The organism is Huijunlia imazamoxiresistens (assembly GCF_037132455.1).
Lineage (GTDB): Bacteria > Bacteroidota > Bacteroidia > Chitinophagales > Chitinophagaceae > Flavisolibacter > Flavisolibacter imazamoxiresistens.
On sequence record NZ_JBBBEI010000024.1, the window covers coordinates 1 to 57,671 of the forward strand.

At 53.7% G+C, this 57,671-nt stretch carries 51 protein-coding genes (1 of these 51 running past the window's edge); 20 read left to right on the forward strand and 31 right to left on the reverse strand.

Annotation, left to right across the window (positions count from 1 at the left end):
* Positions 1-74: 74 nt before the first annotated feature.
* From V9K67_RS21710 to mobC, 14 genes are all read right to left on the reverse strand, one after another.
* The gene (locus V9K67_RS21710) at positions 75-524 is read right to left on the reverse strand and encodes a hypothetical protein (RefSeq protein WP_336726174.1); all 450 of its coding nucleotides are present in this window, start codon (positions 522-524) and stop codon (positions 75-77) included.
* A gap of 41 nt (positions 525-565) precedes the next feature.
* On the reverse strand, positions 566-1,330 hold the full coding sequence (locus V9K67_RS21715) for a hypothetical protein (protein WP_336726177.1): 765 nt from the start codon (positions 1,328-1,330) through the stop codon (positions 566-568).
* 4 nt (positions 1,331-1,334) lie between these two features.
* Positions 1,335-2,006 (reverse strand): hypothetical protein, encoded by a 672-nt coding sequence (locus V9K67_RS21720; RefSeq protein ID WP_336726178.1) that lies wholly within the window; start codon positions 2,004-2,006, stop codon positions 1,335-1,337.
* Positions 2,007-2,010: 4 nt separating this feature from the next.
* Positions 2,011-2,685 carry a hypothetical protein gene (locus V9K67_RS21725; RefSeq protein WP_336726180.1) on the reverse strand — a complete coding sequence of 225 codons (675 nt, stop codon included), beginning with the start codon at positions 2,683-2,685 and terminating at the stop codon, positions 2,011-2,013.
* Positions 2,686-2,687: 2 nt separating this feature from the next.
* Positions 2,688-3,347 (reverse strand): hypothetical protein, encoded by a 660-nt coding sequence (locus tag V9K67_RS21730; RefSeq protein WP_336726182.1) that lies wholly within the window; start codon positions 3,345-3,347, stop codon positions 2,688-2,690.
* On the reverse strand, positions 3,344-5,797 hold the full coding sequence (locus tag V9K67_RS21735) for a TraG family conjugative transposon ATPase (RefSeq protein ID WP_336726184.1): 2,454 nt from the start codon (positions 5,795-5,797) through the stop codon (positions 3,344-3,346). The genes V9K67_RS21730 and V9K67_RS21735 overlap by 4 nt, the downstream gene beginning before the upstream one ends.
* Positions 5,775-6,086 (reverse strand): hypothetical protein, encoded by a 312-nt coding sequence (locus V9K67_RS21740; RefSeq protein WP_336726187.1) that lies wholly within the window; start codon positions 6,084-6,086, stop codon positions 5,775-5,777. Before V9K67_RS21740 ends, V9K67_RS21735 begins: the two co-directional genes overlap by 23 nt.
* A gap of 10 nt (positions 6,087-6,096) precedes the next feature.
* Entirely contained in the window at positions 6,097-6,414 is a 318-nt protein-coding gene (locus V9K67_RS21745; protein WP_336726189.1) for a DUF4134 domain-containing protein, read from the reverse strand.
* A 48-nt stretch (positions 6,415-6,462) separates the two neighbouring features.
* Positions 6,463-6,996, reverse strand: coding sequence for a hypothetical protein (locus V9K67_RS21750; RefSeq protein WP_336726191.1), 534 nt, complete (start codon positions 6,994-6,996; stop codon positions 6,463-6,465).
* Positions 6,997-7,045: 49 nt separating this feature from the next.
* On the reverse strand, positions 7,046-7,399 hold the full coding sequence (locus V9K67_RS21755) for a hypothetical protein (protein ID WP_336726192.1): 354 nt from the start codon (positions 7,397-7,399) through the stop codon (positions 7,046-7,048).
* Between the two features lie 24 nt (positions 7,400-7,423).
* Positions 7,424-7,858 (reverse strand): hypothetical protein, encoded by a 435-nt coding sequence (locus V9K67_RS21760; RefSeq protein WP_336726193.1) that lies wholly within the window; start codon positions 7,856-7,858, stop codon positions 7,424-7,426.
* Positions 7,859-7,895: 37 nt separating this feature from the next.
* The gene (locus tag V9K67_RS21765) at positions 7,896-8,519 is read right to left on the reverse strand and encodes a ParA family protein (protein WP_336726195.1); all 624 of its coding nucleotides are present in this window, start codon (positions 8,517-8,519) and stop codon (positions 7,896-7,898) included.
* A 35-nt stretch (positions 8,520-8,554) separates the two neighbouring features.
* The gene (locus V9K67_RS21770; protein ID WP_336726197.1) at positions 8,555-10,201 is read right to left on the reverse strand and encodes a relaxase/mobilization nuclease domain-containing protein; all 1,647 of its coding nucleotides are present in this window, start codon (positions 10,199-10,201) and stop codon (positions 8,555-8,557) included.
* 79 nt (positions 10,202-10,280) lie between these two features.
* Positions 10,281-10,703, reverse strand: coding sequence for a plasmid mobilization relaxosome protein MobC (gene mobC / locus V9K67_RS21775; protein WP_336726200.1), 423 nt, complete (start codon positions 10,701-10,703; stop codon positions 10,281-10,283).
* Between the two features lie 325 nt (positions 10,704-11,028).
* Between mobC and V9K67_RS21780 the strand changes: the two genes are divergently transcribed.
* The gene (locus V9K67_RS21780) at positions 11,029-11,190 is read left to right on the forward strand and encodes a hypothetical protein (RefSeq protein ID WP_336726203.1); all 162 of its coding nucleotides are present in this window, start codon (positions 11,029-11,031) and stop codon (positions 11,188-11,190) included.
* Between the two features lie 383 nt (positions 11,191-11,573).
* The gene (locus V9K67_RS21785; RefSeq protein WP_336726206.1) at positions 11,574-13,307 is read left to right on the forward strand and encodes a hypothetical protein; all 1,734 of its coding nucleotides are present in this window, start codon (positions 11,574-11,576) and stop codon (positions 13,305-13,307) included.
* Between the two features lie 68 nt (positions 13,308-13,375).
* On the opposite strand, the gene V9K67_RS21790 is transcribed toward V9K67_RS21785, so the two are convergent.
* From V9K67_RS21790 to V9K67_RS27195, 5 genes are all read right to left on the reverse strand, one after another.
* Complete coding sequence (locus V9K67_RS21790) at positions 13,376-14,926, reverse strand: HEAT repeat domain-containing protein (protein WP_336726209.1); 1,551 nt, start codon at positions 14,924-14,926, stop codon at positions 13,376-13,378.
* Positions 14,927-15,001: 75 nt separating this feature from the next.
* Positions 15,002-15,586: a hypothetical protein gene (locus tag V9K67_RS21795; protein WP_336726212.1), complete on the reverse strand. Its 585-nt coding sequence runs from the start codon at positions 15,584-15,586 to the stop codon at positions 15,002-15,004.
* Between the two features lie 26 nt (positions 15,587-15,612).
* Positions 15,613-16,254 (reverse strand): zinc-ribbon domain containing protein, encoded by a 642-nt coding sequence (locus tag V9K67_RS21800; protein WP_336726215.1) that lies wholly within the window; start codon positions 16,252-16,254, stop codon positions 15,613-15,615.
* A gap of 160 nt (positions 16,255-16,414) precedes the next feature.
* A complete protein-coding gene (locus V9K67_RS21805) occupies positions 16,415-16,918 on the reverse strand; it encodes a hypothetical protein (RefSeq protein ID WP_336726217.1) in 504 nt (167 codons plus the stop codon).
* On the reverse strand, positions 16,849-17,094 hold the full coding sequence (locus tag V9K67_RS27195; RefSeq protein WP_414696794.1) for a DUF1016 N-terminal domain-containing protein: 246 nt from the start codon (positions 17,092-17,094) through the stop codon (positions 16,849-16,851). The genes V9K67_RS21805 and V9K67_RS27195 overlap by 70 nt, the downstream gene beginning before the upstream one ends.
* A 270-nt stretch (positions 17,095-17,364) precedes the next feature.
* On the opposite strand from V9K67_RS27195, the gene V9K67_RS21810 reads away from it, so the two are divergent.
* Positions 17,365-19,467: a hypothetical protein gene (locus V9K67_RS21810; protein ID WP_336726219.1), complete on the forward strand. Its 2,103-nt coding sequence runs from the start codon at positions 17,365-17,367 to the stop codon at positions 19,465-19,467.
* 47 nt (positions 19,468-19,514) lie between these two features.
* On the forward strand, positions 19,515-19,838 hold the full coding sequence (locus V9K67_RS21815; RefSeq protein WP_336726221.1) for a hypothetical protein: 324 nt from the start codon (positions 19,515-19,517) through the stop codon (positions 19,836-19,838).
* 154 nt (positions 19,839-19,992) lie between these two features.
* Here the strand turns inward: V9K67_RS21815 and V9K67_RS21820 are convergent, their stop codons facing one another.
* Entirely contained in the window at positions 19,993-20,463 is a 471-nt protein-coding gene (locus tag V9K67_RS21820) for a JAB domain-containing protein (RefSeq protein ID WP_336726224.1), read from the reverse strand.
* 488 nt (positions 20,464-20,951) lie between these two features.
* On the opposite strand from V9K67_RS21820, the gene V9K67_RS21825 reads away from it, so the two are divergent.
* The 3 genes from V9K67_RS21825 to V9K67_RS21835 all read left to right on the forward strand — a co-directional run bounded on the left by V9K67_RS21825 (position 20,952) and on the right by V9K67_RS21835 (position 23,901).
* On the forward strand, positions 20,952-21,470 hold the full coding sequence (locus V9K67_RS21825) for a hypothetical protein (RefSeq protein WP_336726227.1): 519 nt from the start codon (positions 20,952-20,954) through the stop codon (positions 21,468-21,470).
* Between the two features lie 525 nt (positions 21,471-21,995).
* Positions 21,996-23,180, forward strand: a complete 1,185-nt coding sequence (locus V9K67_RS21830; protein WP_336726230.1) for an aminotransferase-like domain-containing protein — start codon at positions 21,996-21,998, stop codon at positions 23,178-23,180.
* Between the two features lie 391 nt (positions 23,181-23,571).
* Positions 23,572-23,901, forward strand: coding sequence for a hypothetical protein (locus tag V9K67_RS21835; RefSeq protein ID WP_336726233.1), 330 nt, complete (start codon positions 23,572-23,574; stop codon positions 23,899-23,901).
* A gap of 105 nt (positions 23,902-24,006) precedes the next feature.
* On the opposite strand, the gene V9K67_RS21840 is transcribed toward V9K67_RS21835, so the two are convergent.
* Positions 24,007-24,519 carry a hypothetical protein gene (locus V9K67_RS21840; RefSeq protein ID WP_336726236.1) on the reverse strand — a complete coding sequence of 171 codons (513 nt, stop codon included), beginning with the start codon at positions 24,517-24,519 and terminating at the stop codon, positions 24,007-24,009.
* 532 nt (positions 24,520-25,051) lie between these two features.
* On the opposite strand from V9K67_RS21840, the gene V9K67_RS21845 reads away from it, so the two are divergent.
* On the forward strand, positions 25,052-25,447 hold the full coding sequence (locus V9K67_RS21845; RefSeq protein ID WP_336726239.1) for a response regulator: 396 nt from the start codon (positions 25,052-25,054) through the stop codon (positions 25,445-25,447).
* A 51-nt stretch (positions 25,448-25,498) separates the two neighbouring features.
* On the opposite strand, the gene V9K67_RS21850 is transcribed toward V9K67_RS21845, so the two are convergent.
* A complete protein-coding gene (locus tag V9K67_RS21850) occupies positions 25,499-27,796 on the reverse strand; it encodes an ATP-binding protein (protein ID WP_336726242.1) in 2,298 nt (765 codons plus the stop codon).
* A 53-nt stretch (positions 27,797-27,849) separates the two neighbouring features.
* The gene (locus V9K67_RS21855) at positions 27,850-28,065 is read right to left on the reverse strand and encodes a hypothetical protein (RefSeq protein ID WP_336726244.1); all 216 of its coding nucleotides are present in this window, start codon (positions 28,063-28,065) and stop codon (positions 27,850-27,852) included.
* A 233-nt stretch (positions 28,066-28,298) separates the two neighbouring features.
* On the opposite strand from V9K67_RS21855, the gene V9K67_RS21860 reads away from it, so the two are divergent.
* Together V9K67_RS21860 and V9K67_RS21865 are read left to right on the forward strand one after the other, a co-directional pair.
* A complete protein-coding gene (locus V9K67_RS21860) occupies positions 28,299-29,231 on the forward strand; it encodes an NAD-dependent epimerase/dehydratase family protein (protein WP_336726247.1) in 933 nt (310 codons plus the stop codon).
* Between the two features lie 188 nt (positions 29,232-29,419).
* A complete protein-coding gene (locus V9K67_RS21865) occupies positions 29,420-29,926 on the forward strand; it encodes an ArsR/SmtB family transcription factor (protein WP_336726249.1) in 507 nt (168 codons plus the stop codon).
* 81 nt (positions 29,927-30,007) lie between these two features.
* Here the strand turns inward: V9K67_RS21865 and V9K67_RS21870 are convergent, their stop codons facing one another.
* The 7 genes from V9K67_RS21870 to V9K67_RS21900 all read right to left on the reverse strand — a co-directional run bounded on the left by V9K67_RS21870 (position 30,008) and on the right by V9K67_RS21900 (position 35,479).
* On the reverse strand, positions 30,008-30,256 hold the full coding sequence (locus tag V9K67_RS21870) for a hypothetical protein (protein ID WP_336726253.1): 249 nt from the start codon (positions 30,254-30,256) through the stop codon (positions 30,008-30,010).
* Between the two features lie 474 nt (positions 30,257-30,730).
* Positions 30,731-31,162 (reverse strand): hypothetical protein, encoded by a 432-nt coding sequence (locus V9K67_RS21875; protein WP_336726256.1) that lies wholly within the window; start codon positions 31,160-31,162, stop codon positions 30,731-30,733.
* 65 nt (positions 31,163-31,227) lie between these two features.
* Entirely contained in the window at positions 31,228-31,710 is a 483-nt protein-coding gene (locus V9K67_RS21880) for a hypothetical protein (protein ID WP_336726258.1), read from the reverse strand.
* Positions 31,711-31,753: 43 nt separating this feature from the next.
* Positions 31,754-31,966 (reverse strand): hypothetical protein, encoded by a 213-nt coding sequence (locus tag V9K67_RS21885; protein WP_336726260.1) that lies wholly within the window; start codon positions 31,964-31,966, stop codon positions 31,754-31,756.
* 89 nt (positions 31,967-32,055) lie between these two features.
* Positions 32,056-32,814 (reverse strand): ParB N-terminal domain-containing protein, encoded by a 759-nt coding sequence (locus V9K67_RS21890; RefSeq protein ID WP_336726262.1) that lies wholly within the window; start codon positions 32,812-32,814, stop codon positions 32,056-32,058.
* 70 nt (positions 32,815-32,884) lie between these two features.
* Positions 32,885-34,810 carry a ParB/RepB/Spo0J family partition protein gene (locus V9K67_RS21895; protein WP_336726264.1) on the reverse strand — a complete coding sequence of 642 codons (1,926 nt, stop codon included), beginning with the start codon at positions 34,808-34,810 and terminating at the stop codon, positions 32,885-32,887.
* Positions 34,811-35,038: 228 nt separating this feature from the next.
* Positions 35,039-35,479, reverse strand: a complete 441-nt coding sequence (locus tag V9K67_RS21900; protein WP_336726267.1) for a hypothetical protein — start codon at positions 35,477-35,479, stop codon at positions 35,039-35,041.
* An 857-nt stretch (positions 35,480-36,336) separates the two neighbouring features.
* Between V9K67_RS21900 and V9K67_RS21905 the strand changes: the two genes are divergently transcribed.
* The 3 genes from V9K67_RS21905 to V9K67_RS21915 all read left to right on the forward strand — a co-directional run bounded on the left by V9K67_RS21905 (position 36,337) and on the right by V9K67_RS21915 (position 40,714).
* On the forward strand, positions 36,337-37,692 hold the full coding sequence (locus tag V9K67_RS21905) for an immunoglobulin-like domain-containing protein (protein ID WP_336726269.1): 1,356 nt from the start codon (positions 36,337-36,339) through the stop codon (positions 37,690-37,692).
* A gap of 391 nt (positions 37,693-38,083) precedes the next feature.
* The gene (locus V9K67_RS21910) at positions 38,084-38,617 is read left to right on the forward strand and encodes a response regulator (protein ID WP_336726271.1); all 534 of its coding nucleotides are present in this window, start codon (positions 38,084-38,086) and stop codon (positions 38,615-38,617) included.
* Between the two features lie 105 nt (positions 38,618-38,722).
* Positions 38,723-40,714, forward strand: a complete 1,992-nt coding sequence (locus V9K67_RS21915; protein ID WP_336726272.1) for an alpha-L-arabinofuranosidase C-terminal domain-containing protein — start codon at positions 38,723-38,725, stop codon at positions 40,712-40,714.
* A 130-nt stretch (positions 40,715-40,844) separates the two neighbouring features.
* Here V9K67_RS21915 and V9K67_RS21920 read toward each other — a convergent pair whose 3' ends face one another.
* On the reverse strand, positions 40,845-42,023 hold the full coding sequence (locus V9K67_RS21920) for a response regulator transcription factor (RefSeq protein WP_336726274.1): 1,179 nt from the start codon (positions 42,021-42,023) through the stop codon (positions 40,845-40,847).
* A 327-nt stretch (positions 42,024-42,350) separates the two neighbouring features.
* Here V9K67_RS21920 and V9K67_RS21925 point away from each other — a divergent pair, with 327 nt between their 5' ends.
* The 7 genes from V9K67_RS21925 to V9K67_RS21955 form a co-directional block, all read left to right on the forward strand.
* A complete protein-coding gene (locus V9K67_RS21925) occupies positions 42,351-45,827 on the forward strand; it encodes a ligand-binding sensor domain-containing protein (RefSeq protein WP_336726276.1) in 3,477 nt (1,158 codons plus the stop codon).
* 133 nt (positions 45,828-45,960) lie between these two features.
* Positions 45,961-48,582, forward strand: coding sequence for an alpha-L-arabinofuranosidase C-terminal domain-containing protein (locus tag V9K67_RS21930; RefSeq protein WP_336726278.1), 2,622 nt, complete (start codon positions 45,961-45,963; stop codon positions 48,580-48,582).
* Positions 48,583-48,643: 61 nt separating this feature from the next.
* Complete coding sequence (locus V9K67_RS21935; protein WP_336726314.1) at positions 48,644-50,563, forward strand: glycoside hydrolase family 43 protein; 1,920 nt, start codon at positions 48,644-48,646, stop codon at positions 50,561-50,563.
* A 71-nt stretch (positions 50,564-50,634) separates the two neighbouring features.
* Positions 50,635-51,699: a glycoside hydrolase family 43 protein gene (locus V9K67_RS21940; protein ID WP_336726281.1), complete on the forward strand. Its 1,065-nt coding sequence runs from the start codon at positions 50,635-50,637 to the stop codon at positions 51,697-51,699.
* A 15-nt stretch (positions 51,700-51,714) separates the two neighbouring features.
* On the forward strand, positions 51,715-52,095 hold the full coding sequence (locus tag V9K67_RS21945) for a helix-turn-helix transcriptional regulator (RefSeq protein WP_336726284.1): 381 nt from the start codon (positions 51,715-51,717) through the stop codon (positions 52,093-52,095).
* Positions 52,096-52,633: 538 nt separating this feature from the next.
* Positions 52,634-54,850, forward strand: coding sequence for a fasciclin domain-containing protein (locus tag V9K67_RS21950; RefSeq protein ID WP_336726287.1), 2,217 nt, complete (start codon positions 52,634-52,636; stop codon positions 54,848-54,850).
* 25 nt (positions 54,851-54,875) lie between these two features.
* Positions 54,876-57,671: the 5' portion of a SusC/RagA family TonB-linked outer membrane protein gene (locus V9K67_RS21955; RefSeq protein ID WP_336726289.1), read on the forward strand. It continues 465 nt past the right edge of the window; only the first 2,796 of its 3,261 coding nucleotides appear in the window; it begins with the start codon at positions 54,876-54,878; its stop codon lies off the right edge, out of view.

A 57,671-nucleotide genomic window follows, 5' to 3' on the forward strand; every position in this document is an offset into this window, starting at 1 on the left:
CAATCATTCATTTTAAAGCGCCGAAAATCATCTCTTAGCAACATCAAGAAATTGTCCGAAGACTTGGGAGTATTTCACTTTCCCATGTTCGCGATTTTTTCATCCGCCGTCTGGTTGGAAATGTCTTCCGCTTCTTTTGCTTCCTTAGCCCCGAAAAGAAGTCTTTGGTAGACATCCACCATGTACTTTTGACGCTGGGCTTCAGCGGAATTGATTTCGACAATGTTGGCTTCGTATTTTTCTTTTGCGTTTTCCATGACCACTTTACCGGGCAGGCTTACCATTTCAATAAAGGGCGTCCAGTACAGGATGACCATGAGCAGGGCAAAAGGCCGGAAAAGGGAAAGGACTTCCAGCCGCCGGTCGCCCACCATCATTTCATAGGCCTTTAAGGAAAAGCAAATGAGGGCGAAAATGGCGCAAAGGCCGGTTGCAATGGCGATGTAATCCTCATACATGGTGGCGAGCTTTTCCTTGTAGCCCGCCAGGAAGTCGAGGATGGTAGCATTCATTATCTCTTCCATTTGCATGATTTTTAGGGGTTATAGATACTTGTGTTTGTTCGTCAAAACTTCCAAACCCGCCATACGTATTGAGCTGCCGATTCGTTTTTTTGATGTTCCTTCTGGTAAAGCCGGGTAAGGAAGGGAAGGGCTTCCCGGGCGTTTTGAAAAGGAAGTTTGCCTACCAGGATAGCCCCGTGTACCATAAGGCGGAAAGACTGGTTCAGTGCCTCGAATTCCCCGGCCAGCCGTTGGTAAGCCAGGATGCGGCTGCCGCGGTCCAGGTAGGCTTTGTGAAGTGCCAGGATGCGGTCCACCAGGATTCCTTTGGAATGCTCATAGCCGGCAAGTTGATGGCTGCGGACCAGCCATTGGACCGCTTTTGCATGGCCGGTGGACAAAAGCAGGGTAAGCGTCCGATCGCTTTCTTTCTGAAAATCATCAAATACCTCCCTGTAATAAAAGTTCCAGGGAAGATCTGCCGTACCGCCTTGGTTATTCAGGTCCTCGGAAATATGCTTGTCCCTTATACTGGCTGTATAATTTTCATATGAATTTTCTTCAGGTACCTGGAGTGCTATCAATCCGATGGCCTTTGTATAGGGTCCATGTAGAGACAAGGGCCGCAGGTCCTCGCCGTTTCGGTACTCGCCATGGAGCAACTGCCAGTAAAAAAAGCCCCTGGCGCCCCCGGGCTTCCAGTAGTCCCAGCGCTTGTGCACCATTCTCCAGGTCTGCCCGATATTGGGATTGTCCCTGGCCTTAAGCACCTGGGCCGGGGCTTGCAAGGCCATTAAGGAAAAGGGGATCAACAGAAGTTTTCGCATAATACTAAAATTTATAGGTTGCCAGAATCTCCCTTGCCAGCCTGCGGTCGCTGTCCCAGTAGTTCTGCCAGGGATTCAGCTGGCGAAGAATGCCGTTTTGAGCTACCCACCGGACGGTAAGCCGGACGGTATAGGCCAGCCCGCGCATCACCCGCAGCTCCTCCAAAATGTGCCGGATCAGCAGGTCCCTCTTGCTTGCGTTCATCAGCAGGTCGTCTTTTTCTTTAAGGACAAATCCCTCCAGGTACAAGGCCAGGTCCATTCCTCTTTTCTTGAAATCCCGGGCTGCCTTTTCCGCAAAGAGGAGCAGGGTAGGATTCCCCCGGGATTCCTCCGCAGATTCCACTGAGTAAGAAACAATGTCCTTCAGGAGGACGCCAATTTCCAGGACGGCACGGCCCTGCCGGATAGCCTGGTCTACCCGGGTAAGGGAGCGGTGGATACGTTCCTGTACCATATCGACAATGGCCAGGTTCTGGAGCTGGGCCCTTTTGGCGTCGCGGATCTTGCCCCACCGGTCCATGAGGAGATTGTCGGCCAGGGAACTGTTCACCCCGTTCTCGATCCAGGCCCTGGTAAGGCCTTTGTCTGTTTTGGGTATGATTACTACCTGCCCCCGCGCTGAAAGGGCGAGCAGCAGGAATGCCAGGAAAGGGAAATAAGAAGTTTTGCTCATGGCGCTAAAATTTGAAGTGGTCCAGGATTTCTTTTGCCAGTTTTTTGTCCGCCTCGATGTAATCCTGCCAGGGATACGTTCTGCGGGTGCCGTCGCCCTGCACAGCCATGCGCATCTCGCACAAAAAGCCAAAGGCGATGCCCCGCAATACGCGCAGCTCTGTAATCAGGTGGTGGGCGATCAGGATTCGGTCCCCCTGCCGGAGCGCATTGATATCGGAAGCGGTCAGAATGAGCAGCTCCACGAAGCGCAGGAGTTTTCTGGACCGTTCAACAAGCTGGCGCTGGGAGGCGTAGGCTACCGGCAGGAAGGCCGCGGCTTTCCAGGCTTCCCTAAGCCCTTCCTCCTCGTAGCTTTTGATGTCCCGGATAATGGCCGGAGCTTCCAAAAGCACACTTCCTGCTGCCACCAGCCCCGCAATGCTTGTCAGCCGGGAATGGATTTTTGCCACGTTCTGCTGAAAAGTATTTCCCTGGCTGCGGGTAAAGATCAGGGTGGCTGTGCTGCGGGCATGGTTGTCCCGAATGTCGCGCTGCTTTTCGAACTCCTTTTTGTTGTGGGCAATAAGGATTTCGGTAAGCGGCATGTCCCAGACAGGCAGCTCCTGGCAAAGAATGGGAGTTCCGAAAAGGGCTGCACAAAGGGCCATCAGGATTTTATAGTAGAAATACTTTTTCATGGCTAAAATTTGTAAGAGGCCAGGATGGCCTTGGCAAGGGTTGCCTCGCCGCTGACCCAGGAAGCAAAGGGGATGATCTTTTTGAACAGGCCTTCTCGCTTCGCCCAGTACATCATGCGTTCGGCGCTGTAGGCCAGGCTGCGCAGCACCCGGAGGTCCCGGAGGATTCGCTGGATAATGGCGGCCCGTTCCCCCGCGTCCATCAGCAGGTGGGCGCCTCCGCCCAGGGCCACCGACTGGATGTAGGTGAGGAGGGCGGCCGCCTGCAACCGGAACTGCTGCTCGCTTTTATGGGCCACCAGCAGCAGCATGGGATTGCCCTTGGCGTGCTCGGCTACCTGCACCTGGTAGGCAACTATGTCCCGGGAAACCTGGTAGACCTCCGTCAGGTTTTGCAAGTCCCGCAGGGCCGTGGAAACCTGGCTGAGGCCTTTGTACAATTTGTCCTGCCAGTCGTTGATCATTTTCAGGTGGGCCACCGCCAGCGCCTGGTAGCGCTGGATGACCGTTTGCTTTTCCCTGATATCGTCCAGCCGCTTGTTTTGGGCCTCGCCGTTGGCCGAGGCCACCCCGGCCAGCACCGGGTCGGTCACGACCACCTGGGCAGAAGAGAGACGCGGCAGCGCCAGGGAAATGGCCAGGATTATAGGAAAGGTTTTCATGCGACGCTCATTTTAAGTTTGGAAGAAGGGTTGTTTACCGCCTGAACAAAGGCTTCGAGGGATTTGCCGGACTTTTGGAAATCCTGCACAAAGGCTTCGAGACCTTCCTGGAAGCCTCCTTTTTCAAAAATGTATTTCTGAACGGCTTCCTTTTCGCTGCGCTCGGTGGTGAAGGCCAGGTATTCGAACAGGGACACCTCCACCCCGTAGACTTCACCGGTGGCGCCCCGCCGGATGTAAACCTCCTTGAAGCGGCCCCGGCCTTCGTGGTTGTCCAGGCGGTTGATGGTGAAAATCTTGTTGCGCTCCACCTCGTTCAGCGACAGCAGGCGGGCAATCTCCTCGTAGTTGTCCCTAAAACGGGTCTGGTCCAGCAGGCAGATCGTATCAGAATTGGCAATAATCGAATCCTTGACGATCTCGTTGCCGATGATGTCGGAAAGTTCCTGGGTCACTACGATGGCCTCGCCCCAGAACTTCCGCACTGTTTTGTACATATACAGGATATATCCAGCCATGAGCGGGGAGGCGATGGCTTTCCATGCCTCCTCGATGATCAGGGCCTTGCGGTTGGATTTGTGCCGCATTTTTTGAAGGAACACGTCCATGATGATGATGGTGGTGATGGGAAAGAGGATCTTGTGTTCCTTAATGGCATCGATCTCGAAGACGATAAAGCGTTCGTTGAACAGTGCCCGGTCAAAATCATTGTTGAGGATGGTTTCGTACTCCCCGCCCCGGTAAAATTTTTTGCAGACAAAGCGGTATTCCTGAAGGTCGAAGGGAATATTCTCCTGCCGCTGGATATCTTCAATCTTCCTGAGCGAATATTCAAAAAAGCTGTTGAATGAAAGCGGTGTACGGCTGGCCTCTTCGGCTGCAAAGTACTCGGCGTAAAAAGAGCTGATCACGGAAGAAAGAACGGTATCCTCCACCTGGGACAATTGCCCGTCCACGCCCTTCCACAGCAGGGCCACCAGGCTTTTTAGAAAAGCGCGTTTTTCTTCGTTGAACTCCTCCCGCTCGATGCGGAAAGGGTTCATGGTGATGGGGTGCTCCTCCGAGTAGGTGATGTATCGGCCGCCCAGGTAGGTGCAGAGGCCGGAATAGCTGTGGCCTGCGTCCAGCAGGATGATGTCGAACAAATAGAGCAATAACTGGCGGATGAGGTGGTTCATGTAAAAACTCTTGCCGCTGCCCGAGGGGCCGAGGACAAATTTGTTCCGGTTGCAGATCCGCCCGGTAGCCATGGGCAGGTCCGAGAGGTCCAATGCCACGGGCACACCCTGGCGGTCGGTCAAAAAGATCCGGAAGGGGGAATCCTCATCCTTCAGCAGCCGCTCCTTGAAAAAAAAGCAAAGGGCGGCATCGGCGGTGGTGAGGAAGCGGTCGTACTTCTGCAAGGAGCCGGCATTGCCGGGCAGGGAGGCCTGCAGCAGCTCCAGCTGGTTGCGGCTGTTGCGGCCCGGGACGATGCCTTGGGCAAAGAGGGCGCTCTCCATGTAGTTGGTGAGCCGGCCCATATGGTCCGGGTCAGCCTTCAGGATGAGGGTGAAGTGGGCCTGCACCAGCAGCTGGTTGTCCCGGGCCACGTCGGTTTGCAGCCGGTCAATGTCCTCGATGGAGAGGTGGTTGGCCGGGTCGGGGATGCCCATGTGGCGCCGCCTTTTGAGCTCCAGTGCGCTGAGTGTAGCCCCCTGGTCCGGGATGATGATGACCTGGTGGTAAACGATGGTCTGGAAGCCCGGGGCGGTGTGCAAAAAGCTCATGGTATCTACCGGGAAGGCGGTGCCGATGTCGCCGCGCTCATGGTAGGGTGCTACCGAGCCGGGAAGGGCCAGTTCATCCATGTCGATCAGGGAAATGCACTTGACGAGATCGTCCCCGACCTTGATGTGGGTGTCAAAAACCTCCAGGTTGTCCAGCGCCAGGGTGGGGGAACTGAAAGAGAGGTTGACCAGCCGGCGGGAGAGGTTGCAGAACTGGGGATATTTAAGTGGGTGCGGGCAGAGGTGGCGGTGTTCGAGCAGGTCCAGGACTTTCTGGATGATAGCAAGGAATTGCCGGTACCTTTTTTCATCGGCGGCCTGCTGGGTGCTTTTGACCGTCCTTGTGACCACCAGGTAGGTTTCGATCTCGGTATACTGCCTCCCGTCAAAATGCTCGTTGAACTTCTGCGATAGGTAATCTTCCGTGGGGACCGGGCTGAATGTTTTGCGGGAAAGGATGTCCAGTTTTTGCAAAATGTGCTCCGGTCCCAGGATCTTCAAAACATTTTGAAACAGCTGGTGGAACTCCAGGTAATGTTCCGGGTCGGCACAGAACTGAAGGGCGGGGTTGTCCACCCGGATAATGACGGAATGGTCCCCGGTCCTGGTGAACAGCACGGTAAAGGCGGCCTCCTCCAGGGGCTGGATATAGGGCGAGTTAAAGACGTTGTGCCTTGCCATAGTTAGAAGTATTGTGGTGAGGTGGAATGATGAACACCCCTTTTTTGACATTCCGGTTGTATAGGCCCCTCTTCTGGCGAAGGGAGGTATAGTACAGGCCCCCTGCCAGCAGCAGGACCATCACGAAGCACCCGAGCAGCCGGGAGACGGCGGCGCTTAACAGCCCGCCGGCCACCACGGCCAGCACCACGGAGCCGATGCCCCAGAAGATATACTTGCCTTTAAAGCCGCGGAACACCAGGGGGCGTTGCAGGCCCTTGTAGACAGGAAAGGTCTTTTTTGCTGCCATAAAATGGGGATTAAAGGAAAAAGGCTTTGACGACCACGGCCACCAGGATGAGGAAGACCAGCGCTCCGCCCCAGCCCATGACGTCCCGGGCGATGTTGTGGTCGCCGCCATTCCATTTCACGTAGATGACGATGCCGCCGACCAGGCCGACCACCGCCCCGATGGCCAGCGTCAGGTTAGAGACCGGGTCGAAATAAGATTTGATTTCTGCCGCGCCGGCATTGATGCCCGCCGCCCCGTTGCCCGCGTACAGGCAGGGACAGGTAAGCATCAGGGCCAATAGCACAAGGGCTGCCTTCCGGGTAGAAGGGAAACTATTAAGTACCATAAGGGATGTTTTTATCCGTTGATTAATGGGTTTTGTGGAAAGGGGATATCACGGTTCCCCGGCTGGCGCTTTCAGGGCCACACGGTAGGTCTGGACACTGCCTGCGCAGGCCGGCAGCATCAGGGACAGCAGCGGCTGCTCCAGCAGCCAGAACGGGACAACAGCGCTGCCCGTGCCCAGCAAGTAGTCGACCAGGATGCAGCCGCACACCAACAGGGTGATGCCAAGGCACAGTGCCCCGATCAGCAGGGGCAGGGCGAAAAAGACCAGCCGGAGGGCTTTGGCCTGGTGGAACCCGGCGGGGGAAGGGTACTGCTCCGGGCGGGGCTTCCAGCTGCGGGCCAGCAGGGCAAAGGTCACGCAGAGGGCCAGGGTGGCCCACAGGTAGGTAGCCAGCCGTACCAGGGCCCAGTACAGGGTTGGAGGGTAGCGGGCAAGGAGGTAGTCCAGGGGACCATTTACCAGGTACGTCAGGGTGCCGGCCAGCAGGAGGAGCAGGATTACATAGGGAAGTGTGGTGCCATTCCCGGTCCCGGCGGCCATCTCGCGGTGGATAAATCGGGTAATCACATTTTTTTTCATAACCGAAGTTTTTTGGAGAAATAGGAAAGAGGCCTTGCCGCATAAGGGGTTAAGAGACTCCGAAATCGACATCAGCGGTGTGTTGAATTGAGCCTTCCTGGGCAGCCCGGACAAGCTCCTTCATGTCCATGCCATAGCTGACGACAGCCCCGCCAATGGAGGCGGCATCCATCGAAGGTTGTTTGGCTTCCCGGGGTTGGAATGCTTCGGCAGGGGACTGCACGGCCTCGGCGGTAACCTGAACGGGCTGCTCGCCCAGGAAGTCCTGTACATCGAACTCCTGGCCGCCGGCACCGTTTGCTTGCAGGAGGGCGGGGTTTTTCAGCTTGTCGTACACGATCAGGATGGAGTAATACAGCAGGTAAATGACACTGATCAACAACAGGAAATTATTCCAGGACATAGTGGTAGAATTTAATGGTGAAGGCTACAGGTTGCGGAAGTGTTTGGAGGGAGCGTTGGCCCTCATCTTGGCGTGCACGTACTTTTCCAGTTCCGGGTTCCCGGCCAGGTAATAAGCCAGGAGGTAGTTGATGAATTTCTTCGCCGGGATGTTGGTGATGGCCTTCAGGTTTCCAAAGAAGGAAATGATGAAGACGTCCACTTCCATTAATTTGGTTTCTGATGTCATCTTCCACTTTTTTACGTTGGTGATGAATAGTTCCGGGTTACCTAGAGCGGAAAAGTCCTTTGCCCCGTTTATTATTGGTTCTTCATCGTTGATTTCTATGTTATCGTCACCTATGTCCCGGTCGGGTACCGCCGACATAATGGCCGGCTTCGATCCTGAGGTTCCGTCAGGTACCTCTCCCTTCAGGGCGTTGGCGATGTCTTTGATACTGAGGCTTTTGTTGGGTGTCATAGATAGGCAGTTTTTGTATTGATTATATTTTAGGGCCTCAAGCGATGAATCGCAGGTCCTCGTATATGGTGGTGTACGGGCCTTTCAAAAAGTCCAGCAGTTCGGGCGGGAGGACAGTGGTGTTGATGCGCTGGAGCCCGATGCGATCCGGAACTTCCTCGATGACCTTCCCGAAGATGGACAGGCGCTCATTGGCCAGCATTTTTCCTTCGTAGCGGACATTGGGTTTGACCTGGTTGGGAAGGAACAGCAGGGGCGCTTTGGGGTTCAGCTGCCGGACCACCTGGGCAAAGACCATGGTGCTTTCAAAACTCAGCTTGTCATAGCGGAAGGGGCAAATAAACAGGTCAGCTTCCTGGAAGACGGGGATCAGGTTGTTGTCGTCCACGCGGCCGGGCAGGTCAATGAGGATGTAGCCTCCTGCCGCCTCTAGTTTGCTGCTGATGGCGGCGTAGTGCTCCAGTTCCACGCGGACCACTTCGTAGGGTCTTTTCTCCCCCGGTGGCCCGGACTGGGACCACAGCTTATAAACGGATTCCTGGAAGTCCAGGTCCAGGACCAGCACTTCCTCGTTTTTCTCCAGGGCCAAAAAATTGGCAAACATGATGCAGTGGGTCGATTTACCCGCTCCTCCTTTTTGGTTTCCGAAAATTGTTGTCATGGCTATTTATTGAGGGTGAATAAAATGTGGCTGGGTCAGCGCTTTCTTTTTCGCCTGCGGTTGGGCGGGTCCTGTTCTTCACCGTCCCCTCCCCATATTTGCTGTAAACCGTATAGGGTTTCAATAAAGGGAGAGGGGGCTTTACCTATAGATGTTTCGCCAACAGGGCTGTGGATAGTAGTCTGGTTCCGATCCCTGTCCAAGGGAATGCCTTCCTTCAATGCCTGCTGTTCCAGTTCAAATATTGTTATGGACGATAGGAAGCTGTCCCCCTCGGCCAGCACATGGTGCTTGCGGTCGTGGAGGAAAAGTTTTCCATCCGAGAGATACAGTTGTATGCCAGCAGCCTCCAGTGTTGTTTTCAGGGGCCCAGGTGAATAAAAGCCGGGGCCGACCAGGGCCGCTAAACGTGCCCGTGCGGGCTGCTCTCCTTTGCTGAGCGCGAGGTCCCGCGGTTCCAGTCCGAAAAGTTCTGCCAGTGCCTGTCGTTCCCTTTCGTTCAGCAAAAAATATTGTTGGGCAGTCTGTAATCGGTCCCGGTAGAAAAGGGTATTTAGTTCCGCCTGCTCCAGGGTAAAAAGGAGTTCCGAAAACCCTTTCTCGCGGATGGCACCCTGACGGGACAAAAGGAGGTTTCCCTTCTTCAGTTCTTCCCGCAACCCCTCAAAGCCCAACCCTGTATTAAGGGCCTCGCTGATCACCTGGGCAAGGGCGCTGCGCTTTTCTTTGGCATCCACGGGGGCAAGCAGTGCGTCCAGGGGGATGATCTGTTCGCCTCCATACACCTGTCCCCGGGCCGGATCGATAATGGTATAACCGTGAGGCATTTGCGTGCTTGCCGCAGCGTGAAATACCAGTTCCAGCCCGAAGGCGGACCGCATATATTGGGAAAAGGCGCTGGTGAACCGGCCTTCGCGGGTGCTCTTCCCTCTTCCCGGCAGGGGTTTGCCTTCCCACTTCAGCTCTGTTTCGTACAGGGCGGAATAGGTTTGGAAAAGTTTCCGGAGCGCTTTTACCTGCTCCTGCGGGGCGCGGTAGCCAGCCAGTTTGGCCTGTACTTCTTCGCGAGAAACGCTTCCCTGCAGGGTACCGTATTTATAAAAATATAGGCGGTCCCGTTCCTCCCTTACCTTGTACCCTTTGGCTTCCATTAGCAGGTGGAACTGGGCTTCCGAGGCAACATGGAACGCCTGGACAGCAACCAGGTCCTTTTCAAAATACCGGGCGGGCAGTTCCTGCAGTATGCGCAAAAGGGCATTTGTGGAGCGGAGCTTTTCATAGCTGTCGTTTACTTTTTTACCGTCCGGGCGCACGCGAGTTGTAACTATATGAACATGATTGTTGGCCGTGTCGTGGTGGTAATAGATCAGGTAGGGATTTTGGCTGTAACCCATTTCCTCCAGGTATTTTTCGGCGATCCGGACCAGTTGTTCCGGGGAATGTTGCCGCCTTTCTGTAGAGAGAACGGCATGGAACTGCCGGTTTTTCACCGCCGGGTTAGTGGCCGCCACCAGGCGCATGTAGGCGGTGTACTCGGGAGCGCCCGGTACCCGTTCGCCTGGGAACAGGGGAGCAAAATTGCGGGCGGCGAGCCGTATGCATTTGCCCTGTTCGATTTTCCGTTCGCTGTAGCCGATGCCGGAAAAATTGGGTCCCGCCTTGAGTATTTTGATGACCATCATACGGGCATGTCGTTCAGGAAGGATCAGGGCAGAATATGCCCTTCCCTTCCGGGTGGACAATAGGTTGCCTTCCCGCTTTTCAGAGGGAAGCTTTCTGGTAAAATGCTTTCAGTGTTGTGATCAGTTCATTCCTTGTTCCGAGGTATTCGAGCATCGCCTTGTTGAATGATTCCAGAACGAGTGGGTCGATTCGGTTTTGATCCATGCAGGTATTGGCGTAGCGGGCCAGTTGGTTGATGTTGTTTCCGATACGGTTCATTTCCTGGCTGAGGGTGCTTAGTTGCCCGATAAATTGCACCGGGCTGGCCACGTAAAGATTTTCGGTTTGCAGGAGCCGCACCCGCAGGTACGCCGAAAGTTTTTGAAAGCCCGAGGCGCGGCAGGCGCACCGGATTTTTTCAAACTCTTCGCGGCTGACGCGGCAGCGCAGCACCCGGGACAGGCTTACGCTTTCGTTAAGCGGCGGCCGTCCTCCTTTGCTATTTGAGTTCTTTTTTTTCATTTCATCCCACCAATATGAAGGCCTGCCGTTTTCAATGCCGGTATTTTAGATGAGCCATGAAGGCGCCCGTCAAACGGTTTTTGGGCTACAAAAACACATCTTGCAAAACACGCTGACACGTGCAGGACACATGGTAAAATTGATGGGTGCGTTTTCAAATGGGAGGATAGGGAAGAATTCCTGTTGTAGAATTTGAGATTAGATGAAGCTGTAAATCAATTTCCGGTGTAAAGGAAAAACAAAAAACAATAGTGACCAAAAATTTTTGTTGTGAAAATTGGTGATTATCAATTGTTAATACAAGTGTTGAATAAGTAAGGTAAGGATGGGAAAAGTGGAGGAAGGAAGAACTGGGGCAGCTGGTGAAACAAATGGTCCACAAATTAGTAAATCAGGTAATGAAACGACAGCGGAAGAAAAATATTTTGAAACAGGCAGAAATATTTCTGAAGGGATGGGTTTTTGGGAAAGCGTATTGGGCAGTTAGTTAAGAAGTAGAGCAGGGAGGAAATAAAGGAATAAAGAAATTGGGAAATTAGGATATGAGCGAGTGAAATTGTGCGGAAATGAGGTAATAAAGAAATTAAGAAGGCTTGATAGGGTGGCCTTACTTCCGCCATCCTTACCACCAGGGCAGCGCTGATATTTGGATTCCGCTTCCGGCAAACCAGTGTTTTTTTAAACCGTGGGTCATGGGTAAAAGTGGCTGGTATTTAGAGGAGCGGCTTCAAGACGGTAAAGTTGAGGAGCATCCAAACCCCTGCCTGCTGCGTTAAGGCTAAGCGTCATGGAAAAAAGGAGGGCAGAAGTGTCCTTTCTGCGGCTGTTTCCTACCTTTGCAGGGCAATAACGCTTTCGATACCAACGACCATGAAACTACTGCTCCTTACCCTCCACCTACTCCTGTTTTCGGTAATGCATGCCCAGCAGATAACTTTCCAGGAGGCCGAACAGTATGCTAATAAACTGGTAGCGAGGGAAATCCTCAGCAAGAAAGGGAGGGAAGTCCTGTTGAAAAACATTACGGACCGGAGAATTGAAACCGAGTTCCCCTCTACGGTGAAGGGATTGACTTATGTTTCCGATACATTGTCAAAAGAAACCCTGCTGGAATTTTGTGCGGGGGCCTTTTACACCGAGCAGGTAGACCGGCTGGTGAAACGACCGGCCCTCGAGGAAAAGATCCCTGCCGAAGATTCTTTGGCTTATAAAGGATGGATGTCGTTTTCCCCGCAGTTGGGAATGGGCAAAGCCTATGTGGACTGCATCAGTCCCAAACGCAGTATTTTGGGAAAAACCCGGACCCGGACCCTGAATGATTTCCGGGATATTGGCCTGATCAGCCCTGCGGTTTATGAAGACTGCAAAAAAGCACTGCTGGACAGCACCGTTAAAGATGAAGTGGAACTGCTGCACCTGATGGTAAAGCGAAGCCTTTATTACCGCTATTATGACTTTCATAAGAACGAGCAGGCAGAATACATCGAAATGTTGGCGAATGCCGGCCTGTTCACCCCGGCAGAAAAGGACGCTTTATTGCGTTCCTATGAACCTCTGAAGCTCAAGACGATCCCGGAAATGCTTTCCTTCAGGCACCGGTATGTCCTGGTGGACCTGGAAAAGGTAGAAGCGGACCCGCAAGTCATCTACCCCATTATTTTTCAAGCTGTTCAAAAGTTAATTCCCCAATTCTCGTATCGGGATCTGCAGGTGCGCTGTGAGGAAACAAGCGAGAGCGACCTTATCCGCGAAGACCTGGTGCTTCATTTCGATGTTGGCGATACTCGTTACGCACATCGCTTCTTTCATGATTATCGTAAAAAGGTGCCGGAACCGGCAGATAGCCTCCTGCCGCTCCAGAAAGTAGATCAGGACTTCCATAAGGGAATCAATAAGTGGCTGACGGAAAGGAATGAGTCGTACCGGTTGTATACCGTTAACCTGCCGGGAAAGGGCGAGGGTGCTTATGGCGAAAAAAGAGTAGGCTTGTTGTTGCTCAGGAATGGTGAAGCCGAAAAGATCAGCAAGGATCCGTATTTGCTCAGCCGGGAATCCTACGATAACCGACTGAGCCAGAGTAGTATCGATCGGTTGGTGGAGGAGTTTTCCCGGGAGGGATTTTTTTCTCATGTGACAAAACAGGAAATGGACAGCGCCCGGCAAGTGATTTCATTGACCGAGGTAGGGTCTATTGAAGATGTGCTGCTGTGTATTCCCAACACCATTGTGCTGTTTGACTGGGAAACTGGCAACCTGGAAAATCCCTATGAGGAGCTGACGATGCGCTTTGCAGCGGCGTCCCGGGGAGCTTTTACGCCGGCCCACGTGGTGGATGAATTTCGTAAGGGATGGAAAAAGGCAAAGCGGGTTATGTACAGCTTTGAGTTCCGGGACAGGAAGTACCAGGCCAACCTGCCCTTTAAAGGGGACTGGCTTGAACCTGAATTTATGGAATTGATCAAAAAGGCTTTAAGGGAAAATAGCGTAGATGGCGGCCTTTATTACTGTGTGGACAATGGCCAGGAAAGCGGTTTTATCTTCCTGACCTCCAAACAATACCGCTTTATCCAGGAGCATTATCCGGACTTATTGAAGGAAGAGTAGTTCGGAAAATGGATATCTGCCTGGCATTAATATTTGTCAGTAGGTTTGCATTTATTTAGAAATTCGGACTACTGAAAGAAAAAGTCGAGACCCGTTAAAGGGTTTGAGGGAAAATAATTCTGTTTTTCCTGTTGTTCCCAGGCAAAGGCAAAAAGGCGCTTGGCCCGGGCGGTCTCCTCGGGCTTGGGTAAGGTGAACAGCCGTACAGCCTTTGCTCTCCAGGCATTCAAATAGTTAACGCTCATCTTTCGCAGGGATTCATTTTCGTCGATCGTGCCCAGCATTAGGTCCCCGGCTACTGCCCAGCCCCCGATTTTATGGAACAGGTGGAGCATGGAAACTTTTTGGGGCAGAGTCCCTGAAGCAAAAATGTCCCTGGCTCTTTGCAGGACCGCGTCGGTAGGGGTGGTGGACAAGTAATCGATTACGGCATTCCGGAGACCTGGGTAGGGGCTTTGCATATTTTCCAGTCCAAACCGGTAAGCCTTTTCGTCATCCAGCTTCCGCAGGGCCAGGAAGGCCAGCTTTCGGATGCGCGCCCTGTCGTGGTGCAGGAAGGTTTCCACCGTAGGGGAATAGCGCTTTCCGCCTACTTCCGCCAGGCCGGCCAGGGAACCCGGTAGCTGTTGGCCTTCCGTCAAGTTGCGATGATAAATGGCGGCAAAGTCGTGGGTGGTGGATTGCAGCGTATACCGGGCCAACCTCCTTATAGCAGCCGAATTGTCGGCGACAAATCTGGCCATGATATTGTTGAAGTCGGCGCTTCCTTTCAGGTGGTAAAAGGTTTCCAGGCGCACCTTTGCGGAGGCATCTTCCAGCAGCAGGGCGACATCCGGCTCCTGCAGTTGATCGAAGTGGTCCAGCGCCAGGCTCCGGATAAAAAAATGCCGGTCCGAGAGCAATAACCGGAGTTCGTCCTGGCTAATCACGGGGGAGCGGGAGAGGTGTTGGGCAACGAGCTGGCGCAGGGGATCCTTATATCCCTGAAAACGCGCCACCACACTGGGGCGGTTGCCTTCCATAAGGAACGTAATGATTTGCTGGTATAGGGGTCCTAGGTCCGTTCGTTCCACTTTTTGCAGCCACTCCAACAGGGGAAGGCTTTCTATTAATGCGTCTAAATAGCGTGGGGTCAGGTAGTTTTGAAGGCCCTGCAGGGCGGCCTGGCGGATCGGCAGGACCCAATCTGCCAGCCGGTACAGGAGGAAGCGAATGGCATGAGGATGTTCAATTTCGGAAAGTCCCTTCACTGCCCTGGCCCGGACGTACCCGTTGCCATTCAGGGAGCAGATTCCCAGTAGGGATACAAGTTTTTCCCGGTCAAAGGCGGATGCGTAGTAGTCTATGTCATCCGGGGAAAAAGCACAGCCGCGGAGCGATTCATAGCTTTCCCTTCGGCTGTGCAGCTTTTGAAACAGGGTAACAATGGTGGCGCAGGCTGCTTCCCGGATGCTGGCTGCGGGATCATGGAGCAGAAAGGTCAGGTAGCACATGTCTCCCGGTTTTCCATCACGGGCAATAAGGGACAGGGCGTAGAGCTTTTGGTTAAAGTATTCCTGTTGGTCCTGGTCTTTGTTGCGGGCCTTTCTTAATACTTCCAGGCATTGACTTATTTCCATGTTCAGGTCTTGATTGGGGTTTTCTTATGTTTCTTCCTGGGCTGAAAAATGCATCAGGAGCAGATTTTTATCTTTTTAATGATCAAGTCGTTCAAGGAATAATTTTTCAGCAAACTGGACTATGTCCTCCCGGCGGAACAAGATCCAGATATCGTCGCCCATAGGCAGTTTTGGCTTAAAGTCGTCTGCCAGGTAAAAGTTGGCGATCCCGAGGGGCAGGTTGTTTTCAAACTCGAGAACGAGAAGGTGCGGCTCATTATAATAGAGGTCCGTTGTCTGCTTGTTAGTACCGCATTCTATTGTGGTGATTTCATTTTCCCTGTAGCCAAAGACCTGTAAGCCTTGTAACCTTTTTCCGATAAGCTGTTCCCATTGATCCTTCTGAGGGGTAAATATTTCCACCCCGTCACAAAAGGAATTTTCGGATATGGATAAACTAAACTGGTGCCATCCGTCAATGGTTGCCCACGAAATAAATATCGGGGCATTGCCTTCAAATTGAAGTTCCAGCTGATGGGAAATTACATCAATCCCCTGGTTGTTGGTCAATAGCTGGTCTTCCCCGCAGATGTCATGGTACCGGTAACTTTGGAGCTTTTGGCCCATATTCCTTGCAAAAGGATCAATGATATGCTTCTTTAGTTTGGATTCGGCTGTCACGTGATTCAGTTTAAGAAAATAGATTGTCAATTGGCTGCGTGAAGATTGGGACCGCCAGTTGCTTTTCCTTTATTTTTTAATGCCAGGTTCTGGTAGTGCTTCGCTTTGTCCGGCCGGCTGATGGCGGAATAAAGCGCTGAAAGCCTTTCCAGGTCTTTGATACTGAGGTTTTCTTTATGGGAGAGGATGTCGGACAACTCTTTGTTTAGGTTTTTCTGCTGCCTTTTCATTTTTCGGCAATCGGGGCAATATTTAGGCTTTGACTGGACCCAAAACCTGAGCTCCTCGTACCAGAACTTCTGTTCCTCTTTTGAAAATAGGAAATCCTCACCGCAGTCGGGGCATACCTGCCGGATATCAAAATAGGCTAAGCAAGGGTCAAAGTCGCAGTACCGCTGTTTATCCGGGTCGGCGATAATGGCCCTTCCGGATTGCAGACAGCCGTCGCATGCCCATTGGTACTCCCCGATAGCCAGGTCGCCAAACTCAATTTTTCGGATCATGCCCCAGGTCGAGACTTTTCTTCCCAGCGTCCGATCCAGATCCCTTTTATAAACGGGGGCAAGGCAGCAGGGGCAGGTTACTATTGTTTCATTTTTGCGTGGCATTTTACTCTGTGTTTTCTCTATCTTAAAGGGGAAGTCAAAGGTATAACGTTGTAAGGTCACTCAGGCCTCCCTGGAAGTTTATTCTCTCGCCATCCCATACCGGCTTAATGTTTCAGAGGTGCCTCATTCGTAAACCCACGAGCAACCCTGTCGACGGATTAGTTTGCTTATTCATCCTAGTGGGTTTACTCTTTATCCGGGAACTTCCAGGCAACAGTTTTTAATCTATTGAAAACATTAGCCATTTTGAAACATGTTTAGGGGAATGGGTCCACTCATCCCAGTAAAAGATGACGCGCAACTGGTATTGCCCTTTTGGAAAACCCCTTGGATTAAAGGTATGTCCAGATAGATAAATGGTATCCATTAAGTGCCTTTTTGGCTTTACTTCCTGGTATTCTTCATTTCCCAAAACAAGGTTGATGTCGGCTGTTGGCGGAAAAGGAATAAACCTTCCTCTTCCTTTTTCAGATTTTTCTACTTCCATGATAAAGTTTCCAATGGCCTTGATCTTGCCCCTAACATAACCAACTCTGGACGGCATCAATATCCTTTTGGTTTCACCAGAAAGATTTATGATATCCACGAAAATGGAAAGCTCTTTGGTAGTTGCCGAATCCAGTATACCAATATTTATTTCTAATTTCTCCGAAGTCACCTGGCTAAAGGAAGTCGGGTGGAAACAAAATACCAAGAGGATCGTAAGACAAAGGAGTTTTGCCATAGAATATCTAAGTTAATGCCAACGAACCAAGGATGAGCGATGTACGGAAGGCCCTGCTTTTTATAAAAGGAACGCTCCAAGGGATCATCGATCTCCACCAGTTCGCAGAGGTGCGTCCAGCTTAATTTGTGCGGAACCTCCGCGCAAATCGGGTACCGTTGGTAAACCCGCCGTATATACTTGAGTTTACTTCAGCTGAAGCCTTTATACTTTATATACAATGTTTGGGTGAATGGTTTCGCTTACTCATTTATTTTATCTCATGCTTAAATAATTTGCCTGATTTCTACTGCTTTTATGGTTTAATCTGCTCTGTAAAACAAATAATGTGTTTAAATTGGTGTTATGTATTTTTCAGGAAATCGAAAATTTGGGTAAGTTTTCTCTTTGGGGCTTGTTGTGAAGAAGTGCTTACCTATTTATTCTATAACCTAAAACGGTACAGCATGAAAAACGAAAGACACATTGCTGGTTCCGCCCCCGGTAATTTTGGAGACTTTCTCTTTAATCGTTTTCTCCAGGCAGAAGTAGCTGATGCCGGCCTGTACAGGCGCCTTGTTGAAATGGGCTATGGCGATGCAGTTTCCCGCCTGTTCTTCCAAAAGAACTTGGGACATACCCACATCGAAATTTCACTGCAACGTGAATTGGCAAACGAATTGGCCGGGACCCTGCAGCCCGTAACCCTTACCCTTCATTTTCACTACGACCGCCAGCTGGGGCAAAGCCGCCTGGAAAAAATTATTGCGGAAAGAGCCGCTGAAGACGGCACGCTGCTCCGGCGGTCTTTTCCGGAAAACTTCACTTCCCGGGAAGCAGTCTACTTGCTGGGTGGCCGCGCCCTGCTGAAGGAGGACCTGGCCACAGCAGGGGGAGGCCGGGAAGCTTGGCTCCAACTGGACTTCACCCGAAGGGAACAGGATGGTAACCATCCTTTCCTGCCCGTGAAGGAAGGTTTTGACCTGGATCAGGAGCTGAAGAAGGCTCCCTTCTCCACACTTTTGGCAGATGCTCCGGAAGTCTACCGGGAAATGCTCCGCCAGGGCGAACTGGTTTATTTCGATTTTGAAATGGAGAATGGCCCTATTCGGGAAGGGGAGAAAGTATGTTTCGTCCAGGGGGATTACCTGGAAAGTGAAACCATTACCGGCAGGTTGGTCTGCCGGGAAACGGGTTCCATGTTTGCTGATGGGGGCGCTATCGTCGAGGAGGTAAACGGGAAGGCCCATCTGGTGTCCCCGGACGACCTGTTCCGGCCGGCGGAATATTACATTGTGGGACCTGATTTGCGGGAAGGACGGATCGGTATTTATTCTGAAGAGGGAAAGTGGATGGCACCGGAACGTTTTATCCGGCCCGCTCCTGACCGAATTGACCTTGCCGAGCGCATTTGCATTGACGCGCTGCAATTCAAGGGAACGAGGCTGGCCTCGATGCGCCAGGCGCTTCAAAAGCTATATGTTACCGGCCTGGATGACCCGGTGTACCGGGAAAGAGTGACGGAGGCCCTTTTCAGGGGAGAAACCCAAAATGTCACGTTGGCGCACAACGGCATCTCCGGTGCTGCCACGCTCAGGCTGGATGGGTCCATCCTTTCTTTTGTGGACCCGGACAATCCTTCCAGGGTGTTGATGCGCCATCCCATGGAAGACCTGGTGGATGTCGTCCCCCAGTTGGAATGCGGGTCCCAAATGAAGGACCCGCCAGCCAGGACCGGTGAATGTCAACAAGAGAGGGAAGTGGCCCGGAAACTATTACAGCCAAAGGGGCAAACTGGTGAATCCCAGTGTGTTACCGGGCCTGCGAGGGCAACCGAGGCCCGTTCAAATGGCTTCAGCGCGCAAAACTTGGATTTCCTGAAAAACTCCCTGAAGTACATGGGCTTTTCCGAATCCCTGGGCAGTCAACTGCTGGCAGCGTTGCGGGAAGGTGCGCCGGAGTTCCGGTTGAGCGAGCAACGTTCCGTGGGCGGGGATAAAATCGACTTCACCCTTCACTTCAAGCGAGGCGCGGCCGGCGGGATCTATTTTTTCAATAAGTATGATGCGGCGCTGAAAAAAGGGGACGGCACCGCCCTTCAGCATACTTTCTATATTGAAAAAAGCAAGGGTGTTACCGCCAAAGAAGCGTTCAACCTGCTGTGCGGGCGAGCTATTTATAAAGAACTGACCAACCGGCAGAATGAGAAGTTCCGCGCATGGATAAAGCTGGATTTTGGTCATCTGACGGATAGCGGCCATTACAGGTTTGCTCTTTTTAATGACAAGTACGGCTTTGACCTGGAAAAGGCCTTGGCTAACCATCCCATAAGGGAACTGGGTAATGGGGAGCAGAAAGAAAAGCTCCTTGCCAGCCTCCGGCGCGGAAACCAGCAGGCGGTTGTTTTCGAAAAGGAGGGAAGGCCGGAGCGAATGTTCATCGAGGCGGACCCGCAATTTAGAAGGGTGGGGGTGTATGACCGGGAAGGCAGGAAACTGGATGTCAAAGAAGGCCGGAAGGAGGGTGCTGTCCCGGAAGTAGGGCTGAAGCCGGCAGGGGTGAAGAGGTAGTGCCGCATTTTAAGGATGCAGACTAATCGCAAAAAATATGATTTTTTATGGAAGAAGAACCCTTGAACAAGGATTGGCTATGGGACCTATGTATAGAGACCCTTCTTAAAATCTATCCGGAGTCGACTATAAGGCTAATCAGGGCGGCCGTAGAAAACGGCCAGACACCCGAGCAGGTGCAGCAGCAGTTCCAGTGGGCGGTAGATAAGCTCGGAAGGAAGGACAGTGCACTTCCTCTCCATGCAGGCCTGCTGGCGGAGCATTTTCAGGATGAATTGAAGGAAAAATCGGCACGGAACCGTTACGTTGGAGTGGACGGTAAAAGGAGCATTGAAATTCAGGCAAGAAGGATCAGGGGAAGAAAGTTTTAGGCGGGCCATAACGGTTCCAAAAGAGGAATGGGCATTCGCCGGGAAACGGAACTGGATCAATGGACCTTTGAAAACTGCCAATACTATGAAAACTGGTTCGATGGGTGAAGAGCACCACCCGGAGGCGTAAACCCCGGGCTGGTGCTCTTAATGTTTAGAGGAGGCCTTCATCGGCAAAGCTGAAATATCCATCGCAGCTGATGATCAGGTGGTCCAGCACCCGGATGTCCAGGGTCATTCCCGCCGCGCGGATTTTAGTGGTGAGCTCCCGGTCCGCCTGGCTGGGCTGAAGGGCGCCGCTTGGGTGGTTGTGCGAAAGCAGGAGGCTGACAGCATTCAAACGCAGCGCTGTGGCCAGGATCAACCTTGGGTCGGCCACGGTGCCGGTGATGCCGCCCGAAGAGGCGTGGAAGAGGCCCAGCACCCTGCTGGCCCGGTTAAGGTAAAGCACGCGGAATTGCTCCAGCAGTTCAATCTTTCCCGGGTCCCAGTTTTGGAGAAAGATCTGGTAGGCATCGTAGGAGGTGATGATTTGAGGCCTGTCGGAAGCCTTGACCTTGGACCGGTACACCAGTTCTACTTCTGCTACCTGGAAGGTATCGAAGGGCAATAGTTTCTTTTTCATACCGCATTTGATTAAGGGTGAAAAAATGAATGACGGTACCCCGGCACGCTTTGACCAGAATTTGCGCAAGGGACCGGCCGTATAAATGCGTGGGAGGCTGGTGATGAAATCCTTGGGCAGTTGGTGCAGGAACAGGGGAGGAGGATATGCTATATTGCTTTATGCCGGCCGGCCCTTGAATGCAATTTCCGGCAAAGCGTAAGTTTGTGAAGTCATTGAATTTTTTTCAGCTGGGCATGTTCCGTAGAGTTACAGGACGTACAAGGGTGCGACGCAAGGAAAGCCAAAAAGTATAAGTGTCGCTTGGTTCACAAAAACGCAGGTGAAAAAGGAAGCGCATAATGTCCAAATAGAAGGCATTATGCAATGAATTCTGACAAGAGCCCAATGGAAGGAGCACTGATATGTAACGGTGGTGCTAGAAGTCCAATTTCGAAGGAAAAAATTAAAATGTTTCTTAAGTTACTTGATACTATAAAATAGTGTATATGAAGTTTGCAATTATAGGATTGTCCTTCCTTATTTTATTCAGTTGTAGTCCTAAACCATATAAAGTAGTGCAAAGTGCAAAAAATGAATATAATGCTAGTTCCAACGGAACGCTAATATATCTTCAGAGGAAGATAAATCCACTAAAGTTAATTTTTAAGAGGCTTGATAGAAAGATTGACGAAGAAAATTTCGTTTTTATTTTTTCTTGGGTTAATCACCTGCCTATAGCAGGTACAAATGATTTTCGTGCGTTGTTTGTGGACAATGGCCGAAATAAAAAGCGTTTTTTCTATAATAAAATTGAAGCTCCGAAGACAGTTTATATGGTAACAGATAACTCGAATTTTCGTGATTTAGATTTCATTTTGGGTAAGGTTTTGGAAGGGAAGGTCGAAGATTTAGCATCTTTGCCACCGAAGTTTTCATCTGCTGAAGTTGGAGAGCAATTTTATGTTTTTGATATAAAAAATGGTAAGGCTAAGGTATATATAATAAAAAATTTCTTTCTTGACTAAGACATCGTTTTAAGAAAAAATAAGGTTTCTCATTGCTGTCTATGTTGATTGATAGGGATGGTTGTCCAGGTGCTTCCCGTTTTCCTGCATTCCATCGGGTAAGTTTATGGAGGGAATTCACCCAATTCATGGTTAATCCCTTTCGATACAACGCCCCCATTCCAGGACTGTATCGCTGATCGCAAAAAAAATATTTCCCCCTCCGGTTCCCTTTTTTCCCTATATTTGAATTCATGAGTCAACAATCCCATACTATTATTTCTGTCGTGGCAGCCGCAATGGATACGCATTGACGGGAATGTAGTACAGTATAAAATACTGAGAGCCCGTCCAATCTGGACGGGCTTTTTATTGCAATAAACCATGAATACAATTCACTTACCTATCCAACGCATAGCGGTCATTCTGGCGGCCGTCGCAGCACCCACACCTCTGTCGGGTTAGGATATGTATTGCCACAACTTTTGGAATTCATAGCCTCCCGACCCCGGGAGGCTTTTCTTTTTTTATCAAACCTGAAAACATATGCAACGAACAAAAACGCAGGAGATCTTTTCCTCCAGGGCCCGAAATGTTCCTCCTTCTTTCATCCGGGAAATTCTCAAAACGGCTGCGGACCCCGGGGTGGTGTCTTTTGCCGGCGGACTGCCCAACGCTTCCTTTTTTCCTGCAGAAGAACTGCAGCATTGCACCGAACGGGTCTTTGCCCGGTACGGCCGGCAGGCCCTTCAATATTCCGCCACCGAAGGGTACCTGCCCCTGCGCGCCTGCATTGCCCGCCGTTATAAAGAAACAGCCGGGTTGACCATCCGTCCCGAACAGGTCCTGATCACCAGCGGCTCCCAGCAGGCACTGGACCTGGCAGGAAAACTGCTGGTGGAACCCGGCGACGGCATTCTGCTGGAGCGGCCTACCTATTTGGGAGCCCTTCAAAGCTTTTCCCTGTTTGAGCCCCGCTGGCACGAAGCCACCCTGCTGCCGGACGGAATAGCCCTTGAAGAATTATCCGGCCAGCTGGACCGGCACCCCATCAAGTTGTTTTACTGCATTCCCAATTTTCAAAATCCTACCGGCATCCGCTACAGTATGTTTAAACGGGAACAGGTGGCTGAAGTGGTGGGCCGCCATCCCACCCTGATCGTGGAAGATGACCCTTACGGGGACATTTATTTTTCCGGCTCACCTTTGCCGCCCATCTATTCCTTCCTGCCGGAACAGACGATCCTCCTGGGATCGTTCTCCAAGACGGTAGCACCCGGCCTGCGACTGGGTTGGATGGTGGCGAGCGAGGAGATCATTAAAAAGCTAACCGTGCTCAAACAGGCGTCGGATCTGCATACCTGCAACCTTACCCAATACCTGCTTCATGAATTTTTGGAGCAATACAGCCTGGATGCACACCTGGAGAAAATCCGGGCCGTGTACCGAGGGCAAATGGAAGTGATGCTGCAGTCCATTCAGCAGCACTTTCCTTCAGAGGTAAGCTGTACGCGGCCCGAAGGAGGCATGTTTGCCTGGCTGCGCCTGCCGCAGGGCATAACGGCAAGAACCCTGTTGGAAAGGGCCATGGAGGAGCGCATCGTGTTTGTTCCCGGGGATTCGTTCTATGCCAGCCGCCCAGACGGTCAAACCTTAAGAATGAATTTTTCCAACCTGGCCGCCGGCCGCATGCAGGAAGCCCTGGCAACCCTGGGCAGACTTTGTTACTGAGGACCTGAAAGCCCTGAGGACGAAATCCGGCCCATTGGCCTGCCGTTACGCCACAACAGCCTTTCCTGTTCGGGAAAGGTTTTGTGGTTTGTGCCGCCTTGGGTATGCCCGTCGGCTCTTGCCGCCAGCAGCGCTCGCAACACGGAGAGGAGTTAAGCCTGTCGGCAAACCCTGGTTATTTTTCGGCACGAGGGACTTTAGGTTTATCCATAAACGAGTAGGTAATAAAGGCAGAGCTCCGCGAAACCGAAACCCATTACCGGAGTAGTAGCCTGCTAATGGGCAATTCCGGTTCCATAAGTCTAGGCTGCAGCTTTCTTCCTGGGCAGTTTTGGACGCAGGACATTTTAAATTTCAGGGATAGTTTTATATTTACTAATAAATTTAGCATTTGCCCTATTTTAGAATTGTAATATGGACCAGTCAGCGGCGGGAGCCTTTCATGGGGATCCGGCAGATCGAGAACTACAATGTTGATGCGGTGCACCAGATCATGCGGGTGAAGGCAGAAGAGACTTATGGGCGGGATTTTATTGATGTGGAGGTGCAAATGCTTTCTAAGGTGAGTGCTGCGGTAAAAAATTACCTGAAAGAAATTCGGAAGAAAAGGGAGGCGAAAAAGTGGGGGCCTTCTGCTCCATCCGCACCAGTTGGTAGACGCAGGGATAAGGACAAAGGCAATGAAAATATGTCACTTGCCAAGCGAATGGGTAAAGAATAAAAGGTTGAATCCATTGCCTGGCCGGTGGTTAACGGTATCAACCCGCTTCATTGGCGTAAGCAGACGAGCAGCGACATGCTGTTCCCCGTGTGTTTAAGAAGTTGGCTAATTTATATTGGGCTCCTGATCCAAAATGATGGAAAAGGTGATTGCCTGGCGGACCAGGTCCGGGTAGGCTTCGATAATGATTTCCACAATGCTTTTCCTGCCGAACTTTTTTCTCAGCTTTTCTACGTCCCTTTTGGTTTCCCGGATGGCCAGCACATCCAGTATCCGCACCTCCCTGTTAGGTAAATACCGTTCAATTTCCTCCCGGCTGACATCCTGGAGGTTAAAGGACTCCTGGTGCTCCCAAAGGAACGGGGAGAGGACGGTTTCGCCGGCTTCCCTGGAATGAGGGTTTTTACTCTTCAATTGGGTCCTTGCGGATTCCTCCATATCCACCGCCAGGGAAGATAGGAAATGGGAAAAGATGTTTTCATCTCCTTGCTCCTTGCTTAAAGCATTTGCCTGCCATTCGGCCGTACCGGCGATTGCAAATAAAAAGAACTTGGGAGTGATTTTCAGTTGTTTAGCCTCTTCCATCACAGTATCCCTGAAGGTTCTGTACGCATCCATATTTTAAATTTAAATAAATTCATTATATATCGTGCTTTTTCGTAAAAATCTACCGCCAGAACATTCGCAGGAAAAGGGGGGCAAATAAGTGTGGACCCTCTTCTGCCTCTGCACCAGTTGTAAAACGAAGGGATAGGTACAAAGGCCAGGAAAATATTCCTCTTATCAAAAAAATGGATAAAGAATAAAAGGTTGAAATCTTTTCCCTATAGGCGTACCTCTTATTAAGTAAATGCGCCCATAGCATTACTTAAACTGCACCAAGGGGAAATACTAATCGTTGGCCGGCCAAAATTTTCTCGTAAAATTCTGCCGTGTTCGTGTCCTGTTTTAGCGGAAGTACTGTTGCTTTTACCGAAACAGTAGCCGGGACCGCTGGCCCTTTCTGGTAACTTTGTATCCTCGGAGCAGGCAATTGATGGGAACAGCCTCCTTCTGTCGGGTTTCGCCCGGGCAATTGGTAGTGGATAAGACTTTTACCCTGCTTTTTGCTTTTATTACCGGCAAGGGAAGGGAAACTAACTTACTTAAAATGAAAAAGACCACTATTATACTGGCAGATCACCAGCAACTGATGCGGGAAACCTTTAGCTATATATTGAGAAGTGAACCCCAGATTGAAGTTTTGGCAGAGTGCACCGGAGCTCTGGAGGCTGCTGAACTGGCCCGTAAACTGAGGCCGGACATTATTTTGATGGACCTGCATATCCCGGGGATGGATGGCGTGGAAGCCGTTCGCCGGATTGTGCGGGAACAGCCGGAAGCAAAAGTCGTGGGCATGTCGCTGAATTACGACCGCTGGCAGGGAAACAGGATGATCGAGGCCGGTGCACGTAGTTATGTTACCAAAGACTCGCGGGCGGAAATGCTTGCGGCCATCGGGGAAGTGGCCGCAGGCCGTAAGTATGTTTCCCGCGGAGCACTATGATCAAACTGGGAGTGGGTAGGATACAATTTTGACGAAGCCTGTTCTCGCTTTTTAAGCAGGCAGCAGCACCTGGAACGTGGCCCCTTTTCCCGGTTCTCCCTGCGCCCGGATCAGCCCTTTGTGGTTGGCCACTACCTTTTGCACAATGGCGAGTCCTACACCCGTGCCCTCGTACTGGCTCCGCCCGTGGAGCCGCTGGAAAATCTGGAAGATCTTTTCGGCGTCCTGCTGCTCAAAGCCGATGCCATTGTCGGCCACCTCTACCAGGTAATAATGACCGCTACTACTGCCGTTACCCGGCAGTTCGTTAAGTAATGGGTTTCCTTTCTCTACCGCCCGGCAGCGGACTGAGATTTCCGGGGGAACATTTTCCTTTCTGTATTTCAGGGCATTCCCGATCAGGTTTTGGAACAATTGCCGTAGCTGGGTGGGGTCCCCCTGGATCTCGGGTAGCTCCTCCACCTGTACCCGGGCGTCGCTCTGCTGGAGAGCTGCCTCCAGGTCCTGCAGCACTTCGCCCACGATCTCCCGGAGCTGCACCTTCCCAAGCCGGTTGGGTGCGACACTTACTTTGGAGTAGGCCAGCAGGTCTTCGATGAGCCGCCGCATGCGGACCGCCGCATTGTCCAGCCGATGGAATAAACGGATGTCTTCCTCTCCGGCATTAGGGGCAAGGACTGCTTTCAGCCGCTCGGAAAAGTACAGGATCTTGCGCAGGGGCTCTTGGAGGTCATGGGAAGCGGCGTAAGCAAACTCCTCGAGGCTGCTATTGGACCGCTTCAGTTCTTCCACCGACTGCTCCAGCTGCAGCTGCAGCTGCTTGACCGGTGTGAAGTCAGAAAAAGTGACCAGGAGTTCCGCTCCCAGGCGCGTGCACATCAGGTCGATCCATGCGTCAATACCTTCCATGTTGTAATGGAAGTCGAAGCGGTTCACCTTGCCGGTCTGGTATGTATCCCGGAACTGTTCAAAAAGCCCGTTGGTTCTATAGCCCGGGAACCAGTTGCTGCCCGGTTCATCCATCAGTCGGTCCGCTTGCTGTCCCAGGTAGTCGGCAACCGCCTGGTTCACCAGGACAAAACGGAAATCAATAATGGCGCCCTGCTCATCTTTCAGGGGAGTAGCTGTAAAGATGCCGGTCTGCGCCCGGTTAATGATGGTTTGCAGCCTTTCGGCGGACTGCTCCACCGCTATTTTAGCTTCCTTCAGGGCGCTGATATCGGTAAGCACGAAGAGCAGCAGGCCCGAGCTCATTTTGGAAAGTGTCACCTCCAGCCATTTGCCGGTGGCTTCCCAGTACACCTCCGTGTGCCGGGCAATACCTGACTCCCAGGTTTCCAGACTCAACTTTAATAACGTGGACGACCAGTAATGCGGGGCCAGTTGGGCCGCCGTGCGGGACAGCACAAGCTCCCTGGGGATGCCGGTCATCCGGCTGGCCGCCTCGTTGGTCAGCAGGACCTTGAGGTCTGCCAGCTGGCTTTCTCCTGTGTGGAATACTTCTCCTACCGAGATACCGCTGGAAGAATGCATCAGGATGCTCTCCAGGAGGCTGCGCTGCTGCTCGATGTGTTGGGCTGCATGTTTTTGGTCGGTAATATCCGTAAAGGTGACCAGAATGCCTTCCTCCAGCTTAACGGTAGCCACCTGGTACCAGCTGTCCTGGTATTCCGTCCGGTAGTGAAACTCCTGCCTTTCCGCACTGCCGGTCTGGAAAACGCGGCGGTACATCTTAAAGGCGCCGGAGTGGCGGGAGGCAGGAAAAACGGAGAGAAAGGATTTTTGAAGCACCTGATCTTCGGAAAGGCCCAGCAACTTGCTAAAGGCCGGGTTAATGCGGGTGATGAGAAAGTCCTGGACATTTCCCACGGGGTCCGGGAGCGCCCTTGCCACAAAAATGCCGTTGGGAGAAACCTCCAGGATGCTGTCCGTCAGGGCCCGCTGGTGGTGCAGTTCCTCAATAATGCGGTTTTCCTCGGTTACATCCTGCAGAATGGTCAGCACGCCGTCCCGGATGCGGCCGCGCAGGCTCTTAAAATAGCGCCCAACCAGCGGGTTAAACAGCACCGAAGTGGCCTTTTCGCCGCTCTGGTACACAGCGGCCATTTGCCGAAGAATCACCGCCCTGGTTTCCTCAGGCAGGGCGGTGAGGGTGGAAAGGCGGCGCCCCACCAGTTCAGCGGGCGTTAGACCGAGGGTTGTACTACCCACTTCGTTGCTGTAGGCGTACTCAAAATCCACAGGAAGCGGACTTTGGTGTGCGAAGACAGGGCGGGCCCACAGCAGGCCCTGCGGCTGCGTATTGAAGAACTCCTGAAAAAGGCTCGGGTCGTTGAATTTTTCCTCCATGGTTTGTAAGAATAGGAAAATGTAGAAAGATTTTGCATACCCCAGGGCCTTTTCTATATAGCATTCACAGCATGGTATGCCTTTGATGCAGGAACATAAAAACCGATTTTTTTTACCAGGAACCCGTCACTTTTGAGCAGTTCGCAAACCTCTTCTACCAGAGAGCTTTCCTCCGGCGGCAGCTCTGAACACCACTCATCAATGGGATCGATCTTTGCCTCTTTTACGGCATGCTGCAACAACTTGTAACGCAGGACTTTTTTAATCATGCATTATTGTTTTTATGCATAATATACATAGTTTTTAGGTAAAAGAAGCATCCGCTCCAGTTTAGCCGCCCTGGCCATAACGGGCTGATAAACTAATTTTAGCCTGAATATAATAAATATATTAAATTAGTAAATGTCTTGGCAGTAGGCTATTGTAGTTACAGCTCGCTGCCAGTACGCGTAATGTGAAATTTTACGTTAACCCTCCAACCGGCGAACAGATAGTAAACAAAATGCAGACAATATTAGGAGCCAACGGGCAAATTGCAGAAGCATTAGTAAGGGAATTGCACAGGAATTATACCACTGACATCCGGCTGGTAAGCAGAAATCCTAAAAGGATAAACGACACAGACCAACTTTTTCCAGCAAACTTAATGGACGCAAAGGCAACGGACAAAGCCGTGGAAGGCAGCGCCATCGCTTACTTGACCGTCGGTTTGCCGATGGACGCACAAATGTGGACGGACCAGTTTCCTGTAATGATGAAAAATGTCATGGAAGCCTGCAAAAAACACCAGTGCAAACTGGTGTTTTTTGATAACACGTATATGTACGCCAAAACCAGCGAACCGCAAACGGAGGAAAGCCCCTTTGTTCCATCGGGTCAAAAATCCGCTGTGAGGGCACACATTGCAGCAATGTTGTTGGACGAAATGAACCATAAAATTATTGAAGCCGTTATTTGCAGGGCCCCCGAATTTTATGGGCCGGGTAAAACGCAAAGCATCACCAATTCTTTAATTTTTGAGAATATCAGGCAAGGAAAGAAATTAAAAGTTCCCATTAAAGACAACACATTACGCACCCTGATTTGGACGCCCGATGCAAGCCGTGCCATGGCGTTAATTGGCAATACGCCGGATGCGTACCAGCAAACGTGGCATCTGCCCTGCGATGACAACAGGCTTACGTACAAACAACTGATTGGCCTTGCTTCAGAAATTTATCGGAAAAAGTTTAGCTTTTCCGTAGTAAAAGGGTGGATGTTTCAATTAGCTGGTTTGTTTAATAACCAGGCAAAGGAATTACGGGAACTTTTACCACGTTATAAGTATGACAATATTTTCATTTCCGATAAATTCAAAAGAAGGTTTCCGGATTTCAAACTTACAAGTTACCAGGAAGGCATTACCGCAATAATGAACGAACAAAAACAAGGGTGATAAAAATTTTAAGTAAAGTTACCAGCGTTGCACGGTATGAAAGTTCGAAATAAACGTCCTTCAGAGAGAAGATCCTAACGGTTCGGGGCAAGCTACCTCTTCTGGACTGAGGTCTATCGATCCTGTGCTCTTGCCGTCCACGCACCCTGATTCCCTGGAAATGGATAACTTTAAGGATCCCGGCATTCATGAAAAAGGCGGACCAACTCACCATAAACCTGCAGGAGCTGCGCCATGGCGATCGGGCACTGCGTACGCTCACCAACCCGGTGAGCCGCCAGATCCTGCAGCTGCTCCATGATCGTGGGCAGGCCTGCGTTTCCGAGGTGTACCAGGCTCTTTCTCTTCGCCAGTCCGATACTTCCCGTCACCTCAGCGAGTTGCGCCATGCCGGCCTGGTCTCCGCAAACCCCAGGGGTCAATTTATTTATTATGCTGTTCATTACGTCAAGCTCCAGCGGGTAAATAGCGGTGTAGCAGAGCTGCTGCACTTCAGGCCGGGTAACAAAGTAGTGCGGGCTTGTGTTCCCTGCACTTATGGGTTAATTCCTGTCAGTAGGAAAAGAAGAAACATAAAGCCTCCAATCACCAGCCTGTCGGTACCCTTATCCGAGAATTGGCAGGTCCTTCCCTGTATTTTATTCCCGGTAAACTTCCCTTCGGGCCTTTTGGAAGGTATGGTGAAGCGTTCGTAGGGGAATGCGTTAGCTTTTTGGAAAAGACGCAATGAATGGCGAAAGGCTCTTAAAGGCAAAAGCCTCCTGTGGACAGGCGTATCACGGGTCGGTGATTCCTGAAATATTGATGTCCTCCAGATAGGGGTCCAGCGGGTCCGTGGAGGTAAAGGACCGGATACGGGCGAATTCGTATTGTTCCTTATCCTTATAAACTTCGACGTAAAACCCGTCGATCTGGAACAATAATATTAAATGTCGGTCATCCTCCCGGTGGGCCAGCCTTACGGCTCCGAATAGTAACCGAATCTTCTCCTCTTGACGCAACGCGTTAAACTCAAACAGGGTCATGCTCACCTCCCGGAATTTGGTTATTAGTGGACGGTCTTTTAGCCTTTATCTCGCGGTATATCAGCTGGCCGGGAACCGGCGCCGCTGATAACCAGTAGCCTGCCCAAGACCCGGCATCCCTTGGCGTAAGGGGCTTCCTGGTAGCTTAGGGACCATCCTTTGGGTTCCTTTCCTTCAAAAGACTGTGCCAACATGCTTCTTGCCGGAAGCTGGTGCAGTGAAAGGAAAGCAGCCTGAGGTCCTCCCTGTTGCCGGCGATGTTTGGCCACAGTGTCAGCGGCAGGAAATGGATTACTCCTTAATTGCCCTGATCGCCGAGGACGGAATGGGAAATCCTAAACCCGGGATTTGCCGAAAGGGCAGGGGGATTAAAATGGAAGGATTTCAGTGTCCCTCAAGGTTTCCCTGGCAGGTGGCGGGAACGGTTGTATTTCGAACTGGTTCTGCCTTTTATATGTACCAAGCCCCGCTACATTAAGGTCGCAACTGGGAATGGGGCTGTTCCCTTTTTCGGCCGGACAGGTGCTGCATTGCCAGGATGATCCCGCAAAGGGCCGAAAGACCAAAAAGAAATAGGGTCACGAGCGGTACGGTTTGCTCGAAGGTGCCATAGTTGTAGTGCCTGCGGTCCAGAGCAAAGAATATAAAAAGGGAAAGGATAGTCAGCAGGATGCCGGAAAGTTGCAGGACCGGCTTTACCCAGTGCTTTTTGGTGCCTTGGATTTTGTGACCGATATACAGGCAAAGGATGCCACCGACCCCTACCAGGGAATAAAGACCGCCATGCGGAAGGGCTAATAATAAATAAATAAGGTAAGGTCCGCCGAAAGCCTCTCCGCTGATCATAACCAGGCAAAAGGTAATGATCGTGGCCCGGGGGTGTCCTGCTATATAGAATGCGTTCATAGTTAATAGTTTTTGGTGCTGTTTTGTAACCGGTTCGGTCCTTGTCTGGCTTTATTGGAGCCTGGTCACCCGATTCGGCCGGCTAACTCTTTTATGATCCTGTAATAGAACAGGAACTTGGGGTCTTTCTGTTCCAGGTGAGCGGTGCCATGCCGCCGGCTGGAAAGCACCGACGTATGGTGGTGCAGGCCCAACAGCCTGCCCAACGCACCATCGGTAAGGAAGGTTTTCGCCGACACCAGGACAATGATGGCCTTCCGGATTTCGCTCAGGCAGACGTCCCCGTAGGTCCGGGCCGCCGTTTCCCCGTAGGCTTCCCCTTTTTTGTGTTCCATCCCCGGCGCGCAATTCTGCAATGTGTCCGGGGGCAAATGGAAATACCGTTCACACCTTGCGGCCAGTTGGGTAATGCAGTCGGCGCTGTATACTTCCGGTTCCCGGGGAAGGCCCGGGATGGCATAGGCATTCAGCAAGATCGGTCTTTCTTTCTTTTGGGTACCGGCCTGGCGGTCCAAGGCGGGGCCGGCCCTTTTGGTTCTGTTTCCCATAAAAAGCATTGATAGCGTTAGAAAAAATAGGAAGTCCGGGTCCTCAGTCGGCGAAAGCCCCCAGGACGCGGGCTTCAAGGGCCTCCAGGCGGGGGAGCGGCTTCAGGTTTACATTCCACCGGGTTAAACCAAAGGGAACCCGTACAAGAGCGCAGCGTCCCCGAAGGGTGTTGGTGCCCGGGCAGGGAAAGAGGTTGTTGTGTAGGCTGGCGCCCTCCATCGTTTGGTTTTCTGTTCTTATTTTCTTCGTTTTCATAATACAAATGGTTTTAAAGGTGAAAGAAAGGCTTTGGCGGTCCGGGGGCCAGCCGCAGGGCCGGGGCGGCTGGTCCGCCTTTGCGTGGGCTAATAAATGGTCCTGCGGATACGCAGGCCCTTGTTGAAGATCTGTTCCAGGTTTGCGAGGTAATCCTTATAGGTTACCTGCTTTTGGAGCTGGCCGGGGTCCTGGGAGAATTTGCGCACCAGTTCTTCCAAATCGCAAACGTCGGCGGAGAGCACCTTGCTCACGGCGATCACGAAGCTTCGGGTGTTCCAGCCGGGAAAGGCCGAAAAGCGGTGGCAGGCCCCGGCAATCTCCTCGGCTGCCCTCAGGTGCTTCACTTCGTAAGTGCCCCGGTGGAACAGGGCCATCAGGTCATCTCCTGCACCGCCCTCGCTTCCTGTTACCCCGTGGTACAGCAGGTTGAGCGCCACGCTGAGCGGGAAGCGGTATTTCTCCTGGAAGGCCTGGAGTTGACAGTAGCTTTTGAGGCCCTGTTCGATATAGCAGCGCAGGAAGTCGGCCGGCTTCCATTTTTCCTGAAGGGAATTGAGGCGGGCGACCTTGTCCAGCGCCACCTGCTCGCGGCGGATGATGTAGTACACCGGCTGGCCCGTCCTCCGGGCAGCCTCGAAGCGGTGCTGGCCGTCGATGATATCGAGGTGTCCGTTCAGGCCATGGGCCACGATGGGGAAGTCGGGCAGGAAGTTGATGCCGTGACGGATGTCTCGGACCATCTTTTTTATTTTTCCCTCGTTGAGGGCGCGGTTGCCCCGCAGCCGCCGGAAAAAGGAATAGTCATTGGTGACGAACACTTGTATATCACTGGCTATGTGTTCCATGGAAATTGTTTTAAGAGGTTTTGACTGGGAGTGGAGAAACCGGGGCTGGAAAAGCCCCGGTTTTTACAGTCTAATGCGAAGCATCTTCGGGTAGGGACGCTGGCTGTGGCTCCTGGACGGGAGTATTGTCCTGTTTTGCTTCCAGGGCCCTGATGCGGGTAGCTACATTCTCCTGCCGTTTTTGTGCTTTGCCGTTCTGCTCCTGCTCGATAGCCGCCAAGGCCTCGGGAATATATTCCTTGCACAACTCGTAGATGGCAGTCGCCTTTCCGTATTTTTCCCGGTCTGCTTCCAATTGTGAAACCAGGCTGTCGAAAAGGCTGCGGCGGACAAAGGCGTACAGCAGGCTGTTGTCCTGGAGTTCCTGCATTTTTTGAAAGAGGGCTAGTCCCCGGTATTCGCGCTGAATGCCCAATTGCTTATCCAGCCAGTCCTTCGATTCGTAAGCCGCGGCATTGTCAAAGAGGTGAAGGATCAGAGCCATCAACTCTGTCTGTAGCAGGGGAGCGGTATTGCCAAAAAATGCCTCGCATTCTTTTAGACCGGCGCAGGCCCGTTTGTACACCTTTTCCCGGTCCAGTTCCTGGTTGCGGGTCTCACGGTCCTGTAGGCGCTGCAATTCCAGGGAAAAGCTTAAGGTTTCGTTTGCCTCCGTTCCTTCCGGCAGCGCGATGCTTTTTTTGGGGGTCAGGATCACATCGATGATCTCGCCTTCCGAACTGCCGGCTACCACGAACGCCCGGCGCATCCCTCCCGACGCTTTCTTTTGGTTGTACTCCTTTAGTTCCTGCTTGTAACCGGCAACTTCGCTTTCCCATTCCCGCCGGCATTCCTGTTCGGCCTCGGCCCGCTGCTCTTCGTTGTAATCTTCATCCTTCGTCCAGGTCTCGTTTTCTTTGCGGTAATCTTCCCAGGTTCCCGGGTGCTGGGGCGGGTAGACCGGGGTAATGCCGAAGGTGTCGCGGTCCAGCACGGCGGCACCCAGTTCACCTGCCGCCTTTACTTTCGCTTTGTCCTCGTCATCCAGATAGTAACAGTTGGTCACGAATAACACCTCGGGGTCGGCCATGGTTTCCCGGATGGTTCTTTGGTAATTCCGAAAAGACTTGATTTTGTAGCACCACCCGTTGTGGCATATCCTGTTTTTGTTGAGTTCAGGGAACAGCAGTTTGTTGAAGGACGAATTGTGGGGGCAATGGTTACAGGCGCCCGCTTCCGGGTATAGGAGGGCATCTTCGGTAGGGAAGGGGGCGCTGTCCAGGTCATGCTGCTGCCGGTCCATGTAGTAATCCAGGTTGTCCAGTTGCCAGTCGGTGCGCTCCGCCCAGTCTTTGGGAATAGCACAGCTTTTGAGGATTTCCTTTTGGGCGTCCGGGGCAAACCGGCAAAGTTGCAGGGCTTCTCCCAATTTCATCCTTCCGTCTTCCAGCAGTACCTTGAATCCGGGGGCCAGGTCATTGAGTTTTAGGCGGGCAGCGACATAGGAGGGGCTTTTGCCAACCCGGAGGGCGATCTCTTCGACGCCTAGGCGGGAGTGCAGGTTTTTGAAGGCGGACGCTGCCTCCATGGGGCGGACGTCCTTACGCTGGAGGTTTTCGATAATTTGAAGTTCCAAAGCTTCTTCATCCGAAAGTTCCCGGATGGAGGCGGGAATGGTCGGGCGGCCAGCCGCCCGGGCAGCTCGCCAGCGCCGCTCACCCAGCACCAGCAGGTACACGGGCCTTTCTTTGCCGGTCTTTTTGGGGAGGGGCCGGTTTTGAGGGTAAGGGCGTATCATAATGGGTTGCAGGACTCCCTTTTCCTGAACGGAAGCGGTAAGTTCCTGCATGTCTGCCTCCGGGAAAAACTTACGGGGTTGGTTTGGATCGGGGAAAATATGTTCAACAGGTACCTTGGAAAAAGTTGCTTCGGCAGGGGTGGGGCCGGAGGGCGGAGTGGTTGGGGTTTCGTGGGGTAAGCCGGTATTGGTTTGCAGGGGCGTTTTTTTCTTATTCATAAAAGAAGCTTTATAGTGAAGAAATAAGAATAGCCAAACAAAAATTCCGGAAGTAAAAAGAGCTTATAGAGCCATTAGCAGAACGGGATATTGACAGGAGGTTTTATGTTGTAAATATACAAAATTTATAATTACAAACCAAGGAAAATCAATGATTTGTGGTGGTTTGTATGTAGGCGTGGTGTTAACGGGAACTTGCGCAGGATGCAATAATAACGGTACTGGTGATTAAATTTTCGGATGGTATTTCAGGTATTGATACAACTGGTTTCGGCTAACCTTGATCTTTACGGCCAGTTGGGTTTTATTGTATTTGCCTGTGGCGAAGAGCCGCTGTGCCTCTTTTGCTTTTTTCATAAATGAGGCAGTATGACCTTTTGTCCGGGTAGTGGGTACCCTGCTGGCTTCTGCCGCCTGTATATCAACTTCCATTAGGGAGAGCACTTTACTTCCTTTGACGGCCATCAGACCGGCAAGTTCCAGGAGTTCGCCTACTTTGAAATAATAGGGATCGTTTTTTATAAGTGGGAGAGACGTTCTTACGTTTTTGGCCAATGCCTTAGCCACTACTGTCTTCGGAACAATTTTGAAAATTTCCGAGAACCGGGTGATCTGCCCTGCTTTGATCTTTTGCCCGGCCAAAAGGAACCGTTCGTCTTTTGCCTGCATGGAGGGAAATTACTGAAAATTTGGGAATGTCTTCCCGGCGCTGGAGGGTGAACCGAGAGGGAAAAATATTCCTAACGGGTAGGCCCGTAACCAATTATGGCTGGTGGGGGTAACACTTCCCAAAAGAAAAAGGGAAAAAAGAAAGCCTCCAGCATCAGCGGCCGGGGCCCAAAGGGCAAAAAGGAAAAGGAATAAATCCGTGGATGGTTGCCGCTGCAAACCCTTGATGCAGCCGGTGCAGGATACAGCGCTCCAAACAAGTACCTCAGCTTTATGCCGGAAGCTTTTTGACCTTGCAGGCCCGGCCGCTACCTTTGCGTCTTTTTTTCCCTGTTCTTCTGGGTATGTCTTTTAAAATTTAAATTTTTTATAAAGTATATGGTGTTTTTCGCTTCAGCAAATGGGGGATCAAAGGATGGATGCCGCCAATGCGGAACTTCTTAGCTGCCATAAGTGACTGGATCAGGAAACTTGCCCTAATTACGGACGGCAGTTACTGCTCAGAGCTGCAATTTTCCTTCAGATGATTCCAGTGCCGCTACCAAGGCATGGTTGTATAAGATTTTTCTAGTATCGATAATCGCGGTTTCCTGCGAAAAAACAAAAGGCAATGCTGTTCCGGGACCGTTAATATCAGGTCACTTGCTGTTTTCCTTTAAAGTAACCGGATCATTTGAACAATAGAAATACAGAATTGAACAAAAGCCGGTTTTAAACTGCTGCTACATTTGTAAGCCCGATCACTACAGGAATAACTCCGGAAGCTCAAATCCATCATTATTTGCAGATAGCGGTAAGATGGGCGGCTAATCCAGGGGATGCAAGCTGGTAAATCATTTATATACAGAATAGCAGCCATGAAAAAACAAAGCATTTTACTCTTTTTCATCCCAGGCCTTGTGGCACTCCTTACGGCGTTTATACCTCCTGCCCGGCAGTACCCGGCAGAACCGTTTGCTCTTTCCGACAAGGTGAAAGCGGAACGGGACGCAAAGGCGCTGCAAATACCGCAAGGATACTTGCAGCACCTGCGCTGGGACCTGCTTTTGGACTCAGTGGGCAAAAACGGTTCCCTCATCACCTGGAAGTCCGGAAACCCCACCTATATTTCCGATAAAGGAAAACTTTTGAAACGGTCCCCCAGAGGTTCTACCAAAGTAAAAGTGCAGATGACCGCTACTATCCATGCCGGCAGAGAAAGACGGACGCGGATTTTCGAGGCGCTGGTCGCCCCTGAAGAGCAGCAGTACGCTGGCTACCTGTTCGCCTACTTTGAAGCTTTTGGCGAAACCGGGCAACGCGAGCAACTGCGTTTCGGCGTTAGTGCCGACGCTACAAACTGGTATGCCCTCAACAACAATCAACCCGTTCTTGCTTCCAGCAGCATATCCCAAACCGGCGGTATCCGCGACCCGCATATCCTGCGCGGCGAGGATGAGAAATCCTTTTTCATGGTAGCTACCGATATGTTCACCTTCAAGAACGGCTGGGACCATAACCCGGGGATCGTCCTGCTGAAATCAGGCGACCTGGTCAATTGGAGCCATGGTATCGTGGACCTGGAAAAAAGCTATCCCCAAAAATTCAGGAACGTAAAATGGGTGTGGGCTCCGCAGACCATCTATGACCCGGCGGCAGGAAAATACCTCGTCTATTTTACCGTCCGGCTGAAAGATGACCCGGCTCTTGACTTTTACTGTGCTTATGCCAATAGGGAATTCACTGCTTTTGAAAGTGAACCCCAGCTGATGTTCAAAGCCAAATACGGGGCTATCGACGGCGACATCATTTATAAGGGCGGTTTGTATCATTTCTTCTATAAGGGAAATACGAAAAACGAGAGCGGAAAGGAGATAAGGAACGGCATCCAGCAGGCGACGGGAAAAACCCTGCAGGGACCATGGAAGGAAGATTTCCAGTACCTGGATGCGTATGCCGCCCAAAACATACCGGTAGAAGGTTCGGGTATCTTCAAACTGAATAACCTGGATGAATTCGTGCTTATGTACGACATGTATAAAGACCACCGCTACGAATTCCAGCGCAGTACGGATTTGTTCCGGTTCACTCCAAAGCCCGAGTCCTTTACCAAGAACTTTAACCCCCGCCATGGTACGGTCATGAGCATCACCCGGGAGGAAGCGAAACGGCTCCACGAAAAGTGGGGAGGGGTACCCGCCGAACTATTACAGGGAACACCGGCGAAACGGTAAGCAAGCCCTCATTGTCTCGGAGCGGAACCCGCCGCTTATGCCTTGCCTGAAGGGGGACGGATTGCCGCTGCCTAATAAGAAACAGTTTAAACGCCGATACTGGAGGGCAGCTAGCCGCCAACACGTTCATTTGCCGGCCTTTTTCTGTAGGCGGCCGGGCTTCACGGGAGGTCATGGCTGAAAAGGAAGCAGGCGGTTTACAGAAATGGACAAAAGGAAAAAGGATTTGAACAAAAGGAGCCCCTCGGAACCGCATAATTTGCAGCCATAAAGCCGGGAAAATGCTCTTCCCGTTCAAAAGACGATTGTGCGCTCCTGGTGACTTCTTTATACCGGTTTTACAGAAGAACTAATGCCGCCCTTCTCTCATTCTAATATAAAAAGTAAGCCCATGAGCCAGTGCTTTTCCCGCCCTGCCCACATACTGGTCGTCGATGATGATGAGGATGACCGCCGCTTCTTTCAGGAGGCAATTGCAAGGGCCTGCCCGTGGATGGTGGTGACCTTTTTGGGGGATACCGACCACCTGTTGGAAGCGCTGGAATGTACCGGTCCTTCGCTGGTCTTTATCGATTATAAACTGCCCGGGGAAAACGGCATTGAAGGCGTACAACGCATGCGCCGGCATCCCCGTTTCCGGGCGCTGCCCGTGGTCATGTGGAGTACCGGCAACCTGCCAGCGGTGGCGGCGGCTGCATACGGGGCGGGTGTCCAGCATTTTTTGGAAAAACCCTGGGACCTGGCGGTATGGACGCGGGATATTATCCGGGTTTTGGAGCAGAACGGGATCACCCTTCTTCCCCGCGCCGCCCCGGAACTTTCAGGCCTGCAGGACAACCCCAGGCAAGCGAAAAGGGGAGCTAGATTAAGCCCGCAGCCATTGGTGGAAAGCAGCATAATAACAGAAGCACAGGCAAAAACATAATATAATTCTTTTAGCAATCAAGCAAGCAAGCAACACGCCCCTTGTTTCTACCTGGGGCTTTTTTAATGCCTTAATTTATTGACCGATCAATACCTGTTGATTTTTATGAACCGAACTCATGTAGCAGGGGGCCGCAAGCGCCTCATTGCGGCCCTGTGGGCGGCATTGGCCTGTTTCAACGCCGCCGGGCAAAAAGATGTCCTTACTGTAAAGGCGGGCGAAATAAAAGCCCCCATTCCCGCCACCCTATGGGGGGTGTTTTTCGAAGACATCAACTTCGGCGCCGACGGCGGCATCTATGCCGAGCTGGTGAAAAACCGTTCCTTTGAATTTCTCAAACCCCTGATGGGCTGGACCGTGCAGCGGAAAAAAGCACAGGAGGGCGATGTGCTGCTGCTCAACCGGCAGGATCAACATGCGGCCAACCCCCGCTTCCTCCGGGTAAGGGGCAGGGGAGGGGAAAAAGGAACGCTGGGCCTGACGAACGAAGGCTTCCGGGGCATGGGTATCAAACAAGGCATGCGCTACGATTTTTCCGTAATGTACCGCCAGCAAGTCCCCGGCCTGAAGCTGCACGTGGAACTGGTCGACGCCAAAGGGATGCCTATTGGCGATACCGTGCTGACGCCTTTCGCCACCGACAAGCAGTGGCACAAGCAGGCGGTCTCCTTCCATGCCGCCGCCACCGAGCCGAAAGCAAAGCTGAATATATGGTTCGAAGGCCAGGGCACCATCGACCTGGACATGATCTCCCTGTTTCCCGGCGACACCTGGAAAAACCGGCCCGGCGGCCTGCGGGCCGACATGGTCCGGCTGCTGGCCGACATGAAACCGGGCTTTGTGCGTTTCCCCGGCGGCTGCATCGTGGAAGGCTTCGACCTCGCCAACCGCTACCAGTGGAAAAATACGGTCGGTCCCGTAGAGGATCGCCCCTTGTTAATGAACCGCTGGAACACGGAATTCGGCCACCGCCCCGCTCCCGATTACTTCCAGACCTTCGGGCTGGGCTTTTACGAATACTTCCAGCTTTGCGAAGATATCGGCGCCGAGCCGCTGCCCATTCTCAACTGCGGCATGGCCTGCCAGTATAATACCGCCGAAGTGGTGCCGCTGGACCAACTCGATCCCTACGTGCAGGACGCCCTGGACCTGGTGGAGTTTGCCAACGGCCCCGTTTCCGGTAAATGGGGCGCCCTGCGCGCCCAGATGGGTCATCCGGCTCCCTTTAACCTGAAGATGATGGGCGTGGGCAATGAAAACTGGGGCCCGCAATACCTCGAGCGCCTGGACGTCTTTACCAGGGCACTTAAGGAAAAATACCCCGGCATCAAACTGGTGAACTCTTCGGGTACCGACCCTGACGGCGCCCGCTTTCACCTGCTGAACGACGAACTGCGCAAACGCAACGCCGACCTCATCGACGAGCACTACTACCGCAAGCCCGAATGGTTCCTGGCCAATGCAGGGCGTTACGACAACTATCCGCGCAACGGCTCCAAGGTATTTGCCGGCGAATACGCCGCCCACGGCCCGGCCAAGGCCAACAACTGGCAGAGCGCCCTGGCGGAAGCGGCCTTCATGACGGGATTGGAACGCAATGCCGACGTGGTGCAGATGGCCTCCTACGCACCTCTGTTTGCCCATGCCGAAGGCTGGCAGTGGAACCCCGACCTGATCTGGGTGGACAACCTGCGGACCGCCCCCACTACCGACTATTATGTTCAAAAGCTCTTTTCGCTGAATAAGGGAACCCACGTGGTACCTGCTACCATGAACGGCGCTCCCCTGGCCGGCCAGGACAGCCTGTACGCCACCGCCAGCATCGATGGGACTTCCCGGGAACTGATCATCAAACTGGTCAATGCTTCCGGCCTTGAGCAAAAGAAGGACATTATCGTGCAGGGTGCCGGAAGGCTTGCTGCAAAAGCCAAACTCCTGCTGCTGCAGCAGGATGACCTGAAAACCACCAATTCATTGGATCATCCTTCGGCACTGATACCCGTCGAGAAATCGGTTTCCCTAAAGGGCAACAGGATGGCTTTTTCCCTGGCCCCTTATTCCTTAAACATTCTCCGGATCAAAATAGAGGGGAAGTAGATGATTGCCCGGTGGCGCTACGGAGGGAATCTGCAGGCGTTACCTGCAGGAAACTTTTTGGTAATGCCCGGCGCTACGGCCGTCCGCCGTTCCGGTTGAAAACGTGGCCGGCGGGCGGCCGCAACGCCGCTTATCTGAGTTTCTTTAATTCCTCCAGGAACTGGGAAGGGGTTTGCCCGAACTCTTTTTTGAACGCCTTGGTAAAATACGAGGGGGTCTGGATGCCTACCCGGGCGATGACCTCGGTAAGGGAAACATCCTCGTGGGTCATGATCTCCCGGGCCTTCTTGAGCCGGTAGGACCGCACGAATTCAACGGTGGACTGCCCGGTAAGGTCCCGGATCTTCAGGTACAGCCGGCTTCTGCTCAGGCCGAGTTCCCGGCATACCAGGTCCACCCCCAGGTCTTCCTGGGCCAGGTGCTGGTCAATGATGCCGATGAACCGGGTGAGGAATTCCTGTTCCTTCACGGAATTGACCAGCGTAAGGGCTTCGGAATAATGCTTTTTGCTGAAATACTCCTTGATCTTCTGGCGCTGCAGGAAGATGTTTTCGATGGTGGCATGCAGCAGCTCCGCGCTGGTGGGCTTGGCCAGGTAAGCATCGGCCCCCGACTGTACGCCTTCCAGCCGGGAAGCTACGGCGTCTTTCGCCGTCAGGATAATGAAGGGGATATGATCGGTGTTGATGTCGCCTTTGATCGCCTTGCATAACTCGATGCCGTCCATCAGGGGCATCATCAGGTCGCTGACGATCAGGTCCGGGCTCGCCTCCGTTGCCTTGCGGAGGCCTTCCTCCCCGTTGGCGGCTTCCAGGATGGCATAGTGGGCCGACAGGGCGAGGCGGTAGAACCGGAGCAGCTCCTCGTTATCCTCTACCAGCAGTACGGTCTTTTTCGATGCAGCCGCCGGTTCGGCGAGCTCCGGAAGCGCTTCGCTGCCGGTTGCATCTGCGGGTGCTTCATCGGCTCGTTTCCGGTCTTCCGTTTCTTCCTTGGGTACCAATTGTTCCCGGTACGTAAACCTGGAGGCGCCCGGATCCTTCCGGGCAGGGACGCCTTGTTCGGGATGTTCCACCAGGTCCATTATCTTATTGATATCGGCCGTGACGGATGCAATGAGGTCTGCCAGGTCTGCACGGGGGGCTTCCACCTTCAGCAATTCCAGCTTTTCTTTAAGACGGGCAGTATGCTCTTTCAGGCTCAGGAGCACTTCCTCGAACAAGCGGGACGCTTCTTCGCCTTTGGACGTTGCCGGACCGGACACCGAAAGGGAATCCTCCGGTTTTTTCTTTTTAAACCACCATGCCATAGAGAGGTATTGTAGGTATGAAAACTGAATGCTTTAACTGTATGCAGGGGAAAGGACGAACAAAAAGTGAATCGCCTCCCTCATTTTTATATAGAAAAGGTTTCCGGGGAAACCTGTAAAAATTCAGAGATGGTCGGGGCAGCTAAAGGTAGGGAGTTTTGGGAAAACCGGGCGGACAGCCGGAAAAGTTTTATAGCTTGCAACAGCCCGGGGGATCGAACAGCGCTTTGGGACAGGTCCGGGGCCGGCGGCGCCGGTTCGCCTGCTGTTTTTCCTTTTTGCTTCCGGAGCCGGGTATCACTCTAGCTAAAAATAATCAGATCGATCATGCTTGTCCGCGTAAAGGGTTTCCTCTTGTTTTTGTTCCTCCTGGTGGCCGGTGCTTCGGGCGCACAGGTCAAATGCACCCTACGGCACTATTCGGCCAATGAGGGATTGTCCGACAACAGGATCCTGTGCGGCATCAGGGACCGGGAAGGGTTTATGTGGTTCGGCACCTGGGTGGGGCTGTGCCGCTTTGACGGCAACGGCTTCAAGGCGTACCAATCCCTGCCCGGCGACCATTCCAGTTTGAAAAACAACCGGATCAACGCCCTTATGGAAGATGCGGAAGGGTACCTGTGGCTGATCGCCGACGACGAACAGGTGTACCGCTTTGACAAGCAGCGGGAGGAATTTGCCGCCCTGACGGAATTAAGCCCTCTAAAGGAGTTGAAGGCAGCCCGGGTTGGGGGCTACCAGTCGGCCGGCAACCGGGAGATCTGGCTGCAGGCTTCCAATGGCCTCTATCTGCTCCGGGTGCTTCCGGGCGGAGCGGTCAGGGTTTCCCGGTATGCCGCCGGGGAGGCCGCCTCCTTCAGCCTTCCCTCGGCAACAATAGACCTGGTCAGCATTCCGGACTCCGCCCATGTGTGGGTGGGTACCCGGGGGGGATTGGTGCTGCTGGAAAAAAGAAACGGCATGTTCAGGCGGTCTCCAAAATATAAAGAGCTCGCCGGCCAGCGCTTTACGACGGCTTCCTCCGGCAGGGAGCTGCAGTGTTTTGGCACGGAACAGGGCGACCTGGTCCTTTTCAACCCCAAAACGGGCGGGATCAGCAGCTATAAGATCAGCGGGGAGCGGCTGCAGGCCCTTCGGGTATCCGGGCGAACAGGAGCCATTTACGCCACTACCGCTTCCGGGGATCTGCTTACGGTTTCTTTTCCCGGCGGCGCCTTAAAAAAAGAGGTGTTCCGGACGGGCAGGCCGCTGTACTCGCTGTTCGAGGACAGCCGGGGTCTGCTGTGGATCGAGCCGGGGGATAAAGGTGTCTATAAATATGATCCTCAAAAAAAGGCGGGACGCTATTTTTCCTATAGCCACTCTTTTAAAGGCCTGGAGGATAAACGGGATTACCGCGTGCTGGAGGACCGGGAAGGACGGGTTTGGGTCAACATGAGGGCGGATGGTTTTGGCTACTATGACCGGCAACGGGATACGCTGCAGTTTACCTACGAGGATTTCCAAGGGATTCACCCTTTTCACCCCACCTCCAGTATCTTATTTTATGATCCTTCCGGCATCCTGTGGCTGACCTCTTCACTGGGCGGTGCCCAGAAATATGTGTTGAGCCGAAGCCATTTCCGGCAGGACCTTTTGAATAAAGATGATCCTGCCCGGGAGGAAAACGTGGTGCGCGGCATGATGGAGGACCGGAAGGGGCGGTTATGGATGGGCCCAAGGGGAGCACGGCTGTACCTGCCCGCTACCGGGCCCGTGCCGCCGCCGCTGCTCGAAGGCCCGGTGCCCGAACGGGTCTATACCCTCCTGGAAGACCGGCAGGGTACGGTATGGATGGGCACGAAAGGCCAGGGCCTGTTCCGGGCACAGCCCGCCGATTCAGGCCGGACCCGCTACCGGCTGCAGCAGTTTGCGGCCGGGGATGGGCAGGGCTTGTCCAGCAATCTCATTTATACCCTGCTGCAGGACCGCAAGGGACGGATCTGGGCGGGCTCGTTTGAAAAAGGGCTGATCCTGGTGGAGCCTTCCCCGGGAGGACTGCGGTTCAAAACGACGGATAATTTCTTTCGCGGCTATCCCGGGGGCGCCTATTCCCGGATCCGCCACCTGGCAGAGGATACCGCCGGAAATATCTGGATCGGCACTACCGGCGGGCTGCTGGTTTTTAACCCCGACAGGGCCGGGCAGGGAGGAAGCGGCTTTGCCCTGTACCGAAAGGAGCCGGGCAATGGGGCCAGCCTGGGCGATAACGACGTGCAGTTCATTTACCGGGATAGCCGCGGACAGATGTGGGTGCTGACCTCTTCCGGCGGTCTGAACCGGGCGGTGGGCGACCCCCTCCGGTCGCTGCGGTTCACCAACTATTCCACCCGCAACGGCCTGCGCAGTAACTGCCTGCTCAGCTGTACCGAGGACCGGAAGGGCAATCTATGGATCGCTGCGCAAAACGGTATTTCCCGGTTTTCGCCCCGCACCCACAGCTTTCGCAACTTCGACATGTACGACGGCCTGTCCGACATTAGCCTGTCGGAGGCCTCCGTGCTGAGGCGGCGTAATGGCGAGATCCTGTTCGGCACCGTCACCGGCTATCTTTCCTTTGACCCGGAGGCGGTGGAAACCGAAAAGGTGCCGGGCTCCATTGTGCTGACCGATGTGCTGGTCAACAACCGGGACCTGGAGCCGGAAAGCGGCTATGCCCCCGCACGGAACATCAACTACATCGATAAACTGGTCCTGGAACATTACCAGAACAATATCAGCGTTTTCTATACGGTACTGGATTACCGCTACGAGGACAGGGTGCAGTACCAGTTCCGCCTGTTGGGCTACGATACCGCCTGGCAGAATAACCGCCGCCTGCGCAAGGCCACCTACACCAACCTGGACCCGGGCACCTATGCCTTCGAAGTGCGGACGGTGGAAAAGGATTTCTATAAGAACATCCCCTTAAAGCGGCTCACCCTCGTTATCCGTCCCCCCTGGTGGAAGACGGCCTGGGCCTACGGGGGGTATGCCGTCCTGCTGGCAGCCCTGCTGCTGGTGGTCAAGCGGATCGCCGTCACGCTGCTGCGGCTGCGCCAGGGCATCGCCATTGAACGGAAAATGACGGAGCTGAAGATGAACTTTTTCACGCAGGTTTCCCACGAGATCCGCACGCCCCTCAGCCTGGTCATTAATCCCCTGGAAGAAACGCTGAAAACCGAAACCCTTTCGCCCAAGGGAGTCGAATACCTGGACCTGGTGTTGCGCAATGCCCGCCGGATGCTGCGGTTTTTCAACCAGCTGCTCGACTTGCGCAAAGTGCAAAGCGGGATGGCGGAACTGCACCTGCAAAAAGTGGAGCTGATTGCTTTCCTGAAAAAGGAAGCGGAATACTTTATCCGCGCCGCGCAGCAGCGGGGGATTTCCATCGAGCTCCTGGCGGAAGGAACGGATCTTTATGCATCCATCGACCCGGAAAAAATGGATATCGTGCTCTACAACCTGCTTTCCAATGCCATGAAGTTTTCGCCCGATGGCGGTTGCATTTTCCTGATCCTGGAAAAAGGCCTCCTTCCCGGCGAGGTGTACATACGGGTTAAGGATGAAGGCCCCGGCGTGAAAGAGGCCCAGCTGAAAAACATTTTTACGCTGTACTACGAAGGGGGGCAGGCGAAAAACCGGGCCATCAAAGGCACCGGCATCGGGCTGGCGCTGGCCAAGGAGCTGGTGGAACTGCACGGGGGGCACATTTCCGCGGAAAATGCCGCTTCCCAGGGCCTGGTGGTCACCATCACCCTGCCCCTCGGCGGCCCGGGCGCATAAGGGGCGCTCCATCAATGGCGACATTTGAACAACAGAAAAACCGATACGGACAAAAGGCTCTTTGCGGCTGTTTCTAAGTTTGCGGGCAGTAAAAGCGGTTGTTCAACTCTAAAAGCCATACTGTTTTAAAGCAATGAAATTTCTGCCACAGGGTACGATCCTGAACAAAATAGCCAGCCTCCTTTCCCTCCTGGCGCTCGTGGGAACAAATGATGTTTTTGCCGCGGGCGAACGCCCCCGGAACGAACCCGATTCCGTTTATCTTTTTTCCTATGCCTCCGCCAAAAATGGCGGGCGCAACGGCCTGCATTTTGCCTGGAGCAGGGACCGGGAGCACTGGAATCCGGTAGGAAGTGAATATGCATTCCTGAAAAGCGATTATGGCGCCTGGAGGGGCGAAAAACGCATGGTCACTCCCTTCCTGCTGCAGGGGGCCGGCGGCACCTGGCGGTGCGTGTGGAGCCTCAACGAACGGGAACCTCTTTTTGCCCATGCGGCCTCCGCCGACCTGGTGGACTGGGGCCGGCAAAGCTACCCGGAAGTAAAAGGAGGGACCGGCATGCTGCAGCCCGTGGTTCGGTATAACGCCCCCGCGGGCGCTTACACCATTACCTATAGCGATGGCGCCGGGAAATACTACCGTATGGTGACGGCGGACTTTAAGTCGTACAGTGCCGCCACGGAAGTGACGGCCGCCGAATACAGCAATCCCAGCGTGACGGTTGCCCTGCCCGCGGGAAAGGTGACGGGGCAGGTGCACCGGGTGGCTTGGGGTACCGTGACTAAGCTCGTTCAATCATGCGAACTTGCCCGTTATAAAAACAGCCTGTACGAGGAATCGGCCAAAGACGATGGCCGCCTTTTTGGCGGCTTGAAGCCCCTTGCCGCTACGGTGTCTCTACAGGCCGCGGCCCCTAAGGCGATCAGCGATATGCTGGTGGGCGTCTTTTTCGAGGACATCAACTATGCCGCCGACGGCGGACTGTATGCCGAGCTGGTGCAGAACCGCGATTTTGAATACAGCCCGGGCGATAAAGGAAACCGCGACCCGAACTGGAACGCCACCTACTCCTGGACCCTGAAGGGCGGCGGGACCACCCTGGCCATCGACAGCAGCGCCCCCCTTCATCTGAACAATCCCCATTACGCCCTGTTGCAGACCAAGGCTCCTGGTGCCGCCCTTGTGAACAGCGGCTTTGACGGCATCGTGGTGCGCAAAGGAGAGCGGTACGACCTTTCCCTCTTTGCCCGCCAGCTGGAGGGCAAGGGCGGCAGGCTGCTGGTGCGCCTCGTTTCCAAAAGCGGGGCCGTGCTGGCCCAGGCTACGGTAGCGGTTTCGTCCAGAGGCTGGAAGTCGGTCAGGGCCGTATTGACCCCCACGGCCAGTGCGGCGGATGCGGAACTGGAGCTGCGGCCCCAGGCGCCGGGTCGCCTGGCCCTGGACATGGTGTCGCTGTTCCCGCAAAAAACGTTTAAAGGACGCCCCAACGGCCTGCGGGCCGACCTGGCCCGGTACATCGCCGACATCCATCCGCGCTTTATGCGGTTTCCGGGGGGCTGCGTGGCCCATGGCGACGGTGTGGGCAATATTTACCACTGGAAGAACACCATCGGTCCGCTGGAAGCGCGCAGGCCGCAGCGCAACCTCTGGGGCTATCACCAAAGCATGGGCCTGGGATATTTCGAATATTTCCAGTTCTGCGAAGATATTGGCGCCGCACCCCTGCCCGTGGTGGCCGCCGGCGTACCCTGTCAAAACTCGCAGGGCGGACCCCATGGCGGGGGCCAGCAGGGCGGCATCCCCCTGGACCAGATGGATCAGTATATACAGGATATTCTGGACCTGGTGGAATGGGCCAACGGGCCGGTTTCCAGCAAATGGGGTAAAAAACGGGCGGAAGCCGGTCACCCCAAACCCTTTAATTTGAAATACATTGGCGTGGGCAACGAAGACCTGATCTCCGACGTGTTCGAAGAGCGGTTTACGATGATCTATAACGCCCTGAAGGAAAAATACCCGGAAATTACCGTCATCGGCACCGTAGGACCTTTTTACGAAGGAACGGATTACGAGGAAGGGTGGGAGCTGGCCTTGAAGCTGAAGGTGCCCATGGTGGACGAACATTATTACAACCTGCCGGGCTGGTTCATCCACAACCAGGAGTACTACGACGGCTACGACCGCTCGAAGCCGAAAGTGTACCTGGGCGAATATGCTTCCCGGGGCACCACCCTGTACAATGCCCTGGCCGAAGCACTGTACCTTACCGCCCTGGAGCGCAACGGCGACGTGGTGCACATGACCTCCTATGCGCCCCTGCTGGCGAAGGAAAAGCATATCCAGTGGGGCACCGACCTCATTTATTTCAACAATGCCGAAGTAAAGCCCACCCCGGGCTATTATGTACAGAAGCTGTTCGGCAACCATGGCGGCAATGAATACCTGCCGGCGGGCCTGACCCTCTCCAGCGACCAGGAGGCGGTAAAAAAGCGCGTGGCCGTTTCCGTGGTGCGGGACAGCCGCACGGGGGAAGTGACCGTAAAGCTGGTGAACCTGCTTCCCGTGCCGGTAGCCGCCGCAGTAGACCTGAGGGGCATCATACCGGCAGGCGCTACGGCCGCAAAGTTCCTGCTACAGGGGGCGCCCGGCGACCGGAACGTAACGCCCGTGGAGTCGCAGCTCACCCTGAGCGGGAACTTTTCTTCCGAGCTGCCTCCTTATTCCTTCACGGTCATCAGCTTCCCGTCGAACTGACGCATGCGGGTTGGGCATGCATTCAATTTCTATAACAGGCAAATTATACAACGTGGAAAAGATGCGTTTTCTTTTATTGTTATTACTCTGGGCATTGGGGGTGCAAAAGGGTGGGGCCCAAGGCCCGCCGGCCCTGGCCGAAAAAGACAAAGCCGGGTACCTGTTCGTTTATTTCACCGGCAACCGGGTGTCCGAGGAAGCCATCCGCTTCGCCATCAGCAAGGACGGCTTTCATTATTTTGCCCTGAATGGCAACGAGGCGGTGATCGACTCCAAAAAAATCGCTTCCTCCGGCGGCGTTCGCGACCCCCACATCCTGCGGGCCGAGGACGGCAAGACCTTCTACATGGTAGCCACCGATATGGCCACGTCCAAAGGATGGGACGCCAACCGGGCCCTGGTGCTGCTGCAATCAACCGACCTGGTCAACTGGACCTCTGCCGTCATTAACATCCAGCAGCAATACAAAGGCTACGAAGACCTCAAACGGGTATGGGCGCCGCAGACCATTTACGATCCCGAGGCCGGCAAATACATGGTGTACTGGTCCATGAAGCAGGGCACGCAGCACGACGTGGTTTACTATGCCTACGCCAACCAGGAATTCACCGGCCTGGAAGGAGCGCCCCGGCCCCTGTTCCTGCCTCAAATGCCGGCCTTCAATATCGACGCCGACATTATCCGCAAGGACAGCCTGTACTACCTGTTCCGCAAAACCGGGGGAGCAGACGGCGCCGGCATCAAGGTGGCCACTACCCGTTCCCTCACTTCGGGTAAGTGGGAAGAGAACGAACGCTACCTGCAGCCCACCAAAGAAGAGGTGGAGGGCTCCTCTGTTTTCAAGCTGAATCATTTAGATACCTACATCATGATGTACGACCTGTTCAGGGCCCACGGCTTCCAGTTCTCCAAAGGCACCGACCTGCAGCGGTTTACGGTGATGGATAACGAGGTGGCCCTGGACTTCAAGCCGCGCCACGGTTCGGTGATGCCGCTCACCCGCAGCGAATTAAAAAGGCTGATGGCCCGGTGGGGAAAGCCCGAAGGCTTCCCGGCACTGGAAGGCAACCCCGTATTGGAAGGTTATTATGCCGACCCGGACGTGCTGTATTCCCATAAAACCAAAAAGTATTACCTCTATCCCACCTCGGACGGGTTTACCGACTGGAAGGGCACATCTTTCAAGGCCTTTTCCTCCGGCAACCTGCAGGACTGGAAAGACGAAGGGGTGATCCTGCAATTGGGAAAGGATGTTCGCTGGGCCGACCGCAATGCCTGGGCGCCCTGCATCGTGGAAAAAAAGATAGGAGGGAAGTACAAATACTTTTATTACTACACGGCGGCCCAGAAGATCGGGGTGGCCGTAGCGGAGGATCCCGCCGGCCCTTTTAAGGATTTGGGCAAGCCCCTGATTGACAAACACCCGGAGGGCGTCAACCGGGGACTGGTGATCGATCCGGACGTGTTTACCGACCCCAAAACGGGCAAAAGCTACCTGTACTGGGGCAACGGCTTTATGGCGGCTGCCGAACTGAACAAGGACATGACCTCCCTGAAAGCAGGCACGCAGACGCTGCTCCACCCCGGCCGCACGTTCCGCGAAGGCACCCATGTTTTTTACCGCAAGGGCGTATATTACTTCATGTGGTCGGAAAACGACACCCGCAGCCCGGATTACCGGGTGCGTTATGCCACGGCGGCTTCGCCGCTTGGTCCCCTGACTATTCCCCAAAACAACCTGGTGCTGGCAAAGGATACGGCCCTGGGCATCTACGGCCCCGGGCACCATTCGGTGTTGCAGGTTCCCGGTAAGGACCAGTGGTACATCGTGTACCACCGTTTCGACTATCCCAACGGCATCAAAATGGGCCGGGAGGCCGGCTACCACCGTGAAGTCTGTATCGATAAAATGGAATTCACCGCTGATGGGGCCATCAAGCCCGTGCAGCCCACCCATAAGGGCATAAAACTCGAAAACTAACACGAAAGAATACCTCGTTCACTAATATTTGAAATGTGCGGGAGCACGTTTGTTTCTTTTATTTATAGCTTATGAAAAAGATGCTGTGCGTGCCGGCGGCCATGCTGCTGATGGCGCTCCTGCCGGCCCTGGGAGCCTTTGCCCAGAAGCGGAAGGTGCCGAAAGAAAAGGATATGGGCGCTTACCTGATGGTCTACTTCAAGGATACCACCCACGGATTGTACATGGCCCTGAGCAGGGACGGCTACAGTTTCACCGATGTGAACGGAGCCCGGCCCGTGATCGCCGGCGATACCATCGCCGAACAAAAAGGGATCCGCGATCCTTATATTTATCGCGGGCCGGACGGGTTGTTTTATATGGCGCTGACCGACCTGCACATTTTCGCGCAAAGGGAAGGGTACCGCGCCACCGAATGGGAGCGGGAGGGCAAACAATACGGCTGGGGCAACAACCGCGGAATTGTATTGCTGAAATCCAAAGACCTCCTCCACTGGTCGCATACGGTACTGCGGGTGGACCAGGCTTTTCCCGAACTGGCCGGTATTGGTTGCGCCTGGGCACCCGAGCTGATCTGGGACGAGGGGCGCAAGCGGATGATGATCTATTTCACCATGCGCATCGGCAACGGGAAAGACCAGGTGTATTACTCCTATATGAACAAGGCGTTCACCGCGCTGGAAACGCTGCCACGCCTCCTGTTCGAATACCCCAAAAACGTTTCCTATATCGATGCTGACATCACCAAAGTAGGCTACAAATACCATATGTTTTATGTGCCGCATGACGGCGGGGCCGGTATCAAGCAGGCGGTTTCCGACTCCCTGACTTCGGGCTATCGCTACGATGATCGCTGGGTGGACCCGGAACGCGTGGGCTGCGAAGCGCCCACTGTGTACAAGCGCATCGGCGAAAATAAATGGGTGCTGATCTACGACGTTTACCGCATCCACCCGAACAACTTCGGCTTCAGTGAAACCTCCGACTTTGAACGTTTCAAAAACCTGGGACGGTTTAATGAAGGGGTGATGAAGTCCACCAACTTTTCTGCTCCCAAGCACCCCTCGGTCATACACCTGACCCGGAAAGAGGCCCAACGCCTGGCGGATCACTGGAAATTGAACCTGAAATTTTAACGGCAGCACCCATTCATGGAACCGATTAGAAGCAGACATCCCTCCGGGGCGCTTTATGCCGCTACAGAGGTGTCTTTTGCAGACAAGCTGGCGGAAGTCCTCTTTGCCCACCTGGATGATCCCGGGCTGGACGTGGACAAGCTGGCCAGGCTGATGCACATGAGCCGCGCGGTATTATACCGGAAAATAAAGGCAGCCTGCAGGGCTACTCCGAAAAAACTGATCAACGATCTCCGGCTCCGGCAGGCCGCCGGGCTGCTGCAGGAAGGCAGGTACAAAATATACGAAGTAGCCGATCGGGTGGGATACCGTTCGCAGACAGTCTTTGGAAGAAACTTCGCAAAACAATTTGGAATGAATCCCTCCGTCTACCAGGGCCTTCAGGAGACCGGGTGACGGCCGGCATCCCAATGGTATATTCCATCAGCCCCAGTAGGAAACAAGTGCCATGACCCTTGTTTCCTACTGGGGCTTTTTCGTTTTCCGTGCCGGCAGCAGTGCCCTTCCCGGCGGGCCGGCAAAGGAAACAAATGGACCAATGAAAGAATGAAATGGACAAGCCCGGGAAGGAGTGCTGGTCTAATTTGCCTCCTGAAAGAATACAGAAAAAGCTTTCCCGGGGCTACTTCCCGTGGCTCGTTGCCGGACGGCCTTTTCTTCTATCCTTTACCCTGCACCTTCCGCAACCCGGTAAACTTTTTCTTCATTAACGAAAATTGCTGTATGCGTATGCCCACAAATCTACTAACGGTAGGAATCCCCGCTTGCGGACCCTGTTTGCGCAGGTATCCTTCTGCCGCTGCTCGTAACGCCCCGATCCATCACCGGGGCTAAACTGTTTTCCCCCGGCGTACCGCCTTTTTAAAAGGCTTTTTATCGCTGCATTTTATTCAATGTTTTTACCACCACTGTTATGAATCATTATCTGCAAAGAATGTTGCTCCTGCTTTTACTGGGTACACTTCTGGCGAATTGCCGGAAAAAGGAGTGGGAAGCCATCTACGGCCGTCCGGAGCACTTGCCTTCGCGCATGTACCAGCAACTGGAATCGAAAGGAAACTTTAAACACCTGCTGGCCGCCATCGATAAAGCGGGTTATAAAGCCACGCTGGAAGCCGGCGGCTACTGGACCCTGTTCGCCCCGCACGACTCGGCTTTCGAGGCCTATTTTACGGCCAGGGGCATCCGCGGCGTCGATGACCTGGATTCTGCCACCTGCCGCCAGATCATTACCTACAACCTGGTATACAATGCGTTCCTGAAGGAACGCCTGGGCGATTTTCAAAGCAACCGGGGCTGGGAAGCGAACACGGCTTTCCGCAGGCGCACGGCTTACTATACCGGGGTGTACGCCACGGAGGATGCCGGCGGCAATCCCATCCGCGCTATTGCCTCCAACCGCAACAACAACGGGGCGCTCTACTTCGTGGAAGCCGACCAGAACAATAAATACATTCCTTATTTCGTCGACAATTTCCTGTCGGCCAAGAACCTGTCGGCCGCCGATTACAATTATTTCTACCCCAATACCCCCTATACCGGCTTTAACGTGGCGGATGCGGCCGTGACCGAGCCGGATATAAAAGCGGAAAACGGCGTGGTCCACGTAGTGAACAAGGTGATCACGCCCCTTCCTTCCATCGACGAATACCTCACTTCCAACCCGAACTACAGCCTGTTCAAAAAACTCCTGGACCGCTACCTGGTGCAGTATACGCCCAATCCTTTTGTCACCCGGCGGTATCAAAGCCTTACCGGCAGCAGCGAGCCGGTGTTTACCAAAGTCTTCAGCCAGAGCCTGGGCTTTTCGCTGAACAACGAGAATTTCCTGAAAACCCAGGATAATGACGGGCAGAGCAACAGCTACAGCATCTTTGTTCCCGACAACGCCTCCCTGCAGCGCTTTATCGACGAAGTATTGCTGGAGCATTTCAGCCGGCTGGAAGACCTGCCGATCAGCATCATCACCGATTTCATCAATGCCCACCTCTGGCAGAGTGCGGCCTGGCCCAGCAAGTTTGAATCTACCCTGAACTTTGTCAACGAGGAAGCCCGCTTTGACCCTGCGGCCGATGTGGTAGACCCCAAAATGCTGAGCAACGGGCTGTTTTACGGCACCCGTAAAGTACAGGACGCCAACGTGTTCAGCAGTGTATATGGCCGGCCCTACCTGGACCCCCAATATTCCATGATGACGCGGCTGCTCAATATGGAACTGAAAGGCCAGGTGGCCAATATCCACCGGAAATATACCCTGCTGCTGATCAGCGACTCGGTACTGAACGCCGCCGGCTATACCGTGGACCGCAGCGTCAGCAACGACATCAACCTGCAATGGCGCTTCACCCCGCCGACAGGCTCCACCCAGCCAGCCAGCGTCGGTGCTGACACCCGCAACCGCCTGCTGCGGATCCTCAACCTGCATGTAGTGCCCGGCACCGTGCTTTCCAGCCCCAGCGGCGAAGGCTCCCTGATGACCTATGGCGGGGAATACATCGGCTATAAGGACGGCGTGCTGTTTGCCGGTGGCAACGTGGACGGGGGCAATGTAGCGCAGGTGCTGCCCGGTGCTTCCAAAACGGCGAAAAACGGGGTGGTCCATTACCTCGACCGCATCCTGGACTTCAGCGACGCGACGGTAGGCGCCCATATCGAAAAACTGGGCACGCCCGCCACCTCGCCTTACAACTATTTCTGGCAGTACCTGAAAAATTCCGCCAGCCTCTGGAACAACACCACCAAGGTCATCACCGGCGTAGCCGGCGGCACCTTCTACACGGTGCTGATCCCCTCCAATGAAAAGATCATGGCGGCGGTACGGGAAGGGGCGCTGCCGGGCAATACGGCCACCGGGGTTCCCAACTTTACACCCACGGGCGCCCTGGACCGGGCCAAAGTGGAAAACTTTATCCTGTACCATATCCTGGATAAACGCACCGTGGCGGCGGACGGCGGGGAAAGCGGCGCCTTCAACACGCTGCTGAAAAACAACAATGGCGAGCCCCTCAAGGTATTTGTAAATAACCGGACCGCCGGTTCCCTGGAACTTACGGACAACAACAACCGTAAAGCCACCATCATTTCGGCGCCCAGCACCTACCTGAGCAACCGTGCCGTCATTCACCTGATCGACAATTACTTAAAAAATTGATGAACTCCTTCCAAATAAAACTGTTATGTGGAACTATCTAAAACTGTGGTGCATTGTATGGGTTGCAGCCCTCTGCAGCCTGCCCGCCGGGGCCCAGAATGCCGGCTCGGTAGTGGTGACCGGCAAAGTCACCGGCGACAACCGCCAGCCGCTCCAGGGCGCTTCCGTGGCGGAAGTGGACGGGGACGGCCGGATCGTGAAAAGCGCGGCCTCCGATATCGAGGGCAACTTTATCCTGAAGGTCACCAATCCGAAGCATAAAATTTCCGTTTCCTATGTGGGGTTTGCCACCAGGACCCAGCCGATTGGCGCCCGTACTTCCATCAACTTCCAGATGGAGACCGGCGCCGTGGAGCAGCAGGAAGTAGTGGTGATCGCCAACCGCAGGGTCGATAACGGCATGGCCGGCGTGGCGGAGCGCAACCTGACCACGGCCGTGGAACGGATCGGCGCCGAAAAGATGGAAGAAATGCAGGCCACCTCCATTGACCAGGCCCTGCAGGGACGTATCGCCGGCATGGACATTACCGCCTCCAGCGGCGACCCAGGCGCCGCCATGAACATCCGCATCCGCGGGGTTTCCTCCATCAACTCGAATGGCAACCCCCTGATCGTGGTGGACGGCATGCCCTTTGAAACCGAGATCCCTTCGGATTTCAACTTCGGGACCGCCGACGAACAGGGCTATGCCCAGTTGCTGAACATTTCCCCGGCCGATATCAAGGACATTTCCGTGCTGAAGGATGCTGCCGCTACCGCCGTCTGGGGCAGCCGGGCCGCCAACGGGGTGCTCATTATTACCACCAAAAGGGGCGTGGTCGGCCGCCCCGGGATCACCTATACGTTCAAGGGAACCGTTTCCAAGATGCCCCGGCCCGTGCCTATGCTCGACGGCTACCAGTACGCCACCCTCATTCCTGAAATTTACATGAACCGCAACGGTTCCACGCTGAACTCGGTGAATGTGCGGGAATTCAACTACGACCCCAACGACCCTTACTGGTATTACAATTACAGCAACAACGTCAACTGGGTGGATGCCGTTACCCGCACCGGCAGCCTGCACGACCACACCGTTTCCATGACCGGCGGGGGCGAAAAAGCGAAATATTTTGCCTCCATCGGGTACAACGACAACAAAGGCACCGTGGTGGGGACGGCCTTCAAACGGATCAATACCCGCATCAACCTCGATTATACCATATCCGAACGGATGAAGGTGTTTACCTCCATCGCCTACACCCATTCCGACCAGGACCGCATGTATATCTCCAACAACGAGGGCGCCCTGCGCAGCGTGGCTTATTTGAAAATGCCGAACATGAGCATTTACGAGTTTGATGAACAGGGCAACCTGACGCCCAATTATTTTTCCCCGGCCGCCAACGTGCAGGGCCAGTACAGCCGCATGTACAACCCCGTGGCCATGGCCACCGAGGCGAAATTCAACGTCCTGGGCGAGCGCATCGTGCCCCGCTTCCAGGCGGACTACAGCATCCGCAAAAACGTCCTGCGGGCGACCTTTGACGTGCAGTTCGACATCAACAACACCAAGAACAACTCCTTCCTGCCCCAGATCGCCACCGGCCGGCCCAATACCGAGACCGTGGTGAACCGGGCTTATGAAGGCGATATCGACCTGTTTGCCGTGACCACGAAAACCTCCCTGGCCTACACGCCCAGGCTCAAAAACACCGACCACGATTTTTCGGCCTTTTTCAACGCGTTTACCAATGACTTCCGGTCTGTAAACCAGGAAATGGTGACCTCCAATACGGCCTCCTCGCTGCTGGTGGACCCCGCAGCGCCTTCCCGTACGCAAAACCAGGAGCTTTCCGCCGTTTCCCGGGTGGCGCAGACCCGCTCGGTAGGGGCGGTGGTGATCGCCCGCTATGGCTTCCGCGACAAATACCTCGTGGAAGGGACCCTGCGCGGCGACGGCAGCTCCCGGTTCGGCCCCGATTACCGCTACGGGCTGTTCCCTGGCGGGTCGGTACGCTGGCGTATTTCCGGCGAAAAGCCGTTGAGGAAAATAAAGCAGCTCGACGACCTGAGCTTCCGGTTCAGCTATGCCGTCAGCGGCAATGCCCCCCGGGCGGATTATGGCTTTTACAACACCTACACCACCTATGCAAAAAGCTACCTCGGCCGCAACGGCACCTATCCCGCCTCCATGGAGCTCCGGAACTTCCGCTGGGAGACCGTGCACGGCATCAATACCGGCTTGAATATTTCCCTGTTCAAGGGAAGGTACCGCGCCGCCCTGGACGCCTACCGCAACCAGACCCGCGACATGTTCTTCAACGGCCTGCAGATCCCATCCCTCACCGGTTTTGGCTCGGTGAACATGAACGTGGGCACCCTGGAAAACAGGGGCGTGGAGCTGGCGGTGTGGACCACCCCGTACCGGAACAAGGTGTTGTCGGTAGGCTTTGACTTTAATATTTCCCGCAACGAAAACATCATCCGCGAAGTGTCGGAGCTGTATCCCTCCATGAGGGGCGACATGGGCGCGAACGGCAATTACCTCGGCCTGCTGCAGATCGATAACCCCTTCGGTTCGATTTATGGCTATAAATTCAAGGGCGTATATCCCGACAAGGCGGCCACCATCGCTACCGGGTCCAGCGGCAAACCCATTACCCGGGCCGATGGCTCCGTGGTGTACATGCGCTTTAATTACCCCACCGTGGACTATGTTTTCCAGCCCGGCGATGCCATCTACGAAGACATCAACAAGGATGGCAACATCAACAGCATGGACGTGGTGTACCTGGGCAACAGCAATCCTAAGTTCAGCGGCGGGTTCGGCCCCTCGCTG

What these genes read in the sequence shown, in the direction of transcription:
- V9K67_RS21805 (WP_336726217.1), bottom strand. Translation starts at nt 16,918, where the DNA reads ATGGCAAAACTCCTTTGTCTTACGATCCTCTTGGTATTTTGTTTCCAC.
- V9K67_RS21895 (WP_336726264.1), bottom strand. Translation starts at nt 34,810, where the DNA reads ATGAATAAGAAAAAAACGCCCCTGCAAACCAATACCGGCTTACCCCAC.
- V9K67_RS21735 (WP_336726184.1), bottom strand. Translation starts at nt 5,797, where the DNA reads ATGGCAAGGCACAACGTCTTTAACTCGCCCTATATCCAGCCCCTGGAG.
- V9K67_RS21940 (WP_336726281.1), top strand. Translation starts at nt 50,635, where the DNA reads ATGAAAAAGATGCTGTGCGTGCCGGCGGCCATGCTGCTGATGGCGCTC.
- V9K67_RS21745 (WP_336726189.1), bottom strand. Translation starts at nt 6,414, where the DNA reads ATGGTACTTAATAGTTTCCCTTCTACCCGGAAGGCAGCCCTTGTGCTA.
- V9K67_RS21815 (WP_336726221.1), top strand. Translation starts at nt 19,515, where the DNA reads ATGGAAGAAGAACCCTTGAACAAGGATTGGCTATGGGACCTATGTATA.
- V9K67_RS21925 (WP_336726276.1), top strand. Translation starts at nt 42,351, where the DNA reads ATGCTTGTCCGCGTAAAGGGTTTCCTCTTGTTTTTGTTCCTCCTGGTG.
- V9K67_RS21780 (WP_336726203.1), top strand. Translation starts at nt 11,029, where the DNA reads ATGGGAAAAGTGGAGGAAGGAAGAACTGGGGCAGCTGGTGAAACAAAT.
- V9K67_RS21905 (WP_336726269.1), top strand. Translation starts at nt 36,337, where the DNA reads ATGAAAAAACAAAGCATTTTACTCTTTTTCATCCCAGGCCTTGTGGCA.
- V9K67_RS21785 (WP_336726206.1), top strand. Translation starts at nt 11,574, where the DNA reads ATGAAACTACTGCTCCTTACCCTCCACCTACTCCTGTTTTCGGTAATG.
- V9K67_RS21870 (WP_336726253.1), bottom strand. Translation starts at nt 30,256, where the DNA reads ATGACCCTGTTTGAGTTTAACGCGTTGCGTCAAGAGGAGAAGATTCGG.
- V9K67_RS21760 (WP_336726193.1), bottom strand. Translation starts at nt 7,858, where the DNA reads ATGACACCCAACAAAAGCCTCAGTATCAAAGACATCGCCAACGCCCTG.
- V9K67_RS21850 (WP_336726242.1), bottom strand. Translation starts at nt 27,796, where the DNA reads ATGGAGGAAAAATTCAACGACCCGAGCCTTTTTCAGGAGTTCTTCAAT.
- V9K67_RS21755 (WP_336726192.1), bottom strand. Translation starts at nt 7,399, where the DNA reads ATGTCCTGGAATAATTTCCTGTTGTTGATCAGTGTCATTTACCTGCTG.
- V9K67_RS21945 (WP_336726284.1), top strand. Translation starts at nt 51,715, where the DNA reads ATGGAACCGATTAGAAGCAGACATCCCTCCGGGGCGCTTTATGCCGCT.
- V9K67_RS21880 (WP_336726258.1), bottom strand. Translation starts at nt 31,710, where the DNA reads ATGGGAAACAGAACCAAAAGGGCCGGCCCCGCCTTGGACCGCCAGGCC.
- V9K67_RS21715 (WP_336726177.1), bottom strand. Translation starts at nt 1,330, where the DNA reads ATGCGAAAACTTCTGTTGATCCCCTTTTCCTTAATGGCCTTGCAAGCC.
- V9K67_RS21935 (WP_336726314.1), top strand. Translation starts at nt 48,644, where the DNA reads ATGCGTTTTCTTTTATTGTTATTACTCTGGGCATTGGGGGTGCAAAAG.
- V9K67_RS21890 (WP_336726262.1), bottom strand. Translation starts at nt 32,814, where the DNA reads ATGGAACACATAGCCAGTGATATACAAGTGTTCGTCACCAATGACTAT.
- V9K67_RS21765 (WP_336726195.1), bottom strand. Translation starts at nt 8,519, where the DNA reads ATGACAACAATTTTCGGAAACCAAAAAGGAGGAGCGGGTAAATCGACC.
- V9K67_RS21910 (WP_336726271.1), top strand. Translation starts at nt 38,084, where the DNA reads ATGAGCCAGTGCTTTTCCCGCCCTGCCCACATACTGGTCGTCGATGAT.
- V9K67_RS21820 (WP_336726224.1), bottom strand. Translation starts at nt 20,463, where the DNA reads ATGAAAAAGAAACTATTGCCCTTCGATACCTTCCAGGTAGCAGAAGTA.
- V9K67_RS21900 (WP_336726267.1), bottom strand. Translation starts at nt 35,479, where the DNA reads ATGCAGGCAAAAGACGAACGGTTCCTTTTGGCCGGGCAAAAGATCAAA.
- V9K67_RS21825 (WP_336726227.1), top strand. Translation starts at nt 20,952, where the DNA reads ATGAAGTTTGCAATTATAGGATTGTCCTTCCTTATTTTATTCAGTTGT.
- mobC (WP_336726200.1), bottom strand. Translation starts at nt 10,703, where the DNA reads ATGAAAAAAAAGAACTCAAATAGCAAAGGAGGACGGCCGCCGCTTAAC.
- V9K67_RS21920 (WP_336726274.1), bottom strand. Translation starts at nt 42,023, where the DNA reads ATGGCATGGTGGTTTAAAAAGAAAAAACCGGAGGATTCCCTTTCGGTG.
- V9K67_RS21865 (WP_336726249.1), top strand. Translation starts at nt 29,420, where the DNA reads ATGAAAAAGGCGGACCAACTCACCATAAACCTGCAGGAGCTGCGCCAT.
- V9K67_RS21710 (WP_336726174.1), bottom strand. Translation starts at nt 524, where the DNA reads ATGGAAGAGATAATGAATGCTACCATCCTCGACTTCCTGGCGGGCTAC.
- V9K67_RS21915 (WP_336726272.1), top strand. Translation starts at nt 38,723, where the DNA reads ATGAACCGAACTCATGTAGCAGGGGGCCGCAAGCGCCTCATTGCGGCC.
- V9K67_RS21830 (WP_336726230.1), top strand. Translation starts at nt 21,996, where the DNA reads ATGCAACGAACAAAAACGCAGGAGATCTTTTCCTCCAGGGCCCGAAAT.
- V9K67_RS21810 (WP_336726219.1), top strand. Translation starts at nt 17,365, where the DNA reads ATGAAAAACGAAAGACACATTGCTGGTTCCGCCCCCGGTAATTTTGGA.
- V9K67_RS21950 (WP_336726287.1), top strand. Translation starts at nt 52,634, where the DNA reads ATGTTGCTCCTGCTTTTACTGGGTACACTTCTGGCGAATTGCCGGAAA.
- V9K67_RS21855 (WP_336726244.1), bottom strand. Translation starts at nt 28,065, where the DNA reads ATGATTAAAAAAGTCCTGCGTTACAAGTTGTTGCAGCATGCCGTAAAA.
- V9K67_RS21720 (WP_336726178.1), bottom strand. Translation starts at nt 2,006, where the DNA reads ATGAGCAAAACTTCTTATTTCCCTTTCCTGGCATTCCTGCTGCTCGCC.
- V9K67_RS21790 (WP_336726209.1), bottom strand. Translation starts at nt 14,926, where the DNA reads ATGGAAATAAGTCAATGCCTGGAAGTATTAAGAAAGGCCCGCAACAAA.
- V9K67_RS21875 (WP_336726256.1), bottom strand. Translation starts at nt 31,162, where the DNA reads ATGAACGCATTCTATATAGCAGGACACCCCCGGGCCACGATCATTACC.
- V9K67_RS21860 (WP_336726247.1), top strand. Translation starts at nt 28,299, where the DNA reads ATGCAGACAATATTAGGAGCCAACGGGCAAATTGCAGAAGCATTAGTA.
- V9K67_RS21840 (WP_336726236.1), bottom strand. Translation starts at nt 24,519, where the DNA reads ATGGATGCGTACAGAACCTTCAGGGATACTGTGATGGAAGAGGCTAAA.
- V9K67_RS21740 (WP_336726187.1), bottom strand. Translation starts at nt 6,086, where the DNA reads ATGGCAGCAAAAAAGACCTTTCCTGTCTACAAGGGCCTGCAACGCCCC.
- V9K67_RS21930 (WP_336726278.1), top strand. Translation starts at nt 45,961, where the DNA reads ATGAAATTTCTGCCACAGGGTACGATCCTGAACAAAATAGCCAGCCTC.
- V9K67_RS21725 (WP_336726180.1), bottom strand. Translation starts at nt 2,685, where the DNA reads ATGAAAAAGTATTTCTACTATAAAATCCTGATGGCCCTTTGTGCAGCC.
- V9K67_RS21730 (WP_336726182.1), bottom strand. Translation starts at nt 3,347, where the DNA reads ATGAAAACCTTTCCTATAATCCTGGCCATTTCCCTGGCGCTGCCGCGT.
- V9K67_RS21750 (WP_336726191.1), bottom strand. Translation starts at nt 6,996, where the DNA reads ATGAAAAAAAATGTGATTACCCGATTTATCCACCGCGAGATGGCCGCC.
- V9K67_RS21770 (WP_336726197.1), bottom strand. Translation starts at nt 10,201, where the DNA reads ATGATGGTCATCAAAATACTCAAGGCGGGACCCAATTTTTCCGGCATC.
- V9K67_RS21845 (WP_336726239.1), top strand. Translation starts at nt 25,052, where the DNA reads ATGAAAAAGACCACTATTATACTGGCAGATCACCAGCAACTGATGCGG.
- V9K67_RS21885 (WP_336726260.1), bottom strand. Translation starts at nt 31,966, where the DNA reads ATGAAAACGAAGAAAATAAGAACAGAAAACCAAACGATGGAGGGCGCC.